This is a genomic window from Thauera terpenica 58Eu (genome assembly GCF_000443165.1).
Lineage (GTDB): Bacteria > Pseudomonadota > Gammaproteobacteria > Burkholderiales > Rhodocyclaceae > Thauera > Thauera terpenica.
Window position 1 is genome coordinate 1 of record NZ_ATJV01000051.1, and the last position, 57671, is coordinate 57671.

Annotated in this window: 46 protein-coding genes and 6 tRNA genes; 32 read left to right on the plus strand and 20 right to left on the minus strand. The window is 64.6% G+C overall.

The genetic code is table 11. The features are described 5' to 3' along the window. Positions 1-45: 45 nt before the first annotated feature. The 7 genes from M622_RS29215 to M622_RS29245 form a co-directional block, all read right to left on the minus strand. Complete coding sequence (locus M622_RS29215; protein ID WP_021249187.1) at positions 46-603, minus strand: PAS domain-containing protein; 558 nt, start codon at positions 601-603, stop codon at positions 46-48. A 278-nt stretch (positions 604-881) separates the two neighbouring features. After that, positions 882-2666, minus strand: coding sequence for a bacteriohemerythrin (locus tag M622_RS29220; protein WP_021249189.1), 1785 nt, complete (start codon positions 2664-2666; stop codon positions 882-884). 174 nt (positions 2667-2840) lie between these two features. Next, entirely contained in the window at positions 2841-3773 is a 933-nt protein-coding gene (locus M622_RS29225) for an ABC transporter permease (RefSeq protein ID WP_021249190.1), read from the minus strand. Positions 3774-3784: 11 nt separating this feature from the next. After that, positions 3785-4858: an ABC transporter permease gene (locus M622_RS29230; protein WP_021249191.1), complete on the minus strand. Its 1074-nt coding sequence runs from the start codon at positions 4856-4858 to the stop codon at positions 3785-3787. Continuing rightward, positions 4851-6479 carry an ABC transporter ATP-binding protein gene (locus M622_RS29235; RefSeq protein WP_031346777.1) on the minus strand — a complete coding sequence of 543 codons (1629 nt, stop codon included), beginning with the start codon at positions 6477-6479 and terminating at the stop codon, positions 4851-4853. Before M622_RS29235 ends, M622_RS29230 begins: the two co-directional genes overlap by 8 nt. A gap of 82 nt (positions 6480-6561) precedes the next feature. After that, a complete protein-coding gene (locus M622_RS29240) occupies positions 6562-7377 on the minus strand; it encodes an SEL1-like repeat protein (RefSeq protein WP_031346778.1) in 816 nt (271 codons plus the stop codon). A 195-nt stretch (positions 7378-7572) separates the two neighbouring features. Continuing rightward, entirely contained in the window at positions 7573-8463 is an 891-nt protein-coding gene (locus tag M622_RS29245) for a LysR substrate-binding domain-containing protein (protein ID WP_021249194.1), read from the minus strand. Positions 8464-8550: 87 nt separating this feature from the next. On the opposite strand from M622_RS29245, the gene M622_RS29250 reads away from it, so the two are divergent. The 5 genes from M622_RS29250 (at position 8551) to putP (ending at position 17452) form a co-directional block, all read left to right on the plus strand. Further along, on the plus strand, positions 8551-9567 hold the full coding sequence (locus tag M622_RS29250) for a YeiH family protein (protein WP_021249195.1): 1017 nt from the start codon (positions 8551-8553) through the stop codon (positions 9565-9567). A gap of 238 nt (positions 9568-9805) precedes the next feature. Next, entirely contained in the window at positions 9806-11485 is a 1680-nt protein-coding gene (gene ilvD, locus M622_RS29255) for a dihydroxy-acid dehydratase (RefSeq protein ID WP_021249196.1), read from the plus strand. A 137-nt stretch (positions 11486-11622) separates the two neighbouring features. After that, positions 11623-12069: a pyridoxamine 5'-phosphate oxidase family protein gene (locus M622_RS29260; protein WP_021249197.1), complete on the plus strand. Its 447-nt coding sequence runs from the start codon at positions 11623-11625 to the stop codon at positions 12067-12069. Between the two features lie 218 nt (positions 12070-12287). Then, a complete protein-coding gene (gene putA / locus M622_RS29265) occupies positions 12288-15947 on the plus strand; it encodes a bifunctional proline dehydrogenase/L-glutamate gamma-semialdehyde dehydrogenase PutA (protein ID WP_021249198.1) in 3660 nt (1219 codons plus the stop codon). Positions 15948-15979: 32 nt separating this feature from the next. Further along, positions 15980-17452, plus strand: coding sequence for a sodium/proline symporter PutP (gene putP, locus M622_RS29270; RefSeq protein ID WP_021249199.1), 1473 nt, complete (start codon positions 15980-15982; stop codon positions 17450-17452). 51 nt (positions 17453-17503) lie between these two features. Here the strand turns inward: putP and M622_RS0120195 are convergent, their stop codons facing one another. The 4 genes from M622_RS0120195 to M622_RS29285 form a co-directional block, all read right to left on the minus strand. Next, positions 17504-17794, minus strand: coding sequence for a nucleotidyltransferase domain-containing protein (locus M622_RS0120195; RefSeq protein WP_084520723.1), 291 nt, complete (start codon positions 17792-17794; stop codon positions 17504-17506). Between the two features lie 292 nt (positions 17795-18086). Beyond that, positions 18087-20990, minus strand: a complete 2904-nt coding sequence (locus tag M622_RS29275; protein ID WP_031346784.1) for an adenosylcobalamin-dependent ribonucleoside-diphosphate reductase — start codon at positions 20988-20990, stop codon at positions 18087-18089. A 220-nt stretch (positions 20991-21210) separates the two neighbouring features. Further along, positions 21211-22065 (minus strand): HDOD domain-containing protein, encoded by an 855-nt coding sequence (locus tag M622_RS29280; protein WP_021249202.1) that lies wholly within the window; start codon positions 22063-22065, stop codon positions 21211-21213. A gap of 26 nt (positions 22066-22091) precedes the next feature. Further along, positions 22092-23120, minus strand: coding sequence for a cation diffusion facilitator family transporter (locus M622_RS29285; RefSeq protein ID WP_021249203.1), 1029 nt, complete (start codon positions 23118-23120; stop codon positions 22092-22094). Between the two features lie 195 nt (positions 23121-23315). Between M622_RS29285 and dsrO the strand changes: the two genes are divergently transcribed. Genes dsrO through M622_RS29300 form a run of 3 tightly spaced genes read left to right on the plus strand, consistent with a single transcriptional unit; the run spans position 23316 to position 28330 of the window. Continuing rightward, on the plus strand, positions 23316-24068 hold the full coding sequence (dsrO, locus tag M622_RS29290) for a sulfate reduction electron transfer complex DsrMKJOP subunit DsrO (RefSeq protein WP_031346786.1): 753 nt from the start codon (positions 23316-23318) through the stop codon (positions 24066-24068). A 20-nt stretch (positions 24069-24088) separates the two neighbouring features. Next, complete coding sequence (nrfD, locus tag M622_RS29295; protein WP_021249206.1) at positions 24089-25207, plus strand: NrfD/PsrC family molybdoenzyme membrane anchor subunit; 1119 nt, start codon at positions 24089-24091, stop codon at positions 25205-25207. A 24-nt stretch (positions 25208-25231) separates the two neighbouring features. Then, positions 25232-28330, plus strand: a complete 3099-nt coding sequence (locus M622_RS29300) for a molybdopterin dinucleotide binding domain-containing protein (RefSeq protein ID WP_021249207.1) — start codon at positions 25232-25234, stop codon at positions 28328-28330. Between the two features lie 35 nt (positions 28331-28365). Here the strand turns inward: M622_RS29300 and M622_RS29305 are convergent, their stop codons facing one another. Together M622_RS29305 and M622_RS29310 are read right to left on the minus strand one after the other, a co-directional pair. Continuing rightward, a complete protein-coding gene (locus tag M622_RS29305; RefSeq protein WP_021249208.1) occupies positions 28366-28995 on the minus strand; it encodes a response regulator transcription factor in 630 nt (209 codons plus the stop codon). Beyond that, on the minus strand, positions 28988-30751 hold the full coding sequence (locus M622_RS29310) for a sensor histidine kinase (RefSeq protein ID WP_021249209.1): 1764 nt from the start codon (positions 30749-30751) through the stop codon (positions 28988-28990). The genes M622_RS29305 and M622_RS29310 overlap by 8 nt, the downstream gene beginning before the upstream one ends. Positions 30752-30854: 103 nt before the next feature. Between M622_RS29310 and M622_RS29315 the strand changes: the two genes are divergently transcribed. After that, positions 30855-31712, plus strand: coding sequence for an endonuclease/exonuclease/phosphatase family protein (locus M622_RS29315; protein WP_031346787.1), 858 nt, complete (start codon positions 30855-30857; stop codon positions 31710-31712). A gap of 15 nt (positions 31713-31727) precedes the next feature. On the opposite strand, the gene M622_RS29320 is transcribed toward M622_RS29315, so the two are convergent. From M622_RS29320 to M622_RS29330, 3 genes are all read right to left on the minus strand, one after another. Next, positions 31728-32537, minus strand: coding sequence for a DUF2189 domain-containing protein (locus M622_RS29320; RefSeq protein WP_021249211.1), 810 nt, complete (start codon positions 32535-32537; stop codon positions 31728-31730). A gap of 78 nt (positions 32538-32615) precedes the next feature. Next, positions 32616-33413 (minus strand): alpha/beta fold hydrolase, encoded by a 798-nt coding sequence (locus tag M622_RS29325; RefSeq protein WP_021249212.1) that lies wholly within the window; start codon positions 33411-33413, stop codon positions 32616-32618. A 40-nt stretch (positions 33414-33453) separates the two neighbouring features. Then, the gene (locus M622_RS29330) at positions 33454-33672 is read right to left on the minus strand and encodes a DUF465 domain-containing protein (RefSeq protein ID WP_021249213.1); all 219 of its coding nucleotides are present in this window, start codon (positions 33670-33672) and stop codon (positions 33454-33456) included. Between the two features lie 226 nt (positions 33673-33898). Between M622_RS29330 and greB the strand changes: the two genes are divergently transcribed. The 7 genes from greB (at position 33899) to M622_RS29365 (ending at position 41482) form a co-directional block, all read left to right on the plus strand. Continuing rightward, a complete protein-coding gene (gene greB, locus M622_RS29335) occupies positions 33899-34456 on the plus strand; it encodes a transcription elongation factor GreB (RefSeq protein ID WP_031346788.1) in 558 nt (185 codons plus the stop codon). 91 nt (positions 34457-34547) lie between these two features. Beyond that, complete coding sequence (gene htpG, locus M622_RS29340; RefSeq protein ID WP_021249215.1) at positions 34548-36482, plus strand: molecular chaperone HtpG; 1935 nt, start codon at positions 34548-34550, stop codon at positions 36480-36482. 288 nt (positions 36483-36770) lie between these two features. Then, positions 36771-37538, plus strand: coding sequence for an ABC transporter ATP-binding protein (locus M622_RS29345; RefSeq protein ID WP_031346789.1), 768 nt, complete (start codon positions 36771-36773; stop codon positions 37536-37538). Between the two features lie 19 nt (positions 37539-37557). After that, positions 37558-38280 (plus strand): ABC transporter ATP-binding protein, encoded by a 723-nt coding sequence (locus tag M622_RS29350; RefSeq protein WP_021249217.1) that lies wholly within the window; start codon positions 37558-37560, stop codon positions 38278-38280. Positions 38281-38337: 57 nt separating this feature from the next. Beyond that, on the plus strand, positions 38338-39552 hold the full coding sequence (locus M622_RS29355) for an ABC transporter substrate-binding protein (RefSeq protein ID WP_021249218.1): 1215 nt from the start codon (positions 38338-38340) through the stop codon (positions 39550-39552). A 71-nt stretch (positions 39553-39623) separates the two neighbouring features. Next, complete coding sequence (locus M622_RS29360; protein ID WP_021249219.1) at positions 39624-40505, plus strand: branched-chain amino acid ABC transporter permease; 882 nt, start codon at positions 39624-39626, stop codon at positions 40503-40505. A gap of 23 nt (positions 40506-40528) precedes the next feature. Continuing rightward, positions 40529-41482 (plus strand): branched-chain amino acid ABC transporter permease, encoded by a 954-nt coding sequence (locus tag M622_RS29365; RefSeq protein WP_021249220.1) that lies wholly within the window; start codon positions 40529-40531, stop codon positions 41480-41482. On the opposite strand, the gene M622_RS29370 is transcribed toward M622_RS29365, so the two are convergent. Further along, a complete protein-coding gene (locus tag M622_RS29370; protein WP_021249221.1) occupies positions 41447-42916 on the minus strand; it encodes a chloride channel protein in 1470 nt (489 codons plus the stop codon). The two genes, M622_RS29365 and M622_RS29370, sit on opposite strands and share 36 nt — an antisense overlap. A gap of 157 nt (positions 42917-43073) precedes the next feature. Here M622_RS29370 and M622_RS29375 point away from each other — a divergent pair, with 157 nt between their 5' ends. Further along, positions 43074-43577 carry a MarR family winged helix-turn-helix transcriptional regulator gene (locus M622_RS29375; protein WP_031346791.1) on the plus strand — a complete coding sequence of 168 codons (504 nt, stop codon included), beginning with the start codon at positions 43074-43076 and terminating at the stop codon, positions 43575-43577. 157 nt (positions 43578-43734) lie between these two features. Here the strand turns inward: M622_RS29375 and M622_RS29380 are convergent, their stop codons facing one another. Beyond that, positions 43735-44544, minus strand: coding sequence for an outer membrane protein assembly factor BamD (locus tag M622_RS29380; protein WP_021249223.1), 810 nt, complete (start codon positions 44542-44544; stop codon positions 43735-43737). Between the two features lie 13 nt (positions 44545-44557). On the opposite strand from M622_RS29380, the gene rluD reads away from it, so the two are divergent. After that, positions 44558-45514: a 23S rRNA pseudouridine(1911/1915/1917) synthase RluD gene (gene rluD / locus M622_RS29385; RefSeq protein WP_370696035.1), complete on the plus strand. Its 957-nt coding sequence runs from the start codon at positions 44558-44560 to the stop codon at positions 45512-45514. Continuing rightward, entirely contained in the window at positions 45511-46377 is an 867-nt protein-coding gene (gene pgeF / locus M622_RS29390; RefSeq protein ID WP_021249225.1) for a peptidoglycan editing factor PgeF, read from the plus strand. The genes rluD and pgeF overlap by 4 nt, the downstream gene beginning before the upstream one ends. 15 nt (positions 46378-46392) lie before the next feature. On the opposite strand, the gene M622_RS29395 is transcribed toward pgeF, so the two are convergent. Further along, entirely contained in the window at positions 46393-46608 is a 216-nt protein-coding gene (locus M622_RS29395) for a hypothetical protein (protein ID WP_021249226.1), read from the minus strand. A 102-nt stretch (positions 46609-46710) separates the two neighbouring features. On the opposite strand from M622_RS29395, the gene phaC reads away from it, so the two are divergent. The 13 genes from phaC to M622_RS29460 all read left to right on the plus strand — a co-directional run bounded on the left by phaC (position 46711) and on the right by M622_RS29460 (position 55829). Continuing rightward, positions 46711-48456 carry a class I poly(R)-hydroxyalkanoic acid synthase gene (gene phaC / locus M622_RS29400; protein WP_021249227.1) on the plus strand — a complete coding sequence of 582 codons (1746 nt, stop codon included), beginning with the start codon at positions 46711-46713 and terminating at the stop codon, positions 48454-48456. 107 nt (positions 48457-48563) lie between these two features. Beyond that, the gene (gene phbB, locus M622_RS29405) at positions 48564-49304 is read left to right on the plus strand and encodes an acetoacetyl-CoA reductase (protein ID WP_031346795.1); all 741 of its coding nucleotides are present in this window, start codon (positions 48564-48566) and stop codon (positions 49302-49304) included. Between the two features lie 235 nt (positions 49305-49539). Further along, entirely contained in the window at positions 49540-50280 is a 741-nt protein-coding gene (locus M622_RS29410) for a beta-ketoacyl-ACP reductase (RefSeq protein ID WP_021249229.1), read from the plus strand. Positions 50281-50403: 123 nt separating this feature from the next. After that, positions 50404-51039, plus strand: coding sequence for a polyhydroxyalkanoate synthesis repressor PhaR (gene phaR / locus M622_RS29415; RefSeq protein WP_021249230.1), 636 nt, complete (start codon positions 50404-50406; stop codon positions 51037-51039). A gap of 134 nt (positions 51040-51173) precedes the next feature. Next, positions 51174-52505: a 30S ribosomal protein S12 methylthiotransferase RimO gene (rimO, locus tag M622_RS29420; protein ID WP_021249231.1), complete on the plus strand. Its 1332-nt coding sequence runs from the start codon at positions 51174-51176 to the stop codon at positions 52503-52505. A gap of 33 nt (positions 52506-52538) precedes the next feature. Beyond that, complete coding sequence (gene rssA, locus M622_RS29425; protein WP_021249232.1) at positions 52539-53522, plus strand: patatin-like phospholipase RssA; 984 nt, start codon at positions 52539-52541, stop codon at positions 53520-53522. 52 nt (positions 53523-53574) lie between these two features. Beyond that, entirely contained in the window at positions 53575-55026 is a 1452-nt protein-coding gene (locus M622_RS29430) for an FAD-binding oxidoreductase (RefSeq protein WP_021249233.1), read from the plus strand. A gap of 62 nt (positions 55027-55088) precedes the next feature. Beyond that, positions 55089-55164: transfer RNA gene (locus M622_RS29435), tRNA-Ala, on the plus strand. Between the two features lie 34 nt (positions 55165-55198). Further along, positions 55199-55274 (plus strand) — tRNA-Glu (locus M622_RS29440). Positions 55275-55344: 70 nt separating this feature from the next. Then, positions 55345-55421 (plus strand) — tRNA-Asp (locus M622_RS29445). 85 nt (positions 55422-55506) lie between these two features. Further along, a tRNA-Ala gene (locus M622_RS29450) sits at positions 55507-55582 on the plus strand. 28 nt (positions 55583-55610) lie between these two features. Beyond that, a tRNA-Glu gene (locus tag M622_RS29455) sits at positions 55611-55686 on the plus strand. A gap of 66 nt (positions 55687-55752) precedes the next feature. Continuing rightward, positions 55753-55829, plus strand: a tRNA-Asp gene (locus M622_RS29460). Between the two features lie 137 nt (positions 55830-55966). Here M622_RS29460 and M622_RS29465 read toward each other — a convergent pair. After that, on the minus strand, positions 55967-57634 hold the full coding sequence (locus M622_RS29465) for a sigma-54-dependent Fis family transcriptional regulator (protein WP_021249234.1): 1668 nt from the start codon (positions 57632-57634) through the stop codon (positions 55967-55969). Between the last annotated feature and the right edge of the window lie 37 nt (positions 57635-57671).

Here is a 57671-nt window from a genome sequence, read left to right on the forward strand (position 1 = left end):
TTTGGGAAAACGGCCTGTAACCCGCATGAACACTAGCGCGATTTCTCAAAAAACGGCTTTTTGGAAGGCGAACTGTCGAACTCGGGAGGCCTGGTTGACGTATTCGATTTGCGCCCGGGTGTCGGTGATGACGATGCTCTCCGGGCTTTCCTCGACGGCGCGCGACAGTTTGCGTAGCTCCTCCTCGGCGGCCTTGCGCGCGCTGATGTCGTGCACGATCGAGTACACCAGCGCGCGATCACCATCATGGGTCCACCCGGTGGCCGCCTCGACATCGCAGGTCGAACCGTCGGCGCGGCGGTGTCGGAATTCGAGCTGCGTGCGGTGCGCCCGATGTGCTGCCTCCAGCTGGGCACGCAGCTGATCAAGCGGCAGGGTGTTGATCTCGCTGATGTGCATTTGCCGCAAGCGTGCTCTCGACCAGCCATAGAAGCGCTCGGCGGCAAGGTTCGCATCGACGATCTGGCCGCTCTTGGGGTCGACGATCAGCATCACCGCAAGCGCATCGTCGAAGATGTTGTAGTAGTGCTTCTTGATGTGCGGCTGCGTGTGATCGGTGAGGGCGTCGGCCTGTCCCCGTCGGCCTTTTGAATGCGCGCTCATTGATGCTCCTCTCCCATGAGAAATTCATTCTGGTCCACAAGGGCCGAGATTTCAGCTCGAAGGAGTGCTCGAGGCGGTGTGCGGCTCCTTGAGCCTTCAGTCGTGTGGGAGCGGAAAACATGACGGATGCCGTCTGCTCGCCCAGTGAGGGTAGCAAGGGCGCGGGGGAGATCGCGCTGCAGAAGTGGCGCGACCGTATCACTGCGCGCCAGAGTGCCCGACTGTGGATCGTGTCCGTAAGCAGTATCCGTGAGTCTGGCCTCACGACGCCGCAGTGCTCAGCTCTCGGGGGCTGAGGCCTTTTTGTCATCAAGCCAGTGCAGCAATTTGGCGTAGAGCACTACGGGCGTGATGGGTTTGGTGACAAAGTCGTTCATCCCGGCCTCCAGGCATCGCGCACGGTCCTCGGCGAAGGCATTGGCGGTGAGCGCGATGATGGGGACTTCCCGTCCCCAGGGCTGGGCGCGGATCTGGCGCGTCGCCTCAAGGCCATCGCATACCGGCATCTGCATGTCCATCAGGATCAGCGCTGGCGCCTTGAGTTCGGCGAGGATGGTGGCTTCATTGCCGTCGGCGGCGCAGTGGGCAAGCAGCCCGACCCGCGTCAGCATGGCCTGGGCAATCGCCGCATTGATGAGGTCGTCCTCGGCCAGCAGGATGACGCTGTTGGCGTGGCGGCTCTCGAGTGCGGCGCACAGCGCTTGTACATCAAGCACGGCAGGGGCGAGCGTCGCCTCGCGGGCCTTGCGCAGCCTGGCGGTGAACCAGAAACAGCTGCCACGGCCTGGTTCGCTCTCCACCCCCGCTTTGCCGCCCATCAATTCTGCCAGTCGCGCGGTGACGGTAAGGCCCAGGCCGGTGCCTCGCTGTGTGCCCGTGTTGTGGCGTTGTTCGAAGGGTTCGAACAGACGCTCAAGTTCGGCAGCCGTAAGGCCAGGGCCGGTGTCTTCCACCTCGAAGCGCAGGCAGACGAATTCGTCGTCTTGATCGATGAGCCGGCAGCGCAGGGTGATGCCGCCATGTGTGGTGAATTTAACTGCGTTTGTCAGGTAATTGATCAGGGCCTGGCGCAGTCGCGTCACGTCGCCGATCAGCGCTGTGGGCTGAAGGTCTATTTCGCCGTGCAGGCTCAGCCCCTTGGCCTGCGCCTGGTGGGCCAGCATGGCAATCGCCTCGTTGATGAGCTGGTGCGGGTCAAGCGTGAATTCTTCCAGGCTGAGTTTGCCGGCTTCGATCTTGGATAGGTCAAGAATGCTGTTGATGACCCCGAGCAGGTGGTGGCCCGCATCCTCGATGTGGCGCAGACGCTGGCCCTGAGCGGGGGACAGCTGCTCTTGCTGCATCAGGTCGACCATGCCGAGGATGGTGCCGATCGGCGTGCGGATCTCGTGACTCATGTTGGTGAGGAAGCTCGATTTGGCCTTGCTCATGCTCTCGGCGTTCTCTTTTGCGCGCGTCAGCGCTTCATACGCGAGCTGCAGCTTTTGTTCGGCCTTGCGCCTGAGGTAGATCTCGCGCGTCATCTGCACGGTGCGGTTGGCGAGCTTGTCGTACATCGTCAGCACGGCTTCGATGAGCGTGCGCATGGCGCCTGACATGGTCTCGTCGGCGGATTGCTTGGCCTCGCCCAGTGTCAGGCCGCGCTCCAGGGCTTGCACGGTCAGCGCCATGCGGCGATCCGCCTCGAGGATGTGCAGTGCGAGCCAGCGCGTGAGGAACTTGACGATGTTCTCAAGGACGGTCTCGAAGGGCTTGATCGTCTCTTCGCCTTTCAGACGCAGCACTTCGTCGACGAAGTTGGTGTGGGCGTCACGATGCTGCGCGCACCAGGTGTCGTCTGCCAGGTGGCGCTGCCAGATCGCTTCCTCGGTGGTGAAATGCATCTCGACATAGTCGCGCAGCTGTGCAAACACGGTGTTGAGCGTGAGCGTGTCCGACTGATAGGCAATGTGGCCCACGAGGCGGTTCAGCAGACCGACCAGCTTCTGGTGTTGCGTGTCGATGATTGCGATACCGGTTTCGAAATTGGCATTCCACGGGAAGATGTCTACGGGTGCAGGCATGGCTCAACCGGCCTCGATGTATGAGTTACGCATGATGACAGCGGCACTTTCAGCCGCCTTGGGCGGAGCCCTCGATTGTAAAGGTGATGCCTGCAGGCAAGGGCAGATTAATGCGAGAACGCAAACGTGTTCATGCTCGTGTGCTGCGCATGCAAGCGAGGCGCCGGCAGTGCGTCAGGCGTCTGGCCGATACGGCTTGCCGAGCGACAGCGGTGAATTGAGGCGGATGGTGTTGGCGTTGCGCGAGATGATCACCAGCACCACGATGGTCGCCCAGTATGGCAAGGAGGACAGCAGCTGGGAGGGGAAGTCGATCTGCAGCCCCGAGCCCTGGATGAAGAGCTGAGTGATCATCACGCCGCCAAACAGGTAGGCGCCCATCATCACCCGCAGCGGCCGCCAGGTGGCGAACACCACCAGCGCCAGCGCAATCCAGCCGCGTCCGGCGACCATGCCTTCGGCCCACATCGGGGTGTAGAACACCGACAGAAAAGCGCCGCTGATGCCGGCCATGGCGCCGCCGAACAGCACCGCCAGATAGCGGATGCGGATCACCGCATAGCCAATGGCGTGCGCCGAGGAGGGTGATTCGCCCACCGCGCGCAGCACCAGGCCGGCGCGACTGCGGTAGAGGAACCACAGCAGCCCCCAGAACAAGGCCCAGGAGAAATACACCAGCGCCTGTTGGTTGTAGAGCGCTTCGCCGACGATGGGCAGATCGGCAATGAAGGGGATGCGGATCGGCGGCACCGTCTGCAGCGCGACCGCCTCGTAGGGCTTGCCGACAAAGGCTGCCAGCCCCACGCCGAAGATGGCCAGCGCCAGGCCGGACGCCACCTGGTTGGCGAGCAGGCTCAGGGTGAGCACGCCGAAGATGAGCGCCATCGCCATGCCGGCGCCCATTCCGGCCAGCACGCCCAGCCAGGCGCTGCCGCTGTGATGGGTGACGGCGAAGGCGGCGACCGCGCCCATCGCCATCATGCCTTCCGCGCCCAGGTTGAGCACGCCGGCCTTTTCGCTCACCAGCAGGCCGAGGGCGACGATGATCAGCGGTGTTCCGGCCACCACGGTGGCGAACAGCATCGAAGTGATCAGGCCAGCGTCCATGTGCGCGACCCTCAGTGGCTTCGCGGCGCGCGGCGACGCAGGCGCAGGCGATAGTTGATGAACACGTCGGCGCCGAGCAGAAAGAACAGCAGCATGCCCTGGAACACCATCGAGATCGAACTGGGCAGGTTGAGGTATTGCTGCGCCTGCTCGCCGCCGATGTAGAGCAGCGCCATCAGCAGGCTGGCGAGGAAGATGCCGAAGGCGTTGAGGCGGCCGACGAAGGCGACGATGATCGCGGCAAAGCCATAGCCACTGCCGACCTTGTCAGTGAGTTGGCCCATCGGCCCGGCGACTTCGGCCATGCCCGCCATGCCGGCGGCCGCGCCGCCCAGCAACAGACCAACCCAGATCATGCGCGCGGCCGAAAAGCCGGCGTAGCGCGCGGCATCGGGCGCGGCGCCCGCGACCCGCATGCGAAAGCCGGCGAAGCTGCGGTTCATGAAGGCATGGCCCGCGATCAGCACTGCGATCGCCAACAGGAAGCCATAGTGCAGACGGGTGCCCTCGAGCAGCGCCGGCATCAGCGCCGCGTCGCCGAACATCCGGGTCTGCGGAAAGTTGAATCCGTCCGGGTCCTTCCACGGCCCGAATACCAGCCAGGATACGAACAGCTGGGCCACGTACACCAGCATCAGCGACACCAGGATTTCGTTGGCGTTGAAGCGCGTGCGCAACAGCGCTGGAATCGCCGCCCAGGCCGCGCCCCCCAGAGCCCCGGCGACGATCATGACGGGCAGCAACAAGCTGCTGTCGCTGCCGTCGAAATACAGCGCCACTCCGGTGGCTGCGGCTGCGCCGAGCATGAACTGGCCTTCGGCGCCGATGTTCCATACATTGGCGCGAAAACCGATTGCCAGGCCGATCGCGCACAGCATCAGCGGCGTGGCCTTGAGCAGCAACTCGGAGAGGCTGTAGAAGTCCTTGAGCGGATTGAGGAAGAAGACGCGAAAGCCCTCGACCGGGTCCTTGCCCAGCGCCCAGAACACCAGCACGCCCCCGCCCAGCATCAGCATCACCGCCAGCAGCGGTGACAGCCAGGACATCAGGCGCGAGGGTTCGGCGCGCGCTTCGAGTTCAAACATCCAGGGGCTCCGCGTATGCCGGTGTGGCGGCTTGCATCAGCGCACTGCCTGGCCACAGGCCGCTCATCCACACGCCGATGTCTTCCACGCTGGTTTCGCCGGCAGGGCGGCTCGGTGAGAGGCGGCCCTTGGCGATGACCGCGATGCGGTCGCAGATCTCGAACAGTTCGTCGAGCTCTTCGGAGATCACCAGCACCGCACAGCCGCGGTCGCGCAGGTCGATGATGGACTGGCGGATGAAGGCCGCCGCGCCCACATCCACGCCCCAGGTGGGTTGCGCACAGACGAACAGCCTGGGTGCCTGCAGGATCTCGCGGCCGACGATGAATTTCTGCAGGTTGCCGCCCGACAAGGACTTGGCCGCCGCGCCCGGGCCGCCGCACTTGACGTTGAAGGCGGCGATGCAGCGCTCGGCAAACGCGCGCGCACGCCCGAATCGCACAAAGCCGCCGGTCACCAGCTGCTGACCGCGCGCGGCGGTGAGCAGCGCGTTGTCAGTGAGGGACAGGTCGGGCACGGCGCCGCGGCCGAGGCGCTCCTCGGGCACGAAGGTCAGTCCCAGCCTGCGCCGCGCCCCGGGGCGCAGGCTGCCGGCCTCGACGCCGCAGATGTGCACCGGGAATTTCTCCGCCAGAGTCTCCTCGCCCGAGATGACGCGCAGCAATTCCTGCTGGCCGTTGCCGGACACGCCCGCAATGCCGACGATTTCGCCTGCGCGCACGTCGAGATGGATGTCCTTGAGGTCGGTACCGAAGGGGGTTAGCGATGCATGCGACAGGCCCGCCAGACTCAGTCGGACTTCGCCGCCGGCTTGCGCCGCGCTGTGCTCGCAGTGCGGCAGCTCCTTGCCGATCATCAGGCGCGCCATCGACTGCGGCGTCTCCTCGGCCGGGATGCATTCGCCGCTGAGCTTGCCGCCGCGCAACACGGTGGCGGTGTGGCACAGGGCCTGGATTTCGTCGAGCTTGTGGCTGATGTAGAGGATGGAGCAACCCTCGGCCGCGAGCTGGCGCAGGGTCTCGAACAGCTTCTTGACCGCCTGCGGGGTCAGCACCGAGGTGGGTTCGTCCATGATCAGCAGGCGCGGGTTCTGCAGCAGGCAGCGGATGATCTCCACGCGCTGGCGCTCGCCCACCGACAGCGCATGCACGTGGCGGCGCGGGTCGATGGGCAGGCCGTAGCGCTCGGATACTTCGCTGATGCGCTGCGCGAGTTCGCCCAGCGCCGGCCTGCCGGGCAGGGCCAGCGCCACGTTCTCGACCACGCTCAGGGTCTCGAACAGCGAGAAGTGCTGGAACACCATGCCTATGCCCAGGCGGCGGGCGTGGGCAGGGTTGGCCACCTGTACTTCGCGGCCTTCCCACAGCATCTGTCCGGCGCTCGCGTGCGTGACGCCGTAGATGATCTTCATGAGCGTGGATTTGCCGGCGCCGTTCTCGCCCAGGATGGCGCGGATCTCGCCCGGACGCACTGCCAGATCGACGCGGTCGTTGGCGACCACGGTCGGATAGACCTTACTGATGCCCTTGAGCTGCAGGCGCGGCGGCGCGCCAGGGTCTGGACCAGCGTGATGCAGGGCGGGCGGGGCGGAGGCGGCGGAGGGGACGCTGCGCTGGCTCATGGTCGGTGCATCCACGACAGCGTCGGGATGATCGGGTTGTGCGTATGGGCCCGCATTGTGCATCAAGTCCGGGCCTGGGCCCTCAATCGGACGCGAGTGCTTCCCTTGCTGTGGCAGGCGACTCAAGCTCGGCGGCGAGGGATTCGGCCTGGGCCGCCTTGAGGTCTTCGGCGCTCAACTTCAGCCCGATGATGTCGCGCTCGTGCACGCCTTCCATGTTCATCGCCGCCGCCGCGCGGTTGAACCAGACATAGGCTTTCACCGCATCCGCCTTGATGCCGACACCGGCACGATAAAAGCGGCCCAGCTCCACCATGGCCTCGCTGTTGCCCGCCTCGGCCGCGGCGCGCACCCATTTTTCGGCAAATTCGTAGTTCTGTGGCACGCCCACGCCGTTACGGTAGAGCTTGCCCAGCTTCAGCATGGCAGCGCTGTGCCCGCCCTCGGCGGCCTGGGTCAGCCAGGCGAGGCCTTCGCTCGTGGCTTCCTTGCCGCGCGCGATGTCATTCAGGGCGGCGCGGCCGACGCGGTACTGTGCCTCCGGATCGCCCGCGCGTGCAGCCTCCACGCTCGGATGTGCGCCATCAGCCGGTGCGTCGGGCGTGGCAACGGGGGCGATGACTTGCTCGGCCTGCTGAGCTTCGGGCCACAGCAGGCCGATGATGCCGGCCACCACGCCGATGACGACGGCCGCGGCCACCGCAGTCAGAAGGGGATGGCGACCTCCCGCGCTGCTGTGTGCTGCGCCCGCGGGGGCAATGAAGCGGTGCGAGCAGACGGTGCAGCGATAGGGGTACATGCCGGGGTTGTCGGCCTTCTCTCCATGCGAGCTCCAGCGCGATTCGCGACAGCGTGTCGACGCGCACTTGGGGCAGGGGGTGGCGACGCGGGCGCCCATGATTGAAACCTATGCGGGTGATTCGGGACGCAGGGCGACCAGTACTTCCCCGGTTGGGGCTGGGGTTGCGGGCTGGCGAAATAGCCTGTTACAGAGGATTTTCGGGCAATTTCCGTCAAATTTCAATAATTTGATACCCCGCTTTGGTTCGCTTGCGTGGCTGTCTGTGCCCCTTTATGCGCGCTGGGTGCGGTTTCACACAGATGGAGGCAAGCGAATGTCGGCTGCTTCCAGCAATGCCGAGACGCCCCCGGTCAGGGCCTTGTTGCGATGAATGATCACATCCAGGTTGCGCTTCATGTCCAGAAAGGGCGTCGCCAAGGGGATCAAGGTTCCGGCGCGAAAGGCCTCTTCCAGTTCCAGTTCGGACAGACAGCCAATCCCCAGCCCCGCCCTCACGCAGCGGCGGATCGCCTCGGGCTGCTCGAGTTCGAACGCAATATTGGGTGTGATGTCGCTGGTGTGAAGGGCGTGCGCCATCACCTCACGTGTGCCCGAGCCGGGTTCGCGCATGATCCACTCGGCTGCGGCGAGGTGTTCGGGGGTGATGGTCAGCTGCGCCAAGGGATGATCGGGCGCGCAGAAAATGACCAACTGGTCCGTTTTCCAGGGGATGCGCCTCACCATGCGACTGTCGCCCGGGCCTTCGACAAAGCCGAGGTCAATCTTGTAGTGCTCGACCTGCTCGAACACATGCTCGGTGTTGAGCCGGGACAGGCGCAGCTGGGCCTTGGGAAAGCGCTGCTTGAGTCTGGCGATGATGTGCGGGATCAGGTGGTTGCCGATGGTGACGCTGTAGCCCAGATGAAGGTCGAAACCAATCGTGTCGCCGCGTGCCGCCGCTTCGATCGCAGCGACGCGGTCGAGCACCTCAACCGCCTGCCCGAGCAGCTGGCGCCCGAGATCGTTCAGGCGCAGCTGGCGCCCGGCGCGGTTGAAGAGCTGACTCCCGAGCTGGCGCTCAAGGTCGGCCAGCGCCATGCTGGCGGCCGACTGGGTCATGCCGATGGTGTCGGCGGCGCGGCTGGCGTGGCCCTGCGTGGCGATGGCGACGAAGACCTGAAGCTGACGGAGTGTGATTTTCATCAGTAATGCTGATTAAATTGATCTGAAATATCTGTTTTACAGATTATAGGTCCATCCCCTACGCTCTCCCTACTGATGGAGAGCGTTATGAACCGGAATACCTGGATGGGGGTGGCGCCCGGCGCGCTGCTGGTGGCCTTGGTGGGCACCCTGGCGTTTGCCCTGGCGGGCACGGAGCTGGCGATGCGCTTTGGCCTTGGCGCCATCACGCTTGCCATCCTGATCGGCGCGATCGCCAGCAATGGCCTGCCGCAACAGGGTCACGGCGTGTTTCGGGGCGGCCTGACGATCGCCCAACGGCATCTGCTGCGCATCGGTGTCGCCCTGTACGGCTTCAACCTCGACGTTCAGCAGATTGCCCAGGTCGGCGGGCGCGCAATCCTGATCGATCTTTTTGTCGCCTCGACGACGCTGGCTCTGGGCTGGGTGATCGGTCGCCGCCTGCTGCGGCTCGACCCCCAGACCGTATTGCTCACCTCTGCCGGCAGTGCCTTCTGTGGTGCCGCCGCCGTGCTCGCCACCATGCCGACACTGAAGATGAGTGAACACGAGGCGCTCGACAAGAGTGCGGCCGCAGTGGCCACCGTGGTGCTGTATGGCACGCTGGCGATGGTTCTTTATCCCGCCATCTACAGCTTTCTGGGTAGCGCCGTCGCTGATTTCGGTATCTACGTCGGCTCTACCGTGCATGAGGTGGGGCAGGTGGTCGCCATCGGCGGCATGCTCAACGAGGAGGTTGCCAACGCCGCGATCGTCACCAAGATGATCCGCGTCATGATGCTGGTGCCCTTCCTCCTGGCGGTGAGTTTCGTGCTGGCCCGGCGGGACTCCAGCGGCGAACGCGGCGCGATCACCATCCCCTGGTTTGCGCTCTGCTTCGTTCTCTGCGCGGCAATCAACTCGCTGGGCTGCTTGCTCGATGGCCTGGTGGGCATGCTGCGGCAAACCGCGACGTTGTGCCTGACCGCGGCGATGGCGGCGCTTGGGATCGATTCGCAGCTGAAGCGCATCGGGCGCGCCGGGCTGAAGTCGCTGGTGCTGGGCGGGGTGCTGTTTCTGCACCTGGTGCTGACGGGGGGCTTGGCCAACTGGCTGCTGGCGTGAGGTGTAGCGTGGGGCTTTGAGTGTTCCCGGGTTCAGGCGATAACGCGCTGGCCGGGACATTGAGTGGACGGGGCCAGGAGTGCATGGGGCTGAATGAGGCGGTGCATACTGATGCCGGACGTGTTCAACACGGTCACGGATGCGCGTACTGGCAAGGCCTGCAAGGGCACGATGCGGGTTCGTCTGCTGTCCAAGACGGTGTCTCGCGTTCGCTCCAACCACTTCAAGAGTCTTCGACATGACCGACATCACTGACAACATGCGTAAGTATTCCTCCCAGGTCGTCGACGGCATCGAGGCCGCGCCGGCGCGGGCCATGCTGCACGCGGTCGGCTTCACCGACGCGGATTTCAAGAAGCCGCAGATCGGCATCGCCTCGACCTGGGCCAATGTCACGCCCTGCAACATGCACATCGACAAGCTCGCCGAAGAAGCCGAGAAGGGCGCTAACGCGGCCGGCGGCAAGGCGGTCATCTTCAACACCATCACCGTCTCCGACGGCATCGCCAATGGCACCGAGGGCATGAAGTATTCGCTGGTGTCGCGTGAAGTCATCGCTGACTCCATCGAAGTCGTGGCCGGCTGCGAAGGCTTCGATGGCCTCATCGCGGTGGGAGGCTGCGACAAGAACATGCCCGGTTGCCTGATCGGCATGGCACGCCTGAACCGCCCCTCCATCTTTGTCTATGGCGGCACCATCAAGCCTGGCGCCGGACACACCGACATCATCTCGGTGTTCGAGGCCGTCGGCCGCCACGCCGCTGGCGAACTCAGCCTGATCCAGGTGAAGAAGATCGAGGACAGCGCCATCCCGGGCCCAGGCTCCTGCGGGGGCATGTACACCGCCAACACCATGGCCTCGGCCATTGAAGCGCTGGGCATGTCGCTGCCGGGTTCGTCGGCGCAGGATGCGATCTCGGCCGACAAGGCCTCGGACTGCTACCGCGCCGGCCAGCAGGTGCTGGAACTGCTGGCACGCGACATCAAGCCGCGCGACATCATGACGCGCAAGGCCTTCGAGAATGCAATCCGCGTGGTCATCGCGCTCGCCGGTTCCACCAACGCCGTGCTGCATCTGCTGGCGATGGCGCACGCGGTCGATGTGGAGCTGACCCTGGACGACTTCACCGAGATCGGCAAGACCACGCCGGTGCTCGCCGACCTGCGCCCGAGCGGTAAATACATGATGTCCGAGCTGGTCGCCATCGGCGGCATCCAGCCGCTGATGAAACGCATGCTCGATGCCGGCCTGCTGCATGGCGACGTGCTCACCGTCACCGGCAAGACGCTGGCGGAGAATCTGGCCAATGTCGCCGACTACCCGGTGGGTCAGGACATCATTCGTGCCTTCGAGGCGCCGATCAAGAAGGACTCACACCTGGTCATCCTGCACGGCAACCTGTCGCCCACCGGCGCGGTCGCCAAGATCACCGGCAAGGAAGGCCTGCGTTTCGCCGGCCGTGCGCGTGTCTATCACGGCGAGGAAGCAGCGCTGGCGGGCATCCTCAATGGCGAGGAGGTGGCTGGCGAAGTCATCGTGATCCGCTACGAAGGCCCGAAGGGCGGTCCGGGCATGCGCGAGATGCTGTCGCCGACCTCGGCCGTGATGGGCAAGGGCCTGGGCAAGGCGGTCGCGCTCATCACCGATGGTCGCTTCTCCGGCGGTTCGCACGGCTTCGTGGTCGGTCACATCACGCCCGAAGCCTTCGATGGCGGCCCGATTGCGCTGGTCGAGGATGGCGACGCCATCACCATCGATGCGGAAACGCGCGAGATCAGCCTGGGGGTGTCGGAGGCGGTGCTTGCCGCGCGCCGTGCGCGCTGGACGCCGCCCAAGCCCTTGTACACGCGTGGTGTGCTGGCCAAGTACGCAAAGCTGGTTTCCAGCGCCGCCGAAGGCGCGGTCACCGACAAGTAAGAGCGCGCAGAGGGTCTGGCAGGACGGCCAGATTTCCCGAGCAGGGACGATGCGTGGAACTGACATCGCAGGCGCAGTGTCCTTGCTTCCAATGTCTGGTGGTCCTATTTTTTCAACGTGTTCCGGATGCTTGAAAAATGAAAATAAGTTCCAAGAGCCAGTGGGATGAAAGTGAAATCCGACGCTTTCTGAACAATGCCACGATTCCAATGCGTTTGTCTTTCATGAACAAGAATGGTGAGCCGATGATCTGTTCCTTATGGTTCAAGTTCATCGACGATTCATTGTGGTCTGCATCTCATCAAAATGCGTATGTCGTGAATCAGCTCAAGAATAACAGCAAGGTTTCATTTGAAATATCCACAAACGAATATCCCTACAAGGGCGTAAGAGGCAAGGCGGAAGTGGAGCTGTCGAAGCTGAATGCAGATAATGTTCTGGCGCAGTTGATAGAAAAGTATCTGGACGAGAAAAACTCAAAGCTGGCGTCCTGGTTGATGAGCAGGGCGGACAGCGAATATGTTTTGAAAATAAGGCCTTCGATCATCAATTCGTGGGATTTCTCTGGCCGGATGGAGGCGTGATGCTGTCTGAGCGGGGTGACGCTGCGATAGACCGATAGAGCTCGTTTCGAGTCGGGAGGCGCTTCATGAAAAACTTCGTCGGCAGAAAAACTTGCTGAAGGAAAGGTAGGCCTTCATGGGGTAAACACTGATGACCGATATCGAACCCCTGGTTTAATTACCCGCAGACACGGACTACCCTTCACGACAGGGCGGTGGCAAACGACAGGGGGAGAGCAATGAACGCGAAGGCGCATTCGATATTGGCTGCCAGCAGCGCGACCCGAGCCGCGATTCGGTCCGCGTATGCGCTCGATGAAGCCCAGGCTGTGCGTGAGCTGGCGGAGCTTCTGGGCCTTTCGGCCGCGCGCCGCCAGGCCGTTTGCGGTGCGGCTGCGCAGCTCATCCAGCGCGTCAGGGACGACACCAATCCGACCATGATCGAGGCGTTTCTCGACGAATACGGCCTGTCGACGGACGAGGGCGTCGGGCTGATGTGCCTCGCCGAAGCGCTTCTGCGTGTCCCCGACGCTGAAACGATCGATGACCTGATCGAAGACAAGATCGCGCCGTCGAACTGGAGCGCGCATCTCGGAAACTCCTTTTCGCCGCTGGTCAATGCTTCGACCTGGGCGCTGATGCTGACCGGGCGCGTGCTCGGCTCCGACCCCTCCAAGCCGGCTGCAGGTGCACGCCGGCTGATCAAGCGCCTGGGCGAACCCCTGGTGCGCACTGCCGTCGGCCAGGCCATGAAGATCCTGGGGCAGCAATTCGTCCTTGGCCAGACCATAGAGGACGGCATCAAGCGTGCCGACAAGCTGCGCGCCAAGGGTTACACCTATTCCTACGACATGCTCGGCGAGGGCGCACGAACCGCTGCGGACGCGCAGGCCTTCTACGCCAGCTATGCCCACGCCATCAGCGAAATCGCCAAGGTCGCCAAGGGAGACGTGCGTGCCAACCCCGGAATCTCGGTCAAGCTTTCGGCGCTCTCGCCGCGCTACCTGAGCACGCAGCGCACAGCGATCAATGAAGAGGTGATCCCGCGTTGCCTGAAGCTGGCGCAGATGGCAGCGCAGGCGAAGGTCGGGTTCAACATCGACGCCGAAGAGCAGGACCGGCTCGATGTCTCCCTGGACGTGGTCGACGCCGTGCTGGCGGACGAAAGCCTCAAGGGCTGGGACGGTTTTGGTGTCGTCGTGCAGGCCTATGGCAAGCGCGCGCCCATGGTGCTGCAGCACCTGTACGCGCTCGCCGAGCGGCTGGACCGCAAGATCATGGTGCGCCTGGTGAAGGGCGCCTACTGGGACACCGAGATCAAGCTCGCGCAGGAACTGGGCGCGGCCTCCTTCCCGGTGTTCACGCGCAAGGTCAATACCGACGTGTCCTACATGGCGTGCGCAAAGCTGCTGCTGGACATGCGCGATCGCATCTATCCGCAGTTCGCGACCCATAACGCCCACACCTGCGCCGCCGTGCTCGAGATGGGCGGCAGCGATCGCGACAGCTTCGAATTCCAGCGCCTGCACGGCATGGGAGAGTCGCTGCACGAGATCGTGCGCCAGCAGACCGGGGCGCACTGCCGGATCTACGCCCCCTGCGGGCCGCACAAGGACTTGCTGGCCTACCTGGTGCGGCGCCTGCTGGAGAACGGCGCCAATTCGAGCTTCGTCAACCAGATCGTGAACGAGGACATTTCGCCCGCGAGCATCGCCGCCGACCCGGTGGATAAGGCGCTGGCGACCGATCCGATCCAGAATCCGGGCATCTGTCTGCCGCGTGACCTGTTCAAGCCCGGGCGCGAGAATTCCAAGGGCTGCCGGATCGAGGAGCCGGCGAGCGTGCTGCCGCTGATCGAGGCGCGTGATCGCTTCGCGCACACGCAATGGACGGTGGGGCCGGTCCTCGCCGACGATGCCGCGCCCCAGGGTGTGGCGAAAGACGTCATCTCTCCGGCCGACGGCAGCGTCGTCGGCCAGGTTCATGAGGCGACGGCCGATGAGGTGGCGCGGGCGCTCGACGCCGCCCAGGTCGGATTCGATCAGTGGTCGCAGACTCCGGTCGCGACTCGCGCGGCGAGCTTGCGCCGCATCGCCGACCTCTACGAGCAGAACATGGGCGAGTTCTGCGCCATCGCCGCCCGCGAGGCGGGAAAAATCCTGGTCGACGGGGTGGCCGAGGTGCGCGAGGCGGTCGATTTCCTGCGCTATTACGCCTGTGAGGCCGAGCGCCTGGAAGCCGAGGATCCGGGCAGTGCGCGCGGCATCTTCGTCTGCATCAGCCCGTGGAACTTCCCGCTGGCGATCTTCACCGGCCAGATCGCCGCGGCCCTTGCAGCCGGCAACGCGGTGCTGGCCAAGCCGGCCGAACAGACGCCCATCATCGCGTGGCGGGCGGCGCAGATGTTCCGCCAGGCCGGCGTGCCCGCGGCCGCCTTTCAACTGCTGCCCGGTGACGGCCCGAGCGTGGGTGGCCCGCTCAGCGCTGACCCGCGCATCGCCGGCGTGTGCTTCACCGGCTCGACCGCGACCGCGCAGCGCATCCACCAGGCATTGGCGGCCAATGCGTCCGCGCACGCCGTGCTGATCGCGGAGACTGGCGGCCTGAACGCGATGATCGTGGATTCCACCGCGCTGCCCGAGCAGGCGGTGGACGATATCGTCGCCTCGTCATTCCAGTCGGCGGGGCAGCGCTGCTCGGCGCTGCGCATGCTCTACGTCCAGGAAGACACCAAGGACAGGGTGGTCGAGATGCTGATGGGTGCGATGGACACCCTGGTGACCGGCGACCCGTGGTCGATCGACACTGACGTGGCGCCAGTCATCGACGCCGAGGCGCAAGCCGACATCTCCGCCTACGTCGACGCGCAGGACAAGAAGGGCCGCCTGCTCAAGCGTCTCGCCGCACCCAAGGACGGCACCTTCGTTGGCGCCGCGCTGGTCGAGGTCGATGGCATTCAGGATCTCGAACGCGAGATCTTCGGCCCTGTGCTTCACCTTGCCTCCTTCAAGGCCAAGGACCTCGACAAGGTGGTCGACGCGATCAACGAGCGCGGTTTCGGGCTCACCTTCGGGCTGCATACCCGCATCGACGATCGCGTGCAGCAAGTGGTCGACCGCATCCACGTCGGCAACATCTACGTCAACCGCAACCAGATCGGCGCCATCGTCGGCAGTCAGCCTTTCGGTGGTGAGGGGCTCTCGGGCACCGGACCGAAGGCGGGCGGACCACACTATGTCAACCGCTTCCGCCGCACCGAGGAGTCGACAGTGCATCCCGCTCCCGAAGGCGATGCGGTTGCAGCGAGCCAGGTCGGCGATGCCTTCGCGGCGCTGGACTCAAGCGCCTGGTCGGCACGCGTCGACCGCGTGCAGGTCTTGCGCCGCGCGCTCGACGGCAAGGGGCAGGTGGTGCGACGGGCGGTCAACGCCGCCGCGAGTCTCGACAGCGGGCCGTTCCGGCTTCCGGGGCCGACCGGTGAGTCGAACCGGATGATCATGCCGCCCAAGGGCCCCGTCCTGTGTATGGGACCGGAGACGGGGGCCGCGCTCGCGCAGGCCGCCCAGGCGCTCGCCGCTGGATGCGCGGTGCTGGTGGTCGCCCCCGGGGCCAGGGCGGCGGTCGCGCAACTCATCAAGGCCGGCGCGCCGGTCGCAGGCATCGACGGCACCGTGCCCCCCGCAGAGCTGGCGAAGGCAGAGGGATTCGTCACCGTGGCCGCGGCGGGCGATTCCGACTGGACGCGCGCGCTCAGGCAGGCGCTTGCCGGCCGCGAGGGCCGCATCGTGCTGCTCGAGACCGAGCTGATCTGCCCCGAGCGCTACTACGCCGAACGCCACATCTGCATCGATACGACCGCCGCCGGGGGCAATACCAGCTTGCTCGCCGCCGAGGCCTAGCCGCCTCAACAATTGAGAAAGCGAGGGACATCATGCAAACAGGAGTCTGGATCAGCCTGACCATCTACTTTGCCGTGATGCTGGGCATCGGGTTCTATGCCTACCGGACATCGACCGGCAATTCCGAGCAATACATCCTGGGTGGGCGCAACCTGCCCCCTGCGGTGGCGGCGCTGTCAGCCGGTGCATCGGACATGTCGGGCTGGCTGCTTCTCGGCCTGCCCGGTGCGCTCTACGTCAGCGGTCTGGTTGAGGCCTGGATCGGGGTCGGACTTTTCGTCGGTGCGCTGGTCAACTGGATCGTCGTCGCCCCGAGGCTGCGCGAGCAGACCGAGCGCTATGAAAACGCCCTGACCATCCCGGAATTCCTCGGCAAGCGCTTCCCGACGCAGGCAAGCGCGCTGCGCCTGGTCTCGGCGTTGATCATCGTGGTGTTCTTCGCGGTCTACACCGCCTCCGGCCTGGTTGCCGGCGGCAAGCTGTTCTCCACGGCCTTTGACGGCGGCTATCAGACCGGTGTCTGGCTGACCCTGGGCATCGTCCTTGCCTACACGGTGATCGGTGGCTTTCTCGCGGTCTGCCTCACCGACTTCGTGCAGGGCTGCATCATGATGCTGGCGCTGATCATCATGCCGGTCGTCGTGCTCTACACCGGTGACGGCGGCGGCTTTGCGCAAGCGGGCCAGACCTTATCGGGTGTCGAGGGCTTCACCCTTTCGTGGTGGAACGAGGACATGAGCCTCATCGGCTGGCTGTCCTTGATGGCATGGGGGCTGGGCTACTTCGGCCAACCGCATATCATCGTGCGCTTCATGGCGGTCAGGAGCGTCGCCGAGGTGTCGACCGCGCGCAACTACGCGATGAGCTGGATGGCCATCTCGCTGATCGGAGCGATCGGCGTCGGCATCTTCGGCCGCGCCTATGTCGAGCGCAGCGGCATCACCCTGGCGGACCCCGAGACGATCTTCATCCTGCTCGCCGAGACGCTGTTTCCCGCGCTCATCACCGGCTTCCTGTTCGCCGCGCTGCTGGCCGCGATCATGTCCACCGTTTCAAGCCAGTTGCTGGTGTCCTCGTCGTCGCTGGCGGAGGACTTCTACCGGCTCCTGGTCAACAAGAAGGCGAGCGATAGCACGATCGTGACCGTCGGCCGCATCGCGGTGGTGGCCGTCGGTGCGGTCGCCGCCCTTATCGCGGGCGATCCGGACAGCGAGGTGCTCGGGCTGGTCTCCAATGCGTGGGCCGGCTTCGGCGCTGCATTCGGTCCGCTGATGATCCTGGCCCTGACATGGCAGCGCATGACCGGAATCGGTGCCGTCGCCGGGCTCGTCACCGGCGCCCTGACCGTGATCGTCTGGATCGCAATGGGCTGGAATTCGAGCTTCCTGGGCGGTCCGGGCGTCTACGAAATGATCCCCGGCTTCCTCCTGGCGATGCTTGCCATCGTCGTCGTCAGCCTCGCCACCGATGCCAAGGGCGAGTTTCGGGCGATTGGGTCGGCGTGAGCGTCGATTGACTTTGGTGCCTGGCGTGCCAACTTGTGGATAGTCGGCGGCTTATCGAGCGTCATCTATTGCCCCAAGCAATACCAAGACCGGATTCTGCAAGACATCCCGGGCGAATGAATCGTCACGGGCAACGCGCGCGCGCCACTCCGCCTCGGAATACACCACGGGATTGAGCTCGCGCGCCAGCGTGTCCTGGCAAGGATGCAGCGCCATGACCACTTCGGTGAAGTCGACCTCTCCCACCACCAGTACATCGACGTCGGAATGGCTGGTTTGCGTCCCGCGCGCCACCGACCCGAAAACCCCCGCAAACTGGATCCGGTCCGCCAGCTCCGCCAGGGCTGCTCAGCCAGAGGGGGCAGGTGCCTTTTTGCAGGCACAAAAAGCCGGGCGAGGGCCGGTTCGGCGGGGTGCGCTCGTCCTGTTACTGCTCGGGAGGGGGCATCCTTGCGCTGCGGGAGGCTGAACTGCTTGAGCATCTCGACGCTTGAGCTCAAGGTCGTGCTTGGCTCGTGCCACATCGGCAGCTCAGAAAGTAAAAATGCCCACATCCAAAGACGTGGGCATTTTTGATATCACGCCAAGCAGTCTGAGCCTTCCAGCCCTTTGCCTGCCTATCCACCCCCTGCCATCAACCGCAGGTCCCCACCGCTCCGCATGCCGTGCAGAAGTCGCAGCCATCCTTGCGGATGACCGTGTGGTTGCCGCATTCGGTGCACAGCGCGCCCTGCATCAGCTTGGGCTCATTCTCGTCGCGTGGAACTTCGAGCATGCCCATCTCGCGCGTGGGGAAGCCTTTTTCGTCCAGCACGCCGAGCATGGCGTAGCGGTGGATGATGAGCTGGGCGAGGTAGGCGACGGTGCTGGGGTAGTTCTGCTGACGGCGGGTGCCGGGCACGAAGGCCATGAAGTCGCCCAGGGGCTCGGGGTAGTCGAGCAGCTTGCGCAGCTTCATGCCGATCCAGGCCGGGTCCATGACGCGCATGTCGAGCGACAGGATGCGGGTGAGGCCGTCCAGCGCGCGCGGGTAGTTGCCCGACAGCCACACCGAGTAGGGGCGGGTGACGCCCGCGGCGTAGCCATCCAGCGGCGGCAGGGTGATTTCCTTCAGGCCGAGGACGAAGTCTTCGCCGGTGGCGGGGTTGTAGATGTCCACCGTCCATGACAGCGTGCCGTCGGTGCCGGTCTTGGGTTCGTCAAGGCTGAACAAGGTGTCGAGCACCGCGTTGCTCTCGTCTTCCTTGTCGAACACGCCGAGCTTTTCGCAGCGGTAGTTCACCGCCTGGGCGAAGGCCGCCACCATGCCGGGCACCAGCTTCTTTTCGCCGTGCGGCGGGAAGGGCATCTCGAACGAGCGCTCGCCCACGGTGCGGGCCAGGGTGTCGAGCTTCAACTTGAGCCAGCCGCGGTCGTTGGCGCGCATGTCCATCGACAGGGTCTTGGCCACCGCACCCAGGCCGCGCGGCTGGTCGGCACCGTTGACCCAGACTTCGAACGGGAAGCTGCCGCCGTTGTTGCCGATCTGGCCGACGAAGAGGGCGAAGTCACCGCTCGGGGTGTTGAGCATGTAGGTCCATGCCATGTTGCCGTCCGGCATTTCGGGACGCCCCGGCCAGCGCAGGCTGGACAGCACGGGCGCGGGCAGGGTCTTGATCGACAGGCGCTTGTTGGCGTCCGAGATCTCGACGTCGTGCGGTTGCTTCTTGTCGGTGGCCGGCGTGACCGACAGCACCGAACCCAGCACGGCGTTGGGGCGATAGGTGGCCAAGCCCTTGAGGCCGTCCTTCCACGCGGTGAGGTAGAGATCCTCGAATTCGCTGTAGGGGTAGTCCTCGGGCACGTTCACCGTCTTCGAGATCGAGGTGTCGATATAGGGCGCGACCACCGCGACCATGTCCTTGTGCGCCTGGGCGGAGATTTCCAGGGCGGTGACGAAGGAGGGCGGCAGGTTGTCGACATCGCCGCCGAGGTGGCGGTACAGGCGCCAGGCGTAGTCCTCGACGGCGTATTCCTTGAAGGTGCCGTCGGCCATGCGCTTGCGCCGGGTGTAGGTGTAGGAGAAGGGCGGTTCGATGCCGTTGGAGGCGTTGTCGGCGAAGGCCAGGCTGATGGTGCCGGTGGGGGCGATGGACAGCAGGTGCGAGTTGCGGATGCCGTGCTTGCGGATCTTGTCCTTGACCTCGGCCGGCAGACGCGAGGCGAAGTTGCCGCCCGACAGGTAGAGATCGGCGTTGAAGAGCGGGAAGGCGCCGCGTTCACGCGCCAGCTCGGACGAGGCGAGATAGGCGCGGTTGCGCATGTACTCGGAGATCTTGCGGCCTTCTTCGCGTGCTTCCGGCGTGTCGTAACGCTTGCCCAGCATGATGAGCGCGTCGCCCAGCCCGGTGAAGCCCAGGCCCACGCGACGCTTGGAGTCGGCCTCGTTCTTTTGCTGCTCGAGCGGCCAGTGGGTGACTTCGAGCACGTTGTCGAGCATGCGGATGGACACGTCGACGACCTTGCCAAAGCCGGCGTAGTCGAACTCGGCCTTGTCGGTGAACGGGTTCCTGACGAAGGGCGTCAGGTTGATCGAGCCCAGGCAGCAGCAGCCATAGGGCGGCAGCGGCTGTTCGGCGCAGGGGTTGGTGGCCTCGATGGTCTCGCAGTAGTACAGGTTATTGTCCTGGTTCATGCGGTCGAGGAAGAGGATGCCGGGCTCGGCGTGGTCGTAGGTGGAGCGCATCACCTGCTCCCACAGCTCGCGCGCCTGCAGCTTGCGATACACCCACAGACCATCGTCACGCTGGTAGGCGCCGCCTTCCTTGAGCTCGGTGGTGGGCTCGGCCTTGTGCACGAGTTCGACAAAGCCGTCGGCCTCGACCGCCTGCATGAAGGGGTCGGTGACGCCGACCGAGATGTTGAAGTTGGTGAGGTCGCCGTGGTCCTTGGCGTGGATGAAGTCCTCGATGTCCGGGTGGTCGCAGCGCAGCACGCCCATCTGCGCACCACGGCGGGCGCCGGCCGATTCCACCGTCTCGCACGAGCGGTCGAACACGCGCATGTAGGACACCGGGCCGGAAGCGTTGGAAGCCGTGCCCTTGACCAGCGCGCCCTTGGGGCGGATGGAGGAGAAGTCGTAGCCCACACCGCCACCGCGGCGCATGGTCTCGGCGGCCTGGGCGAGTGCGGTGTAGATGCCGGGGCGGCCATCGACCGATTCGGTGACCGAATCACCCACCGGTTGCACGAAGCAGTTGATCAGGGTGGCGGCCAGGGTCGTGCCCGCGGCGCTGTTGATGCGGCCGGCGGGGATGAAACCGTTTTCCTGGGCTTCGAGAAAGCGTGCTTCCCAATGTGCACGCTTGTCTTCGTTCTCCACCGTGGCGAGGGCGCGGGCGACACGCTGGCGCAGCTCGGCAACCGAGGTCTCGCCGCCCTTGGCGTATTTCTCGATGAGGACTTCGCCCGAGATTTCCTGCATCGCCAGATTGGCGGCGGTGGGCTTGACGGTGCTCTGGCTGGGCGCGTTCTTGGGCGCTTTGGTGGTCTCGCTCATGGTCTTTTTCTTCATCCGTAGGTGGTTCTGGGAACGGACTGGAGAATAGCTCATAAAGCGGTTTAGGGCAAAAAACAAAAACTGTTTATAAACAATGGCTTAATGAATTTGCTTGTATTGCATTGAAAATTCAAATACTAGATGTAGTATGCGGTTCAGTCTTCAGTTTCGCTCGGAAGGTGCTGAAAACAGAAGGTTTTTGCTGCTTTCAGGGCGCTTTTCAGGGCCTCTGCGACGGAAAGAACAAGGACAGGTAGGCGGCGAGGTTGAGCTCGGCTTCTTCGCGGATGGCGGCGAAGCGATCGGGGTCGATATCGAGCAAACCCCACACCGAAGTTTCGACGCGCGCGGCGGTCTGCTTGCTTGTTTCGCCGCGGGCGTCGGCTTCGACGATGTGACGCGCGAGGTTGAGGATGGCGGCGTCGCCGGCGTGCTCGCCCCCGAGCCGGGGCAGGGTCTGGGTGCCGATCGCGGTGGCAAAGGAGCTCGGTACGCGCCACTGATCCATCAGCGTCGCCCCGACTTCGGCGAAGTCGCAGCCGATGATGCGGCGCTCGACCAGGTGCAGGGCTTCGTTCGTCTGGCTGGCGATTTGCCGTGCCTCATCGGCCAGCACCGGCGTGGTCTGAAACAACACCAGGTGGCCGATGTCGGCGAGCAGGCCGATCACGAACACCCGCTCCTGTCCGGGGTGGCGGGTGAGCTGCGCGATGGCGCGTGCGGCCAGCGCGCACAGCACGCTGTTGCGCCAGAATTCGTTCATGTCCAGCTGCGCGGGTTTGATGCCGGCAAACATCGCATGCAGCGACATCGCCAGCACCAGGTCATGGACTTGTTGCAGGCCAAGGATCTGCACCGCGCGCACCACGTTGTCGATCTCGCCGCGGTGGCCGTACATGGCGCTGTTGACCAGGCGCAGCAGGCGCGCGGTGAGTGCAGGGTCGGCCGCGACCAGGCGCGCGACCTCGAACACCGAGCCTTGGGGTGATTGCAGTTGTTCGCGGATGCGCTCATAGACCGTAGGCAGCGAGGTCAAGGCATCAATCTGGCTGGTCAGTTCCTGTGCTGAATGCATGTCGTGCTCCGTGGGGCCTGCCCGGATTATCGGCGATCGGTGGCCGCAGCGGAGCGCGACGGCACGAACACCATGGGTTCGGCGGCGGGAAGTTCGGGTTGCAGTGTGATGTGGTCTATGCCGAAGCGTTCGTGCAGCAGATGGCGCTCGGCTTCGAGGATGGCGGGCCAGTGCTGCGCATCACTGAGCACGATGTGGGCCGATAGGGCGGCGCGGCGTGAGTCCAGGCTCCAGATGTGGAGGTCATGCACCGAGCGCACGCCTGGCACGCCGGCCATGGCGCGCCCCACCTCGGGCAGCGACAGGCCCTCGGGCACGCCCTCGAGCAGGGTGTGCAACACCTTGCGCAACAGCGACAGGGTGGAGAACAGGATCAGGCCGCAGATCAGCATGGTCAGCAGGGGGTCGATCGGTGTCCAGTTGGTGAACTGGATCACCAGCCCCGAAGCCAGCGCCGCCACCGAGCCCAGCAAATCGCCGATCACGTGCAGCAGCGCCGCGCGGGTGTTGAGGTCGCCTTCACCGCGGGTCAGCAGCCAGGCGACGACGATGTTGATGAGCAGCCCGCCCAGGGCCACCAGGGTGACGGTCTGGCCGGCGATCTCGCGCGGCTCGAGCAGGCGCAGCACCGCATGCCACAGCAGCAGGGCAACGATGGCGAGCATGAAGAGGCTGTTGGTGAGCGCGGTGAGAGCTTCGACGCGGCGCAATCCATAGGAGTGGCGGGCACTGGCCGGGCGCAAGGCGACGCGGGCCGCGATCGCGGCGAGGCCAAGCGAGAAGGCGTCGGTGACCATGTGGCCGGCGTCGCCGAGCAGCGCCAGCGAACCCGACCACCAGCCCGCCACCGCTTCGACGCCGGCAAAGCCCAGCGTCAGCAGCAGCGCCAGCGGCAGGTAGCGGCTGGCGGAGTGGTCGTGGTGGTGGCCGTGGCCGTGACCGTGACCGTGGTCGTGTTGGTGACCATGGTTGTGAGCGTGATCAGACCGAGGCTTGTGCGCCGCGTGTGCGTGACCGGCCTTGTGATCGTGCTCGGGTGTGGGGCTGTGGGGCATGAGAGAGCGCTGAGAGATCAATGCCGAGATTATGCGGCGTATGCGGGAAAGCTGGCGTGATGCGCCGGCATCACGCAGCAGCTCGAGCCGCGCAATAGGTAAAACCATCTAGTGCGCTGCCTTATCCCCCTGATTTGCGCAGGGGCATTGCCCTCCTAGAGTGACAGCAACGCCAATGGCCCCTGGAGTCCCGTCATGAAGTCCTGTTCCGATTCCTCCGTTTCCACCTCTCGCCGCGCTTTTCTGCGCACTGCGCCAGCGCTCACTGCGGCGGCGGCGATGGCGCCGACGCCGGCCATCGCCAGCACCGGCAAGCAGCAATGGGCGATGCTGATCGATGTGCGCAAGTGCATCGGCTGCCAGGCCTGCACCGTGTCCTGTATCCAGGAAAACGCGGTGCCCGAAGGCAGCTTTCGCACCGTGGTGTCGACCTACAGCGTCAAGCTCACCGACTCCGCACAGCCTGCCGGCACCTATGTGTTGCCGCGCCTGTGCAATCACTGCGACAACCCGCCCTGCATCCCGGTGTGTCCGGTCAGCGCCACCTACAAGCGCGAGGACGGCATCGTCGTCGTCGATGGCGACCGCTGCGTGGGCTGCGCCTATTGCGTGCAGGCCTGCCCTTACGACGCGCGCTTCATCAATCACGAGACCAACAAGGCCGACAAGTGCACCTTTTGCGCTCACCGTGTGGATGTGGGCCTGCTGCCCGCCTGCGTCGAGACCTGCGTGGGTGGTGCGCGCATGTTCGGTGATGTCAATGATGTGGAGGGCGAGTTCGCACGGCTGCTGAAGGCCTCGCAGCCGCAACTGAAGGTGCTCAAGCCTGAGCTCGACACCGCGCCGCGCGTGTTCTACATCGGCCTGGACGAGCGCTTCAGCGGCAAGGTCGAAGGCGGCGGCACGCTGTGGAAGCCCCGCAACCTGCAATCGAGTGCGCACGGCTGAGCCGGCAAGGAGATCCGATCATGAACCCGAATATCGTCGAAACCCTCAACGTCGCTCGCGAAGTCGCCTGGCTGCCGTGGGCGGTGCAGTATTTCTTCCTCATCGGCCTGTCCTACGGCGCCTTCGTGCTGGCGCTGCCGGGCATCGTCTTCCGCCGCCCGGGTTGGGACAGCGTGTCGCGCCTGGCCTTGCTCGGCGCGCTGGTGTGCGGACTGTCGGCGCCGGTGGCGCTGCTCGCCGACCTGCACCAGCCGGGGCGCTTCTGGCACTTCTACGCCTACTTCACGCCCACTTCGTGGATGTCCTGGGGCGCCTTCTTCATTCCGGTGTACCTGGGCGGGCTGCTGAGCTTTGCCTGGCTCGCCTTCCGCCCCGATCTGGCGCGTCATGCCGCCAGCGGTGGCAAGCTCGCCAGGCTCGCCGGGGTGCTGGCTTATGGCGGGCACGAAAGCCGCGGCGCACTGAAGGCGGCGGCGCTGCTGGGCCTGGTTGGTGCGGTGCTGGTCGCGGTGTACACCGGTGCTGAAGTGGCGGTGGTGCGCGCCCGTCCGTTGTGGAATACCTCCTTGCTGCCGCTGCAGTTCATCGTCACCGCCTTTGCCGGTGCCGCTGGCCTGGCGCTGGTGTTCAACTACTTCAGCGCGCGCAATACGGCGGTCACCCATACCCTGGCGCGGGTGCTGGCGGCGAGTCAGTTCCTTGCGCTGGGCATCGGAGCGCTGTGGCTGGCGCTGGGGCTGAGTGGCCTGTCGGCGACCCACGCCCAGGCCCTGGCCGAAGTCGGCCCCTCGGCCAACTGGCAGCTGTCTGCCGCGTGGGCGGTGGCGGCCACCGTGCTCACCGGCGTGCTGGCGTGGAAGCGCCCCGGCGCGGGCCTGCTGATCGGGCTGCTGGCGCTGCATTCGGCGTGGATGATGCGCTGGAGCATCTTCATCGGCGGCCAGGAGGTGCCCAAGACCGGCGCCGGTTACTACAGCTACTCACTGCCCCTGGGCCCGGAAGGTCTGCTCGGCATCGTCGGCACCGCCGGACTGTGGGTCTTCCTCTTCGTCCTCATCACCACCTTGCTGCCGCTAGAGCGTCTCGCGGCGGGCTCGCCCAGCCTCGCAGCTGGCTCCCCGACCAAAGCCGGCGCCTGAGCGCCCGCGACCAAGGAGCAGATCATGAAAATCGAACGTCGTGAAATCATCGCCGCCGGCGGCCTGGCTGCCTTTGCTGCCGGCTTCTCGCAGACCCTGGGCCGTGTGGTGTCCAACTTCACCGGTGCGGAAGAGCAGCCGAAGATTGCCGACGGCCGCCACATCCACGGGCGCTCTATCGAGCCGGAATACACCGTCGACCCCGTCAGCGGTGCCTTCACCCCCAACCCCAATCAGCAGATCAGCTACACCGCCTGCCTGGGCTGCACCACGCAGTGCGGCGTGCGCGTGCGGGTGGACAAGACCACCGGCGAGGTGCTGCGCGTCACCGGCAACCCCTACAGCCCTTTGTCGACCGAGCCCCACCTGCCGATGAAGACCTCGGTGAAGGAAAGCCTGATCGCGCTGTCGCGTTTCCAGGACCAGGGCCTGGCGGGGCGCTCCACTGCCTGTGGGCGGGGCAATGCGGCGATGGACCAGATGAACTCGCCGTTTCGCGTGCTCACCCCGATGAAGCGCGTCGGTGCGCGCAATTCCGGCCAGTGGCAGCCGATCTCCTTCGAGCAGCTGGTGAAGGAAGTGGTGGAAGGCGGCGATCTGTTCGGCGAGGGCCATGTGGATGGCCTGGCGACGCTGCGCGATTTCAGCACCCCGATCGACCCCGAGGCGCCCGAACTCGGCGCACGGGTGAACCAGGTGGGCGTGCTCACCAGCGTCAATGATGGGCGCGAGAACTTCAGCCGCCGCTTCTGGAACCAGTCCTTCGGCACCCTCAACCACGTCGGCCACGGCTCTTACTGCGGTGGTGCCTATCGCTCCGGTTCGGGGGCGCTGTTCGGTGATCTGAAGAAGATGCCGCATGCCAAGCCGGATCTGTCCAATGCCGAATTCGTGCTCTTCATCGGCACCGCGCCGGGCAACGCCGGCAACCCGTTCAAGATCTTCGGCTCCAAGCTCGCCAAGGGGCGCGCGGACGGGCGGCTGGACTACGTGGTGGTCGATCCGGTGTTGAACAATTCGAACAATCTCGCTGCGGCCGATCGTGGACGCTGGGTGCCGATTCGTCCGGGCACCGACGGTGCGCTGGTGATGGGCATCATGCGCTGGATGTTCGACAACAATAAGGTCAACGCTGACTACCTGGCCTGGCCCAACCTGAAGGCTGCGCACGCCGCCGGTGAGCCGTCCTTCACCAACGCCGGCTGGCTGCTTATTACCCAGGATGGCCACCCGCGCCAGGGTCGCTTCCTGCGTGGCTCGGACATCGGCATCGAGGTCGCAAGCGAGGAACAGTACAAGGACGCTGACCCGTATGTGATCGCCACCGCCGCCGGCGAACTGGTCGCCGCAGGCAGCGCCATGGTGCCGGCGGTGCTGGATGCCTCACGAGTGATCGAGCTTGATGGCAAGCCGGTGACGGTGAAGACGCCCTTCGAGATGTTGCGCGCGTCGGCGCGGCGCTTCGACATCGCCGAGTATTCCGCGCTCTGTGGTGTGCCGGAAGAAGTCATCATCGGCCTGGCTGACGAATTCACCCGCCACGGACGCAAGGCGAGCGCAGTGGCGCACGGCGGCATGATGGCGGGCAATGGTTTCAACAACGCCTATTCGGTGGTGACCCTCAATGCCTTGATCGGCAACCTGAACTGGAAGGGCGGCTTCATCATCAATGGCGGCGGCTTCAAGGACAATGGCGCTGGCCCGCGCTACGACCTCGAGACCTTCCCCGGGCAGGTCAAGCCCAGGGGTACACCGATCGGGCGCAACGTGGCCTATGAGAAATCGGCCGAATTCAAGCGTCGCCAGGCCGAGGGCGAGCCTTATCCGGCTACCGATGCCTGGTTCCCGAATGCGCCTGGCCTGGGCACCGAATGGTTCACCGGCGCGCTGCGCGGCTACCCCTACACGCTGAAGGCGCTGGTGCTGTGGAGTTGCAACCCGATCTACGGCATTCCGGGTATCCGCCCGCTGATCGAGAAAGGCCTTGCTGACCCCAAGCAACTGCCGCTGATCATCGCGGTCGACCCGCTCATCAACGAGAGCAATGCCTTTGCCGACTACATCGTGCCGGACTCGATCATGTACGAGAGCTGGGGCTTTCCGGCGCCGTGGGCGGGCATTCCGACCCAGGCCACGACCGCGCGCTGGCCGGTGGTGGAGCCGAAGGCCGAGCAGACCGCAGACGGCGTGCGCATCGGCATGGAGACCTTCTACATCGCGCTCGCCAAGGCGATGGGCCTGCCCGGCTTCGGTGCCGAGGCCATCGCCGACATGGAGGGCAAGCGCTACCCGCTCGAGCGCGCCGAAGACTGGTATCTGCGTGGCGCGGCCAACGTGGCTTTTGCCGGCAAGGCGGCAGTGGGCGACGCCAGCGACGAGGACATGAGTCTGACTGGTGTGGATCGCATCCGTGGGCTGATGGAAAGCACGCTCAAGCCCGAAGAGTGGCGCAAGGTGGCGACGGTCTACACCCGCGGCGGGCGCTATCAGGCGGCGGGCGAGGCGCAGGACGCCACTAATCCTGAATGGCAGACCAAGCGCTTCACCAAGCCCTTGTGGCTGTGGAACGAGAACATCGGCACCGCGCGCAACACGCTCACCGGCGCGCGCCGCAGCGGCTGTGCCACCTGGGCGCCGCCGGCCTTCTTCGATGGCACACCGATGCGCGAGCTCCACCCCGAGGCCGACTGGCCGTTGCAGGTGGTGAGTTTCAAGTCGGCGCTGCAGAATTCCTACAGCATCGCCACCCGCATCACCGGTCTGCACCCTGACAACCCGGTGATCGTGCACCCGGCCGACGCGGCGCGTGCCGGTCTGCAAAGTGGCGACAGCGCGCGTATCCAGACCCCGGGTGGCGAGGCGGCATGCACGGTGATCGTGCACGAGGGTGTGATGGAAGGCGTGATGGCGATCGAGCACGGCTACGGCCACCGCGAACTGGGTGCGCGCGCGCACCGCATCGGCGAACACACCCAGCCGCAGCGTCCCGACCTGCGCGCGGGGATCAACCTCAACGACCTCGGGCTGTATGACCCGACCCGGGGCGGGGCGGTGATCTGGGTGGATTCGGTGTCGGGGACCGCGGTGCGTCAGGGGCTGCCGGCACGCCTGGTCGCGGCCTGAGCACTGAACGCCCTGTGCGCTGACGCGCAGAGCGTTCAGTCCAGTGCCGCCGGGTCCGCGCGCAGCATCAGGCGCGTGAGCTCGGCGGCACTGCTGACGCAGGTTTTTTCCATCACCTTGTGACGGTGCACGTGCACCGTCTTTTCGCTGATGTCGAGCTCGCGGCCGACGAGCTTGTTGGGCAGGCCTTGCGCCACCAGGCGCGCCACTTCGCGTTCGCGCGGCGACAGGCGATCGAGCAGACCTTGCGCTTCCTCGCAACGCAAGGCCTGCTCACGCGCTTCACCTCCCAGCTTCACCGCGCGGCCGACGGCGTCGAGCAAGGCCTGGTCCTTGAACGGCTTTTCGAGAAAATCGCAGGCGCCGTGCTTCATCGCGTGCACGGCCAGTTCGACGTCGCCATGACCGGTGATGAACACCACCGGCACCGCCCAGCCGCGGCTGCGCAGCACTTGCTGCAGCTCCAGTCCGCTCATCATCGGCATGCGGATGTCGAGCACCAGGCAGGCGATGGTGTCGGTGGTGGGGGCAGTGGAGAGGAAGTCCTCGGCCGAGGCATGGGTGGCAACCTGCCAGCCCACCGATTCGAACAGGAACACCAGCGAGCGGCGAAAGGCGGCGTCGTCATCGACGATGTGGATGCAGAGGTCTTCGAGTTCAGTCATGAGCGTGGTCGCAGGTGAGCCCGGGCAGGCTCAGGGTAAAGCAGGTGCCAGGGCCTGAGTCGGAGTCGGGGGCGGCCGCAGGCGAGGTGGCGATGAGGCGCCCGCCATGGGCTTCGGCGATGCTGCGACAGATCGACAGCCCCAGCCCGAGGCCGTCGGTCTTGGTGGTGAAAAAGGCTTCGAACAGATGTTGCTGGGCGGTGGCGTCGAGTCCGCTGCCGTAGTCGCGTACGCTGATGTCGAGCTTGCCGTCAGTGCTCGCAAGGCGGACTTCGAGCGCCTGGCGCGCGGGCGGCTGTTCGCGGCTGGCGTCGTAGCCATTCTTGAGCAGGTTCAGCAACACCTGCTGGATCTGCAGACGGTCCACGGCGATGCGTGCGCCCGCGGGCAGGGTGTCGACCAGGCTGACCTGGGGCGCACGCGCCATCATGCCGCGGAACAGGGCGATGGCCTCGGTGGCGAGCTCGCGGGGTTCGACGCCTTCGCGGGCGGCGGTGCGCTTGCGCGCGAAGGCGCGGATACGACCCAGGATGGCGGAGGCACGCTCAGCCTGAGCGGCGATTTCGGCGGTGGCCTCGCGCAAGGCGGCGTCGGTGAGGCGGCCGTTGTCGGCGCGGCGGATCACGCTGCTGGCGTAGTTGGTGATGGTGGCAAGGGGCTGGTTGAGCTCATGCGCGAGCGTGCCCGAGAGTTCGCCCAGCACTGACAGGCGGGCGAGGTGGTCGGCTTGCTCCTGTGCCGCCCGCGCACTTGCTTCTAGCCGGTCGCGCTCGGTCAGCGCCGCGCTGAGCGCGGCGGTGCGCTTCTGCACCAGGTATTCGACGCGCACGGTGTACAGGATCCAACCCAGCATGAGCAGTGCAAAGCCGCCCACCCAGGGCCAGTAGCGCTGCGCCATGACTCTCAAGGTGGGCTCGCGCAGGTAGGCGTAGGGCCCGATTTCCAGCCTGCGGAAGAGTTCGTGCACTGCTTGGTAGTCGGCGGGCACGGCCCACGCCAGGCCGTCGCGTCCGCCCTCCATCGACAACAACGCGATCGCCACCGCCTTGGCCAGCGCGGGCGCGGTGTGGGGCAGGCTGGCGAGCGGCCAGTCGGGGTACAGCGGCGTGCTGGTGGCGCAGGGGAAGCCGGGTTCGTTGCGTGGCGCCAGCACGCGAAAGGCGGCTGCGCCTGCGCCCAGGCTCTCGAGCACGCAGGTGCGTACGACGCCGGCATCGGCGCGGCCGCTGGCAACCGCTTCGAGCACGCGGTTCATGGGAAAACCCACGGCGTGCAGCGCGGCGAGATCGTCGTCGGGCGAAAGACCGACTGCGGTGAGTGCGCCCCAGAACAGTTGAAAGCCACCGAAGCCTTCGCGCCCTACAATGGCGACACGCTGGCCGCGCAAATCCTTTAGTGTGCCCAGCTCGGCGCGCTCGGCGCGCACGATGACGGCTGAACCGAGGGCGCGCTCCGGCGAGCGTCCGCCGCCACCATCGAGGGTGAGGATGCGGCTCGCGCCCAATTCGGCCTCGAGCTCGACGTAGTGGCCAGGGTTGGTGATGACGAAGTCGAGCTCGCCCGCGATCACCGCCGCGCGCATGCGCGCGTGGTCGAGCTGGAGCAGGCTGAGCGGGTGTCCGGGCAGACTGCGTTCGAGGTGGTGCAGCAGCGGCGACCATTCGTCCACGGTCGCTTCCGCGCCGAGAAAATCCAGCACCCCGATGCGGATCTCGGCCTGGGCAGCCGCGGGCTGCGGCAGGCAAAGCGAAAGCATGCAGGCAAGCAGGGCAGCGAGAGGAGCGCTTGGTAGCGACATGGGTGCAAAATCGTCTTTTGTGTGGTGGGCGTCAAGCCGGCCAGGTTGAGCGGGGGGAATGATGAGGCTGTTGAGTTGGAACATCCAGTGGGGACGGGGGGCCGATGGTCGTGTCGATCTGCAGCGCACTGCGAACGCGATTCGCGCTGCGGGCGAGCTCGACGTGATCTGCCTGCAGGAGGTGGCGTGCAATTTCGCCGGTCTGGCCGGCGGTGCGTGCGAGGACGAACTGGCCTTCTTCGCGGCCGCGTTTCCAGACTACACGCCGGTCTTTGCTGCGGCCCTGGATGTGCCGGATGGTGGCGGCGCGCGTGCGCTGTTTGGCAACCTGTTGCTGTCGCGCCTGGCGGTGGGGCAGGTTTTCCGCCACATGCTGCCAGCGCCGGCCGACCCCGGCGTGAACTCGATGCAGCGCGTTTGTGTGGAGGCGGTGCTGAGTGGGGCGCGCGGGCCGCTGCGGGTGTTGAGCTCCCATCTCGAGTACTACTCGCAGCGTCAGCGTCGCGCTCAGGTCGCGGCGCTGCGTGACTTGCAGCGCGAGGCCTGCGCCCAGGCTGCAGCAGGGCCGGCGGTGCCGATGGCAGGCTCCACCTCAAGCTTTGCACAGAGGCCACGACCGGCGTCGGCGATTCTGTGCGGGGATTTCAATTTCGAGCCGGAGGCGGATGAATACGCGCTGCTGCAGACGCCGTTCGCAGATCGGGTTCCGGGGTGGCGCGATGCCTGGGCAGTCCGTCATCCACAGCGGCCCCATGCGCCCAGCGTGGGCCTGCACGGGGCGGAGTGGCCGGCGCGGGCTTATTGTTGCGATTACTTCTTTGTCAGCGCGGACCTGGCGCCGCGCGTGACCATGGTCGAGGTGCTGGCCGCGACTGCGGCCTCCGACCACCAGCCAGTGGTGCTGGAGCTGATGGACTGAGGGTGCAGTCCGGGCCTATTTCTGCGCCAGAGGCTCGACCAGGTCGCGATAGGCATGCCAGGTGGCGTGGCCGATGAGGGGCATCATGACGACGAGGCCGACATGAAAGGTGAGAAAGCCGATCAGGGTCAGTGACACGATCAGCGCGGCCCACACCAGCATCGCGCCCGGGTTGCGCAGCAGGGCGGCGAAGCTGGCGATCATCGAGCTGACCGCGTCCTGGTTGCGGTCGAGCATGAGTGGGATGGACACCACACTGGCGGCAAAGGCGACGAAGGCGAAGATCAGACCGACGCCGAAATAGGCGGCGAGGAAGTCGAGGTTCTGCATGCTCACGATCTGGGCGACGAATCCCGCCAGGCTGGGCATTTCGCCGGTGTAGAAGAGGGCGAAGATCACCAGTGAGGCGCGCGCCCAGACCAGGAATATGACCCCCAGCACCACCGCGAACACTCCGATGTTGCTGGCGTTGCGGCGCCACACGGTGAGCGTGGGCAGCAAGGCGCAGGGTTCGCCGCGTTCGCGCCGACGGCTGAGTTCGTAGGTGCCCATGGCCAGGAAGGGACCCAGCAGCAGGAAGCCCGAGGTCAGCGCAGAGGTGTATTGGTAGGCGTGGCGGAAGATGACGGTGAGCAACAGGCCCATGGCGGCAAAGCAGAAGCCGTAAAACAGGCTGGGAATCGCGCACGCCTTGAGGTCGCTGGCGCCGCGTGCGATCCAGCGCAAGGGCGCACCGATCGAAACCACGCGCACGACCGGAAAGGGTGGGCCAGGCTCCTCCCTGGCGGGGGCAGGCGGGGGTGGGGTGTCACTGGGCTGCGCCATGTCTCTCTCCTGTCGGGTTTGTTGTTCTGGCAACCAAGGGGCAGCTAAGCGTTCACTGAGGGGCGCGTCTGTCGTGCTTTACGAGGGCTCCCTCAGGGCTTCGAGCAGTGCCTCGGGCACTTCCTGCATTATCGAGTGGCTGCTGCCGGCGAGCACAAGCATGCGCGTGTCGCCGCAGGCTTTTTCGAGCGTGTCGAGCAGGGATATCACCGCGTCGACGGGCGTCATCTGATCGAGTTCCCCGCTGATGACGACAGTGGGGCAGCGCACCTGCGCTGCTGCGCTCAGGCCATCCTGCCAGGTATTGCAGGCTGAGAGGTCGCTCGCCAGGGTTGCTCCGCCCTGTTGCTGCATGCGCTGCAGGTTGGCGGCCTGGAGCGCCTGACGGCGTGACTCGCCAAGCACCTCTGCCGGCGCGAACGAGTACTTGTTGATCAGCGCGTAGGCTTGATCGGGGTCGTTTTGCGCGAGATCGAGCAGGAGGGGTGATACCCGCATGGGCAGCGCGGTGCCGACCAGCGCGAGCTGACGCACGCGCTCCGGTGCCATGCCTGCTGCGGCAAGCGCGACCAGCGAGCCCATGCTGTGGCCGCACAGGCGCAGCTGCGCATGGCCGAGTGCCTCGGCCAGCGCCAGCACCCAGGCGGCCATGCCGGCGATGTCGGCGATCGGTGCGCCGGCGGAGTGGCCATGGCCGGGAAGGTCGGGGGCGATGAGATGGTCGCCTGCAGCCGACAGGCCCTGGGCGAGCTCGGTCCACACGCCGTGGTCGTGGCCGGCGCCGTGAATGAGGATCCACGGCGGGTTGCTGCTGGCCTGAGCGGGCAGGAATTCGGCCATGGCCACTGTCTGGCCGTGGATTTCGATGTATTTCATGGTCACTCCAGAGAGGTGGCCAGCAGGCACGGGCGCAGGCTCAGGCGAGCTCGTTGGGATCGAGCAGGCGCTCGATGGCGACAAGGCGGTCCTTGAGCAGCAGCTTGCGTTTCTTGAGTCGGCGTACGATCAGTTCGTCTGCGACGGGAACGAGCGACAGACGAGCGATCGCCTCGTCCAGGTCCTGGTGTTCGGTCCGCAGCTCCTGGAGCCGAATGCGCAGGTTGGTGGCTTCTTCATCGAAGATGTCTTCGTTCATGGTGACCGGGCTGAAAGCAGTGGGTTGGGGCAGCCTGCCAGGACAGGCTGAGGTGTGGGTTTGGGCAATGGGGTGGGGCTGAAGGCCGGGAGCTCGGGCTGTGCGTGACAAGCCGGCTGCTGCTGCGATGGTATGCGCCGCGTCAATGAATGACAACCGAGGGTGACGACCGGGCCGGCTGTTTCCTATCATCACTCTTTTGATGCATGCGCTGGAGAAGATTGCAGTGAACAAGGCCTTTGTGAAAGAGCGTGACGGCGATGACGAGGACGACGACGAGCTCGTGCCGACCTTGCGCCTGCCGGCGGGCAGCAAGAACTACATGACACGGCGCGGCTATGACGCGCTGCGTGTCGAGCTCGACCAGCTCGTGCGCATCGAACGCCCGCAGATGGTCGAGACCGTGGCCTGGGCGGCGGGCAATGGAGATCGCTCCGAGAACGGCGACTACATCTATGGCAAGAAGCGCTTGCGCGAGATCGATCGCCGCATCCGTTTCCTGATCAAGCGTGTGGAGAGCGCCGAGGTCGTCGACCCCGAGCGCCAGCAGGGGCTGGAACAGGTCTTCTTCGGTGCCACGGTCAGTTTCTGTGACCTGGATACGGAGGAGGAGCAGACCTGGCAGATTGTCGGTGTGGACGAGGCCGACGCTGCACACGGCCGCATCAGCTGGATTTCGCCGCTGGCGCGTGCCGTGCTGAAGGCGAAGGTGGGCGACGTGGTGCGCTTCCAGAGTCCGGCCGGGATGCGCGAGATCGAGGTGGTGGACGTGCGCTACCTGTGAATGCGCTGTGCTTCGCTGCGGACTTGAAATCTGCGTCGCCCGCCCCCAAGTGCTGCTCCGTTCACATCAAACCCGACGGAGCCTTAGCCCTATGTCCGAAGCTCAAACCGCCTCTTCCCAGACGCTGAATTTCCAGGCCGAGGTGAAGCAGCTGCTTCACCTGATGATCCATTCGCTGTATTCCAACCGCGAGATTTTCCTGCGCGAGCTGGTTTCAAACGCGTCCGACGCCTGCGACAAGCTGCGTTTCGAGGCGCTGGATACGGGCAGCCTGTATGAGAACGACTCCGAGCTGAAAATCCGCATCGGCTTCGACGCCGAGGCGAAGACCATCACCATCGCCGACAACGGCATCGGCATGAGCCGCGACGAGGCCATTACCCATCTGGGTACGATCGCCAAGTCGGGCACCAGGGAATTCTTCGGTCAGCTCACCGGTGACCAGAAGAAGGACGCCAACCTCATCGGTCAGTTCGGGGTGGGCTTTTATTCCGCCTTCCTGGTCGCCGATCGCGTCACCGTGCTGACCCGCCGTGCGGGGCTGCCCACGAGCGAGGGCGTGAAGTGGGAGTGCTCGATGGCGGGCGATGAGGCCGGCGCCTACACCGTGGAACAGATTGAAAAGCCTGGCCGCGGCACCGAGATCACCCTGCACCTGCGCGAAGGACAGGAAGACCTGCTGTCGTCGTGGAAGCTGAAGAGCCTTGTGCGCAAGTACTCCGACCACATCATGCAGCCGATCGTGATGAAGAAGGAGGAGTGGGACGAGGACAAGAAGGCCCAGGTGGTGACCGACGAGGATGAGACGGTCAACCAGGCCAATGCCTTGTGGGCGCGCGCCAAGAACGACATCAGCGAGGACGAGTACAAGGGCTTTTACAAGCACGTCTCGCACGACTTCGAGGACCCGCTGGCGTGGACTCACTCGCGTGTCGAGGGCCGGCACGAATACACCAACCTGCTCTACATCCCGAAGAACCCGCCCTTCGATCTGTGGGACCGCAACGCCCGTCATGGCATCAAGCTCTATGTGAAGCGGGTGTTCATCATGGACGACGCCGAAAAGCTGATGCCGAGCTACCTGCGCTTCGTGCGCGGTGTGGTCGATTCGGCCGATCTGCCGCTGAACGTGTCGCGCGAGATCCTGCAGGAGTCGAAGGACGTCGACACCATCCGTTCGGGGTGCACGAAGAAGGTGCTGACCCTGCTCGAGAGCCTGGCCAACAGCGATGAGGCGGCGGACAAGGAGAAGTACGCCACCTTCTGGAAAGCCTTCGGCAAGGTGCTCAAGGAAGGTGTGGGCGAGGACTTCGCCAACAAGGAGAAGATCGCCGGCCTGCTGCGCTTTGCGTCTACGCTGGCCGACAGCAGCGATGAGACGGTGTCGCTCGCCGACTACATCGGGCGCATGAAGGAAGGCCAGGACAAGATCTACTTCGTCACCGCCGAATCCTTCAACGCGGCCAAGAACAGCCCTCACCTCGAGGTCTTCCGCAAGAAGGGCATCGAGGTCCTGCTGCTCACCGACCGTGTCGACGAGTGGGTGACCGGCAATCTGACCGAGTTCGATGGCAAGCAGCTGGTGTCCGTGGCCAGGGGCGGGCTGGATCTGGGGGCGCTGGAAGACGAGGCCGAGAAGCAGGAAGCGGAAAAAGCCGCTGACGAGTACAAGGAGTTGCTCGACAAGATGAAGGCGAGCCTGGGTGAGCGCGTGAAGGACGTGAAGGTGACCCTGCGCCTGACCGACTCGCCAGCCTGCCTGGTCGCGGACGAGCACGATGTCGGCATGAACCTGGCACGCATCCTGAAGGCGGCGGGGCAGAATGCGCCCGAGTCCAAGCCCATCCTCGAGATCAACCCCAAGCATCCGGCGGTGCTGCGCCTGAAGCACGAGGACCAGAGCTTTGACGACTGGGCGGTGGTGCTGTTCGAGCAGGCGCTGCTGGCCGAAGGCGGCACGCTCGACGACCCGGCCACCTTCGTCAAGCGCATCAACCAGTTGATGATGGCGATGAGCGCGAACTGAGCGACCCACACCTGGGCCGTGAATCAAACGGGCGGTGCGCCGAAGGGCGGCCGCCCGTTTCAATTTTCAGCGCTGCGATAAGGACGAACGCGCTTGTCCCATCGTCGCGCGCTGTCACCCTCGGTACGCCGAAACCTGCCCTGCAACAAGACAGCTCACGCCGCCTGGTATTCGTCAACGCCGGGTAGCGGCGCGGTGCCAATAGGGGCAAACCATAGGTTGACGCCCCTCACCCCAGCCGGAACACTCCACCGCTACAAAAACACAACGATGGCTGGGGAGACACCCTTGAGCGAGTACATCCTCGAGACCCGTGGACTCACGAAGGAGTTCAAGGGTTTTGTCGCAGTATCCGGCGTCGACCTGAAGGTGGAGAAGGGGCACATCCACGCCCTGATCGGCCCCAACGGCGCCGGCAAGACGACCGTATTCAATCTGCTGACCAAGTTCTTGCCACCGACCTCGGGGTCCATCCTGTTCGAGGGGCGAGACATCACCCGCGAGGCGCCGGCGCTTACGGCACGCCGCGGTATGGTGCGCTCGTTCCAGATCTCGGCCACCTTTCCCAACCTCACCGTGCGCGAGAACGTGCGTATCGGCCTGCAGCGCAAGCTCGGTACCGAGTTCCATTTCTGGCGTTCGGTGAAATCGCTCAATGTGCTTGACGACGAGGCGATGGCGCTGCTCGAGGCGGTGGACCTGACCCAGTTCGCTGACACCGTCACCGCCGAGATGCCGTATGGCCGCAAGCGTGCGCTCGAGATCGCCACCACGCTCGCGCTCGACCCGACCATGCTGCTGCTCGATGAACCCACCCAAGGCATGGGCAACGAGGACATCGCGCGCGTGGTCGAGCTCATCCGCAAGGTGTCGGCCAAGCGCAGCATCCTGATGGTCGAGCACAACCTGTCGGTGGTCGCCAACCTGTGCGACCGTATCACCGTGCTCACCCACGGCAGCGTGCTCGCCGAGGGCAGCTACGCCGAGGTGTCGAAGAACCCCAAGGTGCTCGAGGCCTATGTGGGTTCCGACGACATGAGCGACGCCCACCATTGATTCCCCGCGACCGCCAGCCATGACCAGTGCCTTCACCCCCCGTCCGGAAATGCTCCGGATCCAGGACCTTCACGCCTACTATGGCGAGTCCCACATCCTGCACGGCATCAACCTCAAGGTTGCGCGCGGTGAGTGTGTGACGCTGCTCGGGCGCAACGGCGCGGGGCGTTCGACCACGCTCAAGTCGGTGCTTGGTCTGGTGAGCCGGCGCACTGGCTCGATCATGGTCAATGGCCGCGAGGTCATCACCGAGCCGACACACCGCATGGCGCACTACGGCATCGGCTACGTGCCCGAGGAGCGCGCCATCTTCGCTTCACTCAGCACCGAGGAGAACCTGATGTTGCCGCCGCAGGTGGCGAGCGGGGCAATGTCGGTGGATGAGATCTACGGCATGTTCCCCAACCTCTACGAGCGCCGCAGCAGTCCGGGTTCCAAGCTGTCGGGCGGCGAGCAGCAGATGCTGGCGATGGCGCGCGTGCTGCGCACCGGGGCCAAGCTGCTGCTGCTCGATGAGATCACCGAGGGCCTGGCGCCGGTGATCGTCAAGAAGCTCGGTGAAATCATTGTCGAACTGAAATCGCGCGGTTTCACCATTGTGCTGGTGGAGCAGAACTTCCGCTTCGCCGCGCCGCTGGCCGACCGCCACTACGTGCTCGAGCACGGCGAGATCATCGCCACCATCAACGCCGACGAGTTGCCGGGGAAGATGGACTGGCTGCACCAGACGCTGGGGGTCTGAGCGGCACGGCCGCTCAGCGCTCGCGTGACAACCATACGAACGAGACGGAGACACACGATGCAGATGAAGAAACTCAGCACCCTGGCCTGCGCGGCCGCCTTTGCCACGCTGTCGGGCGCGGCAAGTGCGCAGATCTCGGACAATACGGTCAAGGTCGGCGTGCTCACCGATATGTCGGGCACCTATTCCGACCTCGCCGGCGCCGGCGCCGTGCTCGCCACCGAGATGGCGATCGCGGACTTCATCGCCGAGGCCAAGCCCGCGTTCAAGGTCGAGATGGTCTCCGCCGACCACCAGAACAAGGCCGATATCGCCTCCAACAAGGCGCGCGAATGGTTCGAGCGCGAGGGTGTCGACACCGCCACGGAACTCGTCACCACCTCGACTGCGCTCGCGGTGATGAAGGTCGCCAAGGAGATGAACCGTGTCGCGCTGATGAGCGGCCCCGCCTCGACGCCAATCACCAACGAGCAGTGCAACGACGTCACCGTGCACTACACCTACGACACCTATGCGCTCGCCAACGGCACCGCCAAGGCGGTGACCCAGCAGGGCGGCGACACCTGGTTCTTCCTGACCGCCGACTATGCCTTCGGCCAGGCGCTGGAGAAGGACTCGTCCGCGGTGGTCATCGCCAATGGCGGCAAGGTGCTGGGTTCAGTGCGCCACCCCTTCCCGGCCGCGGACTTCTCGTCCTTCCTGCTCCAGGCCCAGGCCTCGGGCGCCAAGATCATCGGCCTGGCCAACGCCGGCGCCGACACCACCAACGCGATCAAGCAGGCGGCCGAGTTCGGCATCACCCCCAAACAGTCGCTGGCCGGGCTGTTGATGTTCATCTCCGACGTGCATTCGCTCGGGCTGCAGGCCACCCAGGGCATGTACCTGACCACCGGCTTCTACTGGGATCTCGACGACGATACCCGCGCCTGGTCCAAGCGCTTCTTCGAGAAGCAGAAGCGCATGCCGACCATGGTGCAGGCGGGCCAGTATTCCTCGGTGCTGCATTACCTGCGCGCGGTGCAGGCGACTGGCACTGACGAGGCGGGCAAGGTCATGGCGCACATGAAGGCCACCCCGATCAAGGACTTCTTCGGCAAGAACGGCCGCATCCGCGAGGACGGGCGCATGGTGCACGACATGTATCTGGCGCAGGTGAAGACACCCGCCGAGTCCAAGTACCCGTGGGACTACTACAACATCCGCCAGACCATTCCCGCGGAAGAGGCCTTCCAGCCGCTGGCGCAGTCGAGGTGCCCGCTGGTCAAGAAGTGATCTGATCGCGGAGTCTTCCGCACTTCACGACGCGTGGGGGCGGCGCGGCCGCCTCCATGCGGGAGTCGCATATGGAAATTTTCGGTGTCCCGGGCGCACTGCTCGGCAGCCAGTTGCTGGTCGGCCTGATCAACGGTTCGTTCTACGCGATCCTGAGTCTGGGCCTGGCCATCATCTTCGGCCTGCTCAACATCATCAACTTCAGCCACGGCGCCCAGTACATGATGGGCGCCTTCGTGGCGTGGATCGCGCTCAACAAGCTGGGCGTCAACTACTGGGTGGCGCTGCTGTTCGCGCCGATCGTCATCGGCGCGCTGGGCGTGGTGATCGAGCGCACGATGCTGCGCAAACTGTACAAGCTCGACCATCTTTACGGCCTGCTGCTGACCTTCGGCCTGGCGTTGATCTTCGAGGGCGTGTTCCGCGACCAGTACGGCATCTCCGGTCAGTCCTATCCTGTGCCTGAGTTGCTGCAGGGCGGGGTGAACATAGGCTTCATGTTCCTGCCGATTTACCGCGCCTGGGTGGTGGTGGCTGCGCTGACGGTGTGTTTTGCGACCTGGTTCATCATCGAGAAGACCAAGCTCGGCGCCTACCTGCGCGCCGGCACCGAGAATCCACAGATGGTGCAGGCGCTCGGCATCAACGTGCCGCTGCTGATCACCTTCACCTATGGCTTTGGCGTTGCGCTCGCGGCCTTCGCCGGCGTGCTCGCCGCACCGATCTATCAGGTCAGCCCGCTGATGGGTTCGAACCTGATCATCGTCGTGTTCGCCGTGGTGGTGATCGGTGGCATGGGCTCGATCATGGGGTCCATCCTGACCGGTCTTGGCCTCGGCCTGATCGAGGGCCTGACCCGCGTGTTCTACCCTGAAGCCTCGGCGGTGGTGGTGTTCGTGATCATGGTGATCGTGCTGCTGGTGCGGCCCGCCGGTCTGTTCGGCAAGGCCTGAAGGCGGCGAAAGGAATCAGACTGATGAACAACCCGAATTCGATGTTTGCCCGCGCCCTGCCGATCCTGTTCGGTGTGCTGTTCCTGATCGGGCTGGTGGCACCGTTCGCGGTGTATCCCACCTTCCTCATGAAGATCCTGTGCTTCGGTTTGTTCGCGTGCGCGTTCAACCTGCTGCTCGGCTTCGCCGGCCTGCTGTCCTTCGGTCATGCCGCCTTCCTCGGCAGCGCCGGCTACGTGTGCGGCATGCTGGTGCGCGATGTCGGCGTCACGCCCGAGGTGGGCATCATTGGCGGCACGCTCGCCGCCGGTGCGCTCGGCTGGCTGTTCGGCATGCTGGCGATCCGCCGTACCGGCATCTACTTCGCGATGATCACGCTGGCGCTGTCGCAGATGGTGTATTTCGTCGTGCTGCAGTGGAAGGCGACCGGCGGCGAGGACGGTCTGCAGGGTGTGCCGCGCGGCCACCTGTTCGGCATCATCGACCTGTCTGACAACATCGCGATGTATTACCTGGTGTTCGCGGTGTTCTGCATCGGCTTCTTCATCATCTATCGCGCGATCCATTCGCCCTTCGGCCAGATCCTCAAGGCGATCCGGGAGAACGAGCCGCGTGCGATGTCGCTCGGTTACGACGTCGCCAAGTTCAAGCTGCTGGCCTTCGTGCTGTCGGCCGCGCTCGCCGGCATGGCGGGGGCGACCAAGACCCTGGTGTTCCAGCTCGCCTCGCTGACCGATGTGCACTGGCACACCTCCGGAGAGGTGGTGCTGATGACGCTGCTCGGTGGCCTTGGCACCGTGCTCGGCCCGCTGGTCGGGGCCGCCACCATCGTGTCGCTGCAGACCGAGCTCGCCGATAGCGTGGGCTCATGGGTGACGGTGATCATGGGGGTGATCTTTGTGGTCTGCGTGCTGCTGTTCCGCCGCGGCATCGTCGGCGAGCTACAGGCGCTGATCCACCGTGCCGGCATCCGCTGATCCGGTCTTGGCGTCGGGGAGCAGGGCGGGCGGTTTTGAGCTGGGGCGGGCTGAATGCAGCCGACCCTCGGCGCGGCGCAGCGCCGGGAAGGCGAGCGCATGGTAAAGCGGTACGGGCGCGACTGAGCGCGAGATGCCGTTCGCGATCACGGCGGTCGCCATCAGCGGCAGCAGCATCTCGTGGTTGGCCGTCATCTCCATGACTATGACGAAGGAGGTGATGGGGGACTGCGTCATCGCCGCGAGGAAGGCCACCATGCCCAGCACCAGAATGGCGGCGCTGGCGTCGGCCTCTCCGGGCAGCAGCAGGGCGACGTCGGCGCCGAGGCCGGCGCCGACGGCCAGTGCCGGGGCGAATATGCCGCCGGGGATGCGTGATACGAAGGCGAGCCAGATGACGGCCAGCTTGGCGAACATGAACACGACCGGCAGGCTTGCCAGGCCTTCGAGGGCAGCCTTGGATTCGCCGTAGCCGGTGCCGTAGGTGAGGCCTCCGCTCAACAGGCCGATGAGGCCGGTCACCAGCCCGCAAGCTGCTGCAAACGCCACCGGCCGGGACAGGGCGAAGACACCCAGCTTGCCGGGCAGGCCACGTGCCGAGGCCACCAGCAGGCGCGAGAAACCGCCGCCCAGAAGCCCGCCGCTGATGCCACAGATCAGCACCGGCCAGAGGCCGGTTGGCCATGCCAGCGCCGCCGGCGTGCGACCGAAATATGTGTAGTTGCCCAGTACGGCCAGTGACATCAGGCCGGCGAAGATGACCGCGGTCAGCGTCATGCTGTTGGCGCGAAAGGCGCGATGGCGGCACATCTCCTCAATCGCGAACATGATGCCGCCCAGCGGCGTGTTGAAGGCCGCGGCAATGCCGGCTCCGCTGCCCGCGATGATGAGGTCGCGGCTGGACGCGATGCGCCCGCGTTTGCGCCCCGCGAGCATATGCATCACCGAGGCACCGATCTGTACCGAGGGACCCTCGCGGCCGATCGCGGCACCCGACAGCAGTCCGCCCAGGGTCAGCACCACCTTGGCCAGGGCGATGCGTAGTGATAGGAACTGCTTGCGCACGTTGCCGTCTTCGGAGAGCGAGGCGGCGATTGCCTGAGGAATGCCGCTGCCTTCGGTCGCGGGGAAGAACTTGCGCGAGATCCAGGCCAGGAAGGCAAATCCGGCCGGTGCCACGAACAAGGTCAGCCACGGCCGCTCGTGCATGATGCTTGCGTGAGTTCCGATGGCCAGTTCGGCGCCGATCGCAAATGCAATGCAGATCAGTCCGGCCAGTAGCGCCGCACCGCCCAGCAGCAGGCGCTTGTGCCAGCGCCCGATCGAAAGCCATGGCAGGGCGTAGCGTCGACCACGGCGAGCAAGCCGTCTGAACGCGCGGCGTGTGGATGAGCCAGCAGAGGCAGAAGGGGGCTTGGGCTTGGGGGATTCCATGAGGGGCGGCCGAGTTGCGTGCAGGCAACATGATGTGGCTGTGCACCATACACACCATGCGGAAGGTCAACGATACCGCTACCATGCACCGCATGAGTAGCTGTGATGTATTTTTGACAATATTGATTCAAGCAAATATAGTTGGAGCCTGATGGAAATGGTGGAAACGCAGCAAAAGGTGAAAAAGCCAGCGCCTCCGGCGACGCCCTTGTCGGTCCTGCAGCGCTTCAGGGTGCTCATCCGCACCGCTCAGCGCCATTCGCAGTGGATAGAGCGCCAGAGTGGTGTCACGGGCGCGCAGCTTTGGGCCTTGCAGGAATTGAGCGAAGTGCCGGGTTTGAGGGTGGGCGAGTTGGCCAACCGCATGGCGCTTCATCAATCGACCGCGTCGAACATGGTGGATCGGCTCGAGACCGGTGGTCTGATTCGCAAGGAGCGCAGCAGCGTCGATCAGCGTGTGGTGCGTCTGTACCTGACCGATGAGGGTGTGGCCATGCTGGGACGGGCGCCGTCGCCGGCCCGTGGTGTCTTGCCTGAAGCGCTTCGCCTGCTTGACCCGGGGGCCTTGAACCGCCTGCAGGGCGAACTGGACGGAGTCTTGTTGCAGATTCGCGACCTCGACGAAGGTTTCGGCATGCAGCCTCTGCCATTTACCGAATGATTTTTCCTGTGTCCGGGGTTCTTCATGCCCGGATGCGGACAGCAGCTTGAGCGGCCTTGGGGCCGCTCTTTTTTTTGCGGCGGCCATGCGGGGCGCAGCAAAAAAAGAGGCGCTCACAAGCGAGCGCCTCGTTCTGTGCCTTGCCAGGCGTGCTGGCCTACCAGAGCTGCCACCAGGGCTTGTCGCTCTCGGGGCCGCCGGAGAAATAGACGCTCGAGGGGAAGTTCATGCGCATCACGCGCTCGGCATCATCACGCAACTGAGTCATGCCGAGTGCGTCGTAGCTCTTGACGAGCAGGAACAGCGCCTCCTCGTTGGCTGGTGCCTGCGGGAAATTGGTCACCGCAGTCTGGGCGCGGTTGATCGCGGCCACATACGCACCGCGGTTGTAGTAGTAGCGCGAGACATGCACTTCGTGCGCCGCCAGTGAGTTCACCAGGTACTGCATGCGTGCACGCGAATCACTGGCGTAGCGGCTTTCCGGAAAGCGGGTGACGAGTTCGCGGAAGCTGTCAAAGGCCTCGCGGGCGCCCTTGGGGTCGCGTTCGGAGAGATCCTGACGCGACAGGGCTGCGAGCAGGCCGAGGTCTTCGTTGAAGTTGACCAGGCCCTTCAGATAATAGACGTAGTCGACGTTGGGGTGGTTGGGGTGGAGCTTGATGAAGCGGTCGGCGGCGGCGAGCGCAAGCGCCTGTTCGCCCTGCTTGTAGTAAGCGTAGGCGACCTCGATCTGGGCCTGCTGGGCGAAGCGCCCGTAGGGGTAGCGTGCCTCGAGCTTCTCGAACATCTGGATGGCGCGATCGTAGCCGCCCTCAGACATCGACAGCTTGGCCTCGGAGTAGAGCTTCTGGGCATTCCAGCCGCTCGTTTCGTCGGCCTGTTCGGGCAACAGGCCACAGCCGCCGAGCACCAGCGCGCCGATCAGTGCCGCTTTTCCCGCTAAACTTCCAAGGGTGAACCTGGCCATCGAAAAAACTCGCGTGAATGAACGCGCCGATTATATAGCAGGCGACGCGCCGAACTCGCCCGTCGTGATGATGATTCCTCACGATCTGGCTGGCTTGCGCCTCGACCAGGCGCTGGCGCGGCTTTTCCCCGCGTACTCGCGCAGCCGCCTGCAGGCCTGGTTGCGGGATGGCCGCATCCAGGTCGACGGTGCCTCGCCGGACGCTCGGCGCAAGGTCCGGGGTGGCGAGCAGGTCGAGCTTGTCAGCGCACCCGCAGCCGAGGACAGTGCTCAGCTGCCTGAGGACATCCCGCTGCAGGTGGTGTTCGAGGACGAGCACCTGTTGGTCATCAACAAGCCGGCGGGCCTGGTCGTGCATCCCGGGAACGGCAACTGGAGCGGGACCTTGCTCAACGCCTTGTTGCACCATGCGCCCGAGCTGGCAGAGGTGCCGCGGGCCGGAATCGTGCACAGGCTGGACAAGGACACCAGCGGCTTGCTGGTGGTCGCCAGGACAGTGCCGGCACAAGTAAATCTCATCGAGCAGATGCAGGCGCGCAGTGTGAAGCGGGTGTACCGCGCATTGGTGCACGGCAAGCTGCAGGCGGGCGGCACGGTGGATGCCAGCATAGGCCGCCACCCGACCCGGCGCACACGCATGGCGGTGGTGGCGGATGGGCGGCCCGCGCTGACCCATTACGGCATCATGGAGCGCTTCGCGCAGACAACACTGCTCGAATGCCGGCTCGAAACCGGACGCACGCACCAGATCCGGGTGCATATGGCCCAGCTCGGACATCCCTTGGTGGGCGACCCGGTCTATGGCGGGCGGCGCGTGCCGCCGCCCGGGTGCGAAGGTTTCAGCCGCCAGGCCTTGCACGCTCTTTGTTTGGGCCTGGTGCATCCGGCCAGCGCCGAGTTCATGCAGTGGGAGGTGCCGATGGCGGAGGATTTCATCGCCCTGCTGCAGCGGGTGAGGGCGGCGCCATGAGCCGGGCGCTCAATGGTGGCGCGGCCGATGATGAGCATGTGGGTGTGATCACGCCCGACTGGACCACCCCTGCCAATGTGCGTGCGCTGCTGACCACACGCGTGGGCGGTTACAGCCTGCCGCCCTACGACGGCTTGAACCTCGGCTCCCATGTTGGCGATACGCCGGCTGCGGTGGCGCGCAATCGCGCCGCGCTGCGTGGGCACCTGCCTGCCGAGCCCATCTGGCTGTCACAGGTGCATGGCGTCGAGGTCGCCGATGCGGCCGACCTAGAGGCAGACGCCGATGGCAAGTCTGCTGTGGTACCGGTGGCCGATGCCATCGTTGCGCGCGCGCCAGGTCGGGTGTGCGTGGTGATGACGGCAGACTGTCTGCCCGTGTTGTTGTGCGACGTCGATGGCACGGTGGTCGGGGCTGCGCATGCGGGCTGGCGCGGACTGGCCGACGGTGTGCTTGAGGCCACGATCGCGCGCATGGGGGTTGCGCCCGGCCGGCTGCGTGCCTGGCTGGGACCGGCGATCGGGCCGGATCACTTTGAGGTCGGTGAGGAGGTGCGTGCTGCGTTCGTGCGCGCCGATCCGCTTGCTGCGCTGGCGTTCCGGCCGACTGCAGGTGAGTGCATGGGCACGGGTGGAGCGGCGATGGCGGGAAAATGGTGGGCGGATCTGTTCATCCTCGCGCGCCAGCGCTTGTTACGGGCCGGCGTCACTCACATCGAGGGCGGGGGAGTGTGCACCTATACGGATGACAGGCGTTTCTATTCCTACCGACGCGACGGACGGACCGGACGTTTTGCCTCGATGGTGTGGCTCGAGCCGTGCCTGGCGCCGTCCATGGCCAGCGCGGCAGGCGAGGGTGGATGATGGAAACGGGCGTCGCTATTGATCGCCGTCTGTTTCGGCTCTATCGTTGAGGTCATTGGCTTCGCGCTGGCGCTGGCGCCGGCGGCGGGTTGGTGTACCGAACAGCCACAAGAACAAGGTCATCGGGGCGAGGCCGTAAAAAACGAAGGTCAACACACCGCCCACCACCGAGTTGTCGGTAACGGCAGCAAGCAGCGCGACGTAGAGCCAGGCAATAGCGATCAGGTACATGAGGTCGATTCTACCTTCCGGAGCATTCCGGGCGGTCGATGGCGAATGAACAAGGCAAACCCGGGCGCGGTCGCTTCCTCGACCCGTCGATAGGAGGTAGTGATGTCGGAGTCTGATGGCAAGCAGTCGGCAGTAGCGGTGCAGGCGATGTTGGCCGCCGGCCAGGCCATGGCGCAGAATTTTTTTGATGCCTTGGCACGTCAGCATGTCGCCATGCAGGACTCGTCCGGGGCCGCTGCGCCCAAATTGCCCTTGCCCGAATCCGACGAGATGCTGCGCATGCAGCGGGCCTTTGCGGAGAAGCATGTGGCGCTGTGGTCGTCGATGCTGGGGCGCAAGCCGGGCGACGTGGTCGAGCCGGTGGTGAAGGTCGAGGCGGGCGATCGCCGCTTCACTGCCCCGGAGTGGTCCGAAAGCCCGATGTTCGATTATGTGCGCCAGGCCTACCTGCTCAACGCCGGCTTGCTCAAGGACATCTCGGATGCCCTGCCGATCGAGGATGGGCGGGCAAAGTCACGCATGCAGTTCCTCACCCGTCAGTACATCGAGGCCCTGGCGCCCACCAATTTCGCGGCGACCAACCCGGAGTTCATCAAGACCGCGCTCGAGACCAAGGGTGAGAGCATTTCGCGTGGTCTGCGCAATCTGCTCGGCGACCTGGAGAAGGGCCGCATCTCGATGACCGATGAGGCCGCTTTCGAGGTCGGGCGCAATCTGGCGCTCACGCCCGGGGCGGTCATTTTCGAAAACGAACTGATGCAGCTGATCCAGTATGCGCCGCTGACCGACAAGGTCGCGCAGGCGCCGCTGTTGATCGTGCCGCCCTGCATCAACAAGTTCTACATCATGGATCTGCAGCCTGAGAACTCCCTGGTGCGCTTCATTGTGGAGCAGGGTTTCACCGTCTTCCTGGTGTCGTGGAAGAATCCGCGTCCCGACAGTGACGGGCATTACGGCTGGGATGATTACCTTGAGCACGGGCCGTTGAAGGCGCTCGAGGTGGTGCGTGCGGTGACGCGGGTGAAGAAGCCGAACGTGCTCGGCTTCTGTGTTGGCGGCACGCTGCTGAGCTCTGCCCTCGCGGTGGCGCGGGCGCGCGGCGAAGATCCGGTCGCCAGTCTGACCCTGATGACCACGCTGCTGGATTTTGCCGATGCGGGCGAACTGGGCTGCCTGGTCGATGAGGCGAGCGTGGCGGCACGTGAGGCGGCAATTGGCAAGGGTGGCGTGCTACGCGGGCAGGAACTGGCGAACGTGTTTTCGTCCCTGCGCGCGAACGACCTGGTCTGGCAATATGTCGTTGGCAATTACCTCAAGGGCAACAAGCCGCAGGCCTTCGATCTGCTGTACTGGAATTCGGACTCCACCAACCTGCCTGGCCCCTTCCTCACCTGGTATCTGCGTAACATGTACCTGGAGAACAACCTGCGTGTGCCGGGCAGACTCAAGATGCTGGGCGAGAAAGTGGATCTGGGTAAACTCGATATGCCGGCCTATCTGATGGCAGCACGTGAGGACCACATCGTGCCGTGGAAGAGTGCCTATCTGGCGCGCAATCTGCTCGGTGGCGAGACCACATTTGCGCTTGGAGCCAGTGGGCACATTGCGGGCGCGATCAACCCGGCCTCCAAGAATCGTCGCAGTTACTGGACGGCGAGCGTCAAGCCCACCGACCCTGAAGAATGGCTGGAGCAGGCCGAGGAGCACAAGGGCAGCTGGTGGCTGCACTGGATAGAGTGGCTGGGCGGGCAGAGCGGAAAGCAGGTCGCCGCGCGGGGTCGTCTGGGCAGTGCCAAGTACGAGCCGATCGAGCCGGCACCAGGTCGCTACGTCAAGGAGCGTGCCTGAGCGCAACGAGGCTTCAACGATCCAGCGGACCGCAGTGAGTGGGGAGGGCGCTGCGGGTCCATGTCAAACCCACCCCCATAAGAACCCATTAGGGAGAGGAGAAGTTTATGTCGAGAGTTGCACTGGTTACGGGTGGTATGGGTGGTCTGGGTGAGGCGATCTGCATCAAGCTCGCAGCCTTGGGCTACAAGGTCGTCACCACCCATTCGCCCAACAACAGCAAGGTGGGTGAATGGCTGCAGTCGATGAACAACATGGGCTACGGATTCAAGGCTTATCCGTGCGATGTTGCTGATTTCGAGTCGGCGAAGGCCTGCGTCGAGCAGGTGACGAAGGAGGTGGGTCCGGTCGATGTGCTGGTCAATAACGCCGGCATCACCCGCGACATGACCTTCAAGAAGATGAACAAGGCCGATTGGGATGCGGTCATCAGCACCAACCTCGACTCGGTGTTCAACATGACCAAGCAGGTCATGGAGGGCATGGCGGAGCGCAAGTGGGGGCGCGTCATCAACGTGTCGTCGGTCAACGGCCAGAAGGGTGCTTTTGGTCAGACCAACTACGCCGCCGCCAAGGCCGGCATGCACGGCTTCACCAAGGCGCTGGCGCTGGAAGTGGCGCGTAACGGTGTGACCGTCAACACCATCTCCCCGGGGTATATCGGTACCAAGATGGTGATGGCGATCCCGCAGGAAATTCTCGACTCGAAGATCCTGCCGCAGATTCCGGTGTCCCGTCTGGGCAAGCCTGAAGAGATCGCCGGCCTTGTCGCCTACCTGTCCTCGGAAGAGGCTGCGTTCGTGACCGGTGCCAACATCTCCATCAACGGTGGTCAGCACATGTCCTGATTGCGTTCATCACGCATCAGGATTGAGCGGCGCGCCCGGTAACGGGCGCGCCGCTTTGCGTCCACGCAACATCCTGGCAGTGGTGTTATTGCGTTGCAGCAGATTTTTTCAGCAATCGTTATAATGATGGAGCAAGGCAGCAGTTGCGCTGCCGCAAAAACGCCGGAATTCCCATCCGAACCCTGGGTTGGCGATGGTTTCTCGGTATCGAAAATAGCTCCAGAAGGATTTCAAGATGTCGCAGAAAATCGCTCTCGTCACCGGCGCCATGGGTGGACTCGGCACCGCGGTCTGTCAGTCGCTGGCCAAGGATGGCATGAAGGTTGTTGCGAACTGCCTGCCCGATTTTGATCAGAAGGAAGGCTGGCTCGCCGCTCAACGCGAGCTGGGTTTCGATTTCGTTGCCGCCGAAGGTGACGTCTCCAATTACGAGTCCTGCGCCGCGATGGTTGCGCAGATCGAAGCCGAAGTGGGGCCCATCGACATTCTGGTGAACAACGCTGGCATCACCCGCGACAAGTTCTTCCCGAAGATGGAGAAGGGGCAGTGGGATGCAGTGATCAACACCAATCTCAACAGCCTGTTCAACGTCACCCATCATGTGTCGGCCAAGATGGCCGAGCGCGGCTGGGGGCGGATCGTCAATATCTCCTCGGTCAACGGCGTCAAGGGTCAGGCCGGACAGACCAACTACTCCACCGCGAAGGCTGGCGTGCTGGGCTTCACCAAATCGCTCGCGAGCGAACTCGCCACCAAGGGCGTGACCGTCAATGCCATCGCCCCGGGCTATGTGGGTACCGACATGGTGATGGCGATCCGTGATGACATTCGCCAGGGCATCATCGACTCCGTGCCGATGAAGCGTCTCGGCCGCCCGGACGAAATCGGTGACCTGTGCGCCTATCTGTCCTCGGACAAGGCGGGCTACATCACCGGTGCGACCATCAACATCAATGGCGGTCTGCACATGTGCTGATCGGCACCGTGCCATGTGCGAAATCACGAAACCCCGTCGAATGGCGGGGTTTCGTTTTCGCGGCACGATATAATTGAGCTTGACATTCAAGAGCGGATTTACCGCCGCCGAGGAGATGGGGAAATGCCTGAACACGCACGCTTGATCAAGAAGTATCCGAACCGTCGTCTCTACGACACGCGTACCAGTTCGTACATCACGCTTGCCGACGTCAAGGAACTTGTCCTCAGTCATGAACAGTTTCAGGTCCTGGATGCAAAGACCTCGGAAGACCTGACGCGCAGCATCTTGCTGCAGATCATTCTTGAGGAAGAGGCGGGTGGCGCGCCCATGTTCACCAGCGATCTGCTGTCGCACATGATCCGTTTTTACGGCAACGCGATGCAGGGCATGATGGGCAAGTATCTCGAAAGCAACATCAAGGCTTTCACCGACATGCAGGGCAAGTTGCAGGATCAGACGCGTTCGATCTACGGTGAGAACAGCCCGGTCGGTCAGGATTTGTGGGCTCAGTTTCTCAACTTCCAGGGCCCCGCACTGCAAAGCATGATGGGTGCTTATGTTGACCAGTCGAAGAAGATGTTCGAGCAGATGGAAGAGCAGCTCGAAGGCCACACGCGCAACATGTTCACGGGCTTCAAGCTCCCCAGCTATGGCGCAAGCGGTGAGGATGCCCCGGTTCCAGCCAAGCCGTCCGCCGACAAGCCGTCTGCCGACAAAGCTGCTCCTTCCAGGCCGAGCACCGACAAGAACAAGTAGGCGTCTCAGACGGGCGCTGATGGCTGTCCTGGACGCGATCGTCGCGCCACGCTGGACGCTGATCCCGATTTTCCCGGTCTGCGTTTCCGACCACCCCTTCCTGACCACTCCGACCTCGACCGAGCATCCAGCGCATGAGCATCATCAAGACCCCGGACCTGCCGCGTGTCGGCTTCGTTTCACTTGGCTGCCCCAAGGCAACGGTGGATTCCGAGCACATCCTGACCCGCTTGCGGGCTGAGGGCTATGAGATCACCGGCTCGTATGACGACGCTGATCTCGTCGTGGTCAATACCTGCGGCTTCATCGACGCTGCGGTGGAAGAGTCACTCGACGCCATCGGCGAGGCGCTGAACGAAAACGGCAAGGTCATCGTGACCGGCTGTCTGGGCGCAAAGGATGGCGTGGTGCTGAGTGCCCACCCGCAGGTGCTGGCCGTGACCGGCCCCAACGCCACTGACGAGGTCATGCATGCGGTGCATCGGCATCTGCCCAAGCCGCATGACCCCTTCACCGATCTGGTTCCGCCGCAGGGCATCCGTCTGACGCCGCAGCATTACGCGTACCTGAAGATTTCCGAAGGCTGCAATCACCGCTGCACTTTCTGCATCATCCCCTCGATGCGTGGCGACCTGGTCAGTCGGCCGATTCACGACATCATGCGTGAGGCCGAAGCGCTGGCCGCGGCCGGGGTGAAGGAACTGCTGGTGATCTCGCAGGACACCTCGGCCTACGGGGTGGACGTCAAGTACCGCACCGGTTTCTGGAACGGGCGGCCGATCAGGACGCGCCTGCTCGAGCTCGCCAGCGCCCTGGGTGAGCTCGGCATCTGGATTCGCATGCACTACGTGTATCCGTACCCAAGCGTTGATGAATTGATTCCGCTGATGGCCGAGGGCAAGATCCTGCCTTACCTGGACGTGCCCTTTCAGCACGCCAGCCCGCGCATCCTGAAGGCCATGAAGCGGCCTGCGAATGCCGAAAATGTGCTTGCGCGCGTGCGCAAGTGGCGCAGCATCTGCCCCGAGCTGACGATCCGCTCGACCTTCATCACCGGCTTTCCCGGTGAAACCGAGGAGGACTTCGAGCTGCTGCTGAACTTCCTCGACGAAGCCCAGCTCGACCGCGTTGGCGCCTTTGCCTACTCTCCGGTGGCGGGGGCGGCGGCCAATGAGCTCGCCGATGCGGTCCCCGACGAGGTGCGCGAGGAGCGACGCGCACGCCTGATGGATTTTCAGGAAGATATTTCCACGCAGCGTCTTGAGGCCAGGATTGGCCGCGAGATGACGGTGCTGGTCGACGACATCGACGAGGAGGGCGCGCTCGCGCGCTCGCCAGGCGATGCGCCCGAGATTGACGGCCTGGTCGTCATTCCTGACGCCGAGGGCCTGGCGGCTGGTGATTTCGTGCGCGTGCGCATCACCGATTGCGATGTGCACGACCTCTACGCCGAGCGCCTCGATTGAGTTTTTCGCTGTCCGCTGGGTAGGGGAGAGATCATGTCGGCTGAGACCGGTGTTGCGTTGCCGCTTGCCCAGGGACCTGTGCGGGGTGAGGGTGGAGAGCCGGTGATTGGTCTTGCCCTGGGTAGCGGTGCCGCCCGAGGCTGGGCGCATCTGGGTGTATTGCAGGCGCTGGCGCAAGAAGGCGTGGTGCCGCAGATCATTTGTGGCTGCTCGATCGGTGCCTTCGTCGGCGCAGCGGCGGCGTCGGGTGATCTCGAAAAGCTTGCACAATGGGCCAAAAAGCTCAAGTGGCAGGACGTGGTCTCCTTGCTTGATGTCTCCCTGCGCAGCGGCCTCATCAAGGGCGACAAGCTCATCGACTTTTTCGAACGCAACTTCATTGACCGCGACTTTTCGGAGCTTGAGACGCGCTTCGCCTGCGTCGCCACCGAGCTCACCACCGGCCGCGAAATCTGGCTGCAGGAGGGCAGTGTATCGGCGGCGGTGCGCGCTTCCATTGCGGTTCCCGGACTGATGACGCCGGTCGTGCACAATGGCCGCCTGCTGGTCGATGGGGGTTTGGTCAATCCGGTCCCGGTTTCGCTGTGTCGTGCGATGGGGGCTGACATCGTCATCGCGGTTGATGTGGGTGCGGACATGGTGGCGCGCATGCCGCGCTCCCGACAGGCTGAGCCACATCCGCCCGAGGAAGTCGAGGCGGGCTGGACCGAACGTGTGCTGGCGCGATTCGGGTTTGGCAACAACGGACGCGAGCTTGCGGCGCCGCCCGCGGCGTCGCCCAGGGAGGCGCTGCCTTCACTGGTGTCCGTCATCAGCTCCAGCATCAACATCATGCAGGTGCGCATCGCACGCAGCCGCCTTGCCGGCGAGCCGGCAGATGTCCTGATTTCACCGCGGGTCGGCCATCTGGGCCTGATGGACTATCACCGTGCGGCCGAGGCGGTTGCCGAAGGCGAGGCCGCCGTGGCGCGGATGCTGCCGTTGCTGCACTATGCGCTCGGCCGCGATCCCGGCTGATCGTCGTCGCAGTCTTCGTGTCCAACCTTGCGCAAGCGAAGGAGAGTAGAGCATGGACGCATTCTTTCAAGCCTTGTGCGATGCCGTCGGCACGCAGCATGTGCTCACCGCGCCAACGGATATGGCGCCTTACCTCAGCGACTGGCGAGGCCGTTACCAGGGCAAGGCGCGTGCAGTGGTGCGCCCGGGATCAACGCAGGAGCTGGCGGGCGTCGTCCGGGCGTGTGCGGCGGACGGCGTGCCGATCGTGGCGCAGGGCGGCAATACCGGTCTGTGTGGCGGTGCGACACCCGCCGAGGATGGGCGCGCCATCGTCCTCAGCCTGGAGCGCATGAACCGCATCCGCGCCGTCGATGGCGACAACAACACCATCACCGTGGAGGCCGGGTGTACGCTGGCGGCGCTGCAGCAGGCTGCGCTGGATGCGGGTCGCCTGTTTCCGCTCTCGCTTGCCTCCGAAGGCAGTTGTCGTGTTGGCGGCAATCTGTCGACCAATGCTGGCGGCGTGCAGGTGCTGCGCTACGGCAACATGCGCGAACTGACGCTCGGGCTCGAAGTGGTGCTGGCCGACGGCCGCATCTGGGATGGGCTGCGCGGGCTGCGCAAGGACAACACCGGTTACGACCTCAAGCAGCTCTTCATTGGCGCCGAGGGGACGCTGGGCATCATCACTGCTGCGGTGCTGAAGCTCTTTCCTGCGATCGGACAAAGGGCCACCGCCTGGCTTGCGGTGCCCGATCCCGCTGCAGCCATTCGCCTGCTCGGCCTCATGCGCAGTCTGTGCGGCGAGCGCATCACCGCGTTCGAGATCATTGGGCGCTCTGCGCTCGACCTGGTGCTGCGGCATATTCCCGGCGCACGCGCGCCGCTCGTGGGTGGTGCGGACTGGAGTGTGCTGATCGAGCTGTCGGACAGCGCGGGTACGGCGGATCTTGCTGCCGAGCTTGAGGCTGCGCTGACACAAGCCATGGCGCAAGACCTGGTCGATGACGCGGTGATCGCCCGCAGTCTCGCTCAGGCGCAAGCCTTGTGGTCACTGCGTGAAAACATCTCCGAGGCGCAGCGCATCGAAGGCATCAGCATCAAGCACGACATCGCCGTGCCGGTGAGTCGCATTCCGGAGTTCCTCGAGCGTGCGCAGACGATGCTCCTGGAGGCCTGGCCGGATGTTCGCATCGTCGCCTTTGGCCACATCGGCGACGGCAACCTGCACTACAACCTGTCCAAGCCAGAGAAGCTGGAAAATGAGGACTTCATCGCGCGCACGCCCGAGCTCAATCGCAAGGTGCATGATCTGGTGGCGGCGCTGGGGGGCTCGATCTCGGCCGAACACGGTCTCGGTCAGCTCAAGCGCGATGAGCTCGTACGCTACAAGTCGGATGTCGAGATGGAGATGATGCGGGCGGTCAAGCACGCGCTTGACCCTGCGGGGCTGATGAATCCGGGCAAGGTCCTGGGCGCGGTGGCGTGCGCGCCCTCAGGCCTCTTCAGGGCTGAAAAATAGGTGTGAAAAATAGGTGTTTACAGCGGCTGATCGGGATCCTATAATGCGCGCTCTTCGGTGACGGGGGTATAGCTCAGCTGGGAGAGCGCTTGCATGGCATGCAAGAGGTCAGCGGTTCGATCCCGCTTACCTCCACCAAAAACGAAGATGTAGTACAGTTTGCAGTACCCAAGTCCCCATCGTCTAGAGGCCTAGGACACCGCCCTTTCACGGCGATAACCGGGGTTCGAATCCCCGTGGGGACGCCAATTCAAGGCGATCCAGCACGCAGTCGCTGGAGCGCAGGGCCGGCACAATGGTGTCGGTGCAGTCTGGTGCGGAGTGGTAGTTCAGTTGGTTAGAATACCGGCCTGTCACGCCGGGGGTCGCGGGTTCGAGTCCCGTCCACTCCGCCAAGTTTTAAGTCGGGCCATAGTTCTGCAAGATGTTCGAAGCTCTTGCAAAGAGCTCAGCCAGTGGTTATAGTTTCCGGCTGGTCGTGGGGGTATAGCTCAGCTGGGAGAGCGCTTGCATGGCATGCAAGAGGTCAGCGGTTCGATCCCGCTTACCTCCACCAAGAAGTTTGAAGTATCAGAAGTGCCCAAGTCCCCATCGTCTAGAGGCCTAGGACACCGCCCTTTCACGGCGATAACCGGGGTTCGAATCCCCGTGGGGACGCCATACACAGGTTTGGCGCAACAAGCTCAAACCGAGTTCGGCAGCGCAGGCTGGCGAACTGATGGATGCGGAGTGGTAGTTCAGTTGGTTAGAATACCGGCCTGTCACGCCGGGGGTCGCGGGTTCGAGTCCCGTCCACTCCGCCAAAATAAAAGCCCTTCTTCAATTCATGATCAAGGGCTTTTTTCATGTCCGAGTCGGTTGGGCGTGCCTCCTTGTGCCCCCAACTCTCTCGTCACCAGCACGGCGCTCCGCCTGTGCCGTGTCCGGCGCCAAGCCTGAGTCAGTCCGCTTGTTTCTTGAGCCGGTAGTGGAGTTGCGGCCGCGTCATGCCCAGCAGGCGGGCAGCGGCAGCGAGATTGCCATCGGCCCTCTCCACCGCAGATCGCAGCAGGTCCTGCTCGAATTCGTCAAGTGATCGCCCGCTATCGAGCACTGCCAACGCCAGATCCCGGCCAGCTCGCTGCGCGCACTCGAGTTCGCCTCCCTCGCCGAGCAGGTGCTGCTGCGAAGGCTCACTGACGCTGCCTATGAACAAGTGCTCGATCTCGATCGGACGGTTGGGGGGCACGAGGATCACTCCACGCTCGAGGACGTTCTCCAGTTCGCGCACGTTGCCGGGCCAGCTGTGCAATTTCAGCGCATGCATCGCCTTGTCACTGACTCCCGCGACGCGCTTGCCGTGAAGGGTCGCGAAGCGGCGGATCATGGCGTCGACCAGTGCCGGGATATCCCCGGTGCGGTTTCGTAGCGGCGGAATCGTGACCGGGTACACGTTGAGGCGATAAAACAGATCACGGCGAAAGAGTCCGTCACTGACGGCTTTCTGCAGGTCGACATTGGTCGCGGCGACGAGCCTGACATTGACCTTGCGTGTTCGCTCATCGCCCAGGCGCTCGATTTCTCCTTCCTGCAGGACCCGCAGCAGCTTGGCCTGTGCCGCGAGCGGGAGCTCGCCCACCTCGTCGAGGAACAGGGTGCCGCCGTGTGCGCGTTCGAATTTGCCGGCGCGAGATGTGTGCGCGCCGGTGAATGCGCCGCGTTCCACGCCGAAGAGTTCGGACTCGATGAGTTCGCCCGGCAACGCCGCACAATTGACGGCGATGAAGGGCTGTTCCTTGCGTGCGCTCAATTCATGCAGTGTGCGGGCGAAGCGCTCCTTGCCGACACCGGTTTCGCCGAGGAGCAGGACTGACACATTGGTGGAGGCGGCGCGACTGATCAGATCGTAGGCGTGCAGGAAAGCGCTGGAGTTGCCGATGAGGTTGGCCGTGCGATGCGGGCAGGCGATCGTGGTGCGCATGGCCTCGATCTCGTCGCGTAATTCGAGTAGCCGGCCGACGATCGAGTCTGCTTCGTAATATGGCGTGAGTTCGTCTGCGTCGGGCCAGTCTTCGGCCGGCTTGCCAATGATCCGGCAATGTTCGCAGCCCGTTGCAGCACATTCGACCTCCTTGAAGAGGATGAAGCGGCCCATGAAGGCGCTGGTGTAGCCCGAGGCGTAACCAATCATCATCCAGCACACGGGGTGCTCAACCTCACCGAAGGCCTGCACATGGGCTTCGGCCTCCCACGCGTTCTCCCACAGGAATTCCCCGTCAAAGGCACGGTCGGCGTAGCTGAATTCGAGGCGAATCGGCAGCACTTTGGCGCAGCCTTCGAGCATGTGGAGTTGAGGCCCGACGACGAAGGCGTCCGACGGTTCGCTCGTCCCGCGCGCCTTGCGCGCCAGCTCGGCGTCCCTCATGCCGGAAGCAAAGCCCATGCGGGTGAGGATGCGTCGTGCCTGTTGCTGGCCCACCGAGGTGATCAGCTCCTTGCGCAGCTCGGACATGGCTCCGGCGTGCAGAAGCAACATGCGGTGCTCGCCGAGCCAGATGTGTCCATCCTCGGGCGCAAATCTGAGCAAGCTGCGCAGGTCGGCGCTCTCGGGATATTGGATCGTGCTCATGGGTCTCCTCCGGGTTCACGTCGCATTCACGCTGTGG

What these genes read in the sequence shown, in the direction of transcription:
- M622_RS29215 (WP_021249187.1), bottom strand. Translation starts at nt 603, where the DNA reads ATGAGCGCGCATTCAAAAGGCCGACGGGGACAGGCCGACGCCCTCACC.
- M622_RS29220 (WP_021249189.1), bottom strand. Translation starts at nt 2,666, where the DNA reads ATGCCTGCACCCGTAGACATCTTCCCGTGGAATGCCAATTTCGAAACC.
- M622_RS29225 (WP_021249190.1), bottom strand. Translation starts at nt 3,773, where the DNA reads ATGGACGCTGGCCTGATCACTTCGATGCTGTTCGCCACCGTGGTGGCC.
- M622_RS29230 (WP_021249191.1), bottom strand. Translation starts at nt 4,858, where the DNA reads ATGTTTGAACTCGAAGCGCGCGCCGAACCCTCGCGCCTGATGTCCTGG.
- M622_RS29235 (WP_031346777.1), bottom strand. Translation starts at nt 6,479, where the DNA reads ATGAGCCAGCGCAGCGTCCCCTCCGCCGCCTCCGCCCCGCCCGCCCTG.
- M622_RS29240 (WP_031346778.1), bottom strand. Translation starts at nt 7,377, where the DNA reads ATGGGCGCCCGCGTCGCCACCCCCTGCCCCAAGTGCGCGTCGACACGC.
- M622_RS29245 (WP_021249194.1), bottom strand. Translation starts at nt 8,463, where the DNA reads ATGAAAATCACACTCCGTCAGCTTCAGGTCTTCGTCGCCATCGCCACG.
- M622_RS29250 (WP_021249195.1), top strand. Translation starts at nt 8,551, where the DNA reads ATGAACCGGAATACCTGGATGGGGGTGGCGCCCGGCGCGCTGCTGGTG.
- ilvD (WP_021249196.1), top strand. Translation starts at nt 9,806, where the DNA reads ATGACCGACATCACTGACAACATGCGTAAGTATTCCTCCCAGGTCGTC.
- M622_RS29260 (WP_021249197.1), top strand. Translation starts at nt 11,623, where the DNA reads ATGAAAATAAGTTCCAAGAGCCAGTGGGATGAAAGTGAAATCCGACGC.
- putA (WP_021249198.1), top strand. Translation starts at nt 12,288, where the DNA reads ATGAACGCGAAGGCGCATTCGATATTGGCTGCCAGCAGCGCGACCCGA.
- putP (WP_021249199.1), top strand. Translation starts at nt 15,980, where the DNA reads ATGCAAACAGGAGTCTGGATCAGCCTGACCATCTACTTTGCCGTGATG.
- M622_RS29275 (WP_031346784.1), bottom strand. Translation starts at nt 20,990, where the DNA reads ATGAGCGAGACCACCAAAGCGCCCAAGAACGCGCCCAGCCAGAGCACC.
- M622_RS29280 (WP_021249202.1), bottom strand. Translation starts at nt 22,065, where the DNA reads ATGCATTCAGCACAGGAACTGACCAGCCAGATTGATGCCTTGACCTCG.
- M622_RS29285 (WP_021249203.1), bottom strand. Translation starts at nt 23,120, where the DNA reads ATGCCCCACAGCCCCACACCCGAGCACGATCACAAGGCCGGTCACGCA.
- dsrO (WP_031346786.1), top strand. Translation starts at nt 23,316, where the DNA reads ATGAAGTCCTGTTCCGATTCCTCCGTTTCCACCTCTCGCCGCGCTTTT.
- nrfD (WP_021249206.1), top strand. Translation starts at nt 24,089, where the DNA reads ATGAACCCGAATATCGTCGAAACCCTCAACGTCGCTCGCGAAGTCGCC.
- M622_RS29300 (WP_021249207.1), top strand. Translation starts at nt 25,232, where the DNA reads ATGAAAATCGAACGTCGTGAAATCATCGCCGCCGGCGGCCTGGCTGCC.
- M622_RS29305 (WP_021249208.1), bottom strand. Translation starts at nt 28,995, where the DNA reads ATGACTGAACTCGAAGACCTCTGCATCCACATCGTCGATGACGACGCC.
- M622_RS29310 (WP_021249209.1), bottom strand. Translation starts at nt 30,751, where the DNA reads ATGCTTTCGCTTTGCCTGCCGCAGCCCGCGGCTGCCCAGGCCGAGATC.
- M622_RS29315 (WP_031346787.1), top strand. Translation starts at nt 30,855, where the DNA reads ATGAGGCTGTTGAGTTGGAACATCCAGTGGGGACGGGGGGCCGATGGT.
- M622_RS29320 (WP_021249211.1), bottom strand. Translation starts at nt 32,537, where the DNA reads ATGGCGCAGCCCAGTGACACCCCACCCCCGCCTGCCCCCGCCAGGGAG.
- M622_RS29325 (WP_021249212.1), bottom strand. Translation starts at nt 33,413, where the DNA reads ATGAAATACATCGAAATCCACGGCCAGACAGTGGCCATGGCCGAATTC.
- M622_RS29330 (WP_021249213.1), bottom strand. Translation starts at nt 33,672, where the DNA reads ATGAACGAAGACATCTTCGATGAAGAAGCCACCAACCTGCGCATTCGG.
- htpG (WP_021249215.1), top strand. Translation starts at nt 34,548, where the DNA reads ATGTCCGAAGCTCAAACCGCCTCTTCCCAGACGCTGAATTTCCAGGCC.
- M622_RS29350 (WP_021249217.1), top strand. Translation starts at nt 37,558, where the DNA reads ATGACCAGTGCCTTCACCCCCCGTCCGGAAATGCTCCGGATCCAGGAC.
- M622_RS29355 (WP_021249218.1), top strand. Translation starts at nt 38,338, where the DNA reads ATGCAGATGAAGAAACTCAGCACCCTGGCCTGCGCGGCCGCCTTTGCC.
- M622_RS29360 (WP_021249219.1), top strand. Translation starts at nt 39,624, where the DNA reads ATGGAAATTTTCGGTGTCCCGGGCGCACTGCTCGGCAGCCAGTTGCTG.
- M622_RS29365 (WP_021249220.1), top strand. Translation starts at nt 40,529, where the DNA reads ATGAACAACCCGAATTCGATGTTTGCCCGCGCCCTGCCGATCCTGTTC.
- M622_RS29370 (WP_021249221.1), bottom strand. Translation starts at nt 42,916, where the DNA reads ATGGAATCCCCCAAGCCCAAGCCCCCTTCTGCCTCTGCTGGCTCATCC.
- M622_RS29375 (WP_031346791.1), top strand. Translation starts at nt 43,074, where the DNA reads ATGGTGGAAACGCAGCAAAAGGTGAAAAAGCCAGCGCCTCCGGCGACG.
- M622_RS29380 (WP_021249223.1), bottom strand. Translation starts at nt 44,544, where the DNA reads ATGGCCAGGTTCACCCTTGGAAGTTTAGCGGGAAAAGCGGCACTGATC.
- pgeF (WP_021249225.1), top strand. Translation starts at nt 45,511, where the DNA reads ATGAGCCGGGCGCTCAATGGTGGCGCGGCCGATGATGAGCATGTGGGT.
- M622_RS29395 (WP_021249226.1), bottom strand. Translation starts at nt 46,608, where the DNA reads ATGTACCTGATCGCTATTGCCTGGCTCTACGTCGCGCTGCTTGCTGCC.
- phaC (WP_021249227.1), top strand. Translation starts at nt 46,711, where the DNA reads ATGTCGGAGTCTGATGGCAAGCAGTCGGCAGTAGCGGTGCAGGCGATG.
- phbB (WP_031346795.1), top strand. Translation starts at nt 48,564, where the DNA reads ATGTCGAGAGTTGCACTGGTTACGGGTGGTATGGGTGGTCTGGGTGAG.
- M622_RS29410 (WP_021249229.1), top strand. Translation starts at nt 49,540, where the DNA reads ATGTCGCAGAAAATCGCTCTCGTCACCGGCGCCATGGGTGGACTCGGC.
- phaR (WP_021249230.1), top strand. Translation starts at nt 50,404, where the DNA reads ATGCCTGAACACGCACGCTTGATCAAGAAGTATCCGAACCGTCGTCTC.
- rimO (WP_021249231.1), top strand. Translation starts at nt 51,174, where the DNA reads ATGAGCATCATCAAGACCCCGGACCTGCCGCGTGTCGGCTTCGTTTCA.
- rssA (WP_021249232.1), top strand. Translation starts at nt 52,539, where the DNA reads ATGTCGGCTGAGACCGGTGTTGCGTTGCCGCTTGCCCAGGGACCTGTG.
- M622_RS29430 (WP_021249233.1), top strand. Translation starts at nt 53,575, where the DNA reads ATGGACGCATTCTTTCAAGCCTTGTGCGATGCCGTCGGCACGCAGCAT.
- M622_RS29465 (WP_021249234.1), bottom strand. Translation starts at nt 57,634, where the DNA reads ATGAGCACGATCCAATATCCCGAGAGCGCCGACCTGCGCAGCTTGCTC.